The organism is Deltaproteobacteria bacterium (assembly GCA_020848905.1).
Lineage (GTDB): Bacteria > Myxococcota_A > Polyangia.
On sequence record JADLHG010000064.1, the window covers coordinates 1 to 40,966 of the forward strand.

General features: G+C 69.5%; 39 protein-coding genes. 22 read left to right on the forward strand and 17 right to left on the reverse strand.

Features of this window, described 5'->3' with window-relative positions:
• Positions 1 to 135 precede the first annotated feature (135 nt).
• Positions 136 to 429 carry a hypothetical protein gene (locus tag IT371_27885; GenBank protein ID MCC6751505.1) on the forward strand — a complete coding sequence of 98 codons (294 nt, stop codon included), beginning with the start codon at positions 136 to 138 and terminating at the stop codon, positions 427 to 429.
• A gap of 77 nt (positions 430 to 506) precedes the next feature.
• Here the strand turns inward: IT371_27885 and IT371_27890 are convergent, their stop codons facing one another.
• Positions 507 to 722, reverse strand: coding sequence for a zinc ribbon domain-containing protein (locus tag IT371_27890; protein ID MCC6751506.1), 216 nt, complete (start codon positions 720 to 722; stop codon positions 507 to 509).
• A 233-nt stretch (positions 723 to 955) separates the two neighbouring features.
• Here IT371_27890 and IT371_27895 point away from each other — a divergent pair, with 233 nt between their 5' ends.
• Entirely contained in the window at positions 956 to 3,088 is a 2,133-nt protein-coding gene (locus IT371_27895) for a right-handed parallel beta-helix repeat-containing protein (GenBank protein MCC6751507.1), read from the forward strand.
• A 17-nt stretch (positions 3,089 to 3,105) separates the two neighbouring features.
• Here IT371_27895 and IT371_27900 read toward each other — a convergent pair whose 3' ends face one another.
• Together IT371_27900 and IT371_27905 are read right to left on the reverse strand one after the other, a co-directional pair.
• Positions 3,106 to 3,828 carry a hypothetical protein gene (locus IT371_27900; protein MCC6751508.1) on the reverse strand — a complete coding sequence of 241 codons (723 nt, stop codon included), beginning with the start codon at positions 3,826 to 3,828 and terminating at the stop codon, positions 3,106 to 3,108.
• On the reverse strand, positions 3,825 to 4,907 hold the full coding sequence (locus IT371_27905) for a hypothetical protein (GenBank protein MCC6751509.1): 1,083 nt from the start codon (positions 4,905 to 4,907) through the stop codon (positions 3,825 to 3,827). Before IT371_27905 ends, IT371_27900 begins: the two co-directional genes overlap by 4 nt.
• Before the next feature lie 321 nt (positions 4,908 to 5,228).
• Between IT371_27905 and IT371_27910 the strand changes: the two genes are divergently transcribed.
• Positions 5,229 to 5,771 carry a CoA pyrophosphatase gene (locus tag IT371_27910; GenBank protein MCC6751510.1) on the forward strand — a complete coding sequence of 181 codons (543 nt, stop codon included), beginning with the start codon at positions 5,229 to 5,231 and terminating at the stop codon, positions 5,769 to 5,771.
• Between the two features lie 242 nt (positions 5,772 to 6,013).
• Positions 6,014 to 6,460, forward strand: a complete 447-nt coding sequence (locus IT371_27915; protein MCC6751511.1) for a hypothetical protein — start codon at positions 6,014 to 6,016, stop codon at positions 6,458 to 6,460.
• Positions 6,461 to 6,522: 62 nt separating this feature from the next.
• Here the strand turns inward: IT371_27915 and IT371_27920 are convergent, their stop codons facing one another.
• Positions 6,523 to 7,107: a CBS domain-containing protein gene (locus IT371_27920; protein ID MCC6751512.1), complete on the reverse strand. Its 585-nt coding sequence runs from the start codon at positions 7,105 to 7,107 to the stop codon at positions 6,523 to 6,525.
• A gap of 287 nt (positions 7,108 to 7,394) precedes the next feature.
• On the opposite strand from IT371_27920, the gene IT371_27925 reads away from it, so the two are divergent.
• Positions 7,395 to 8,720, forward strand: coding sequence for a GMC family oxidoreductase (locus IT371_27925; GenBank protein MCC6751513.1), 1,326 nt, complete (start codon positions 7,395 to 7,397; stop codon positions 8,718 to 8,720).
• The gene (locus IT371_27930) at positions 8,717 to 9,823 is read left to right on the forward strand and encodes a pyridoxal-phosphate dependent enzyme (protein ID MCC6751514.1); all 1,107 of its coding nucleotides are present in this window, start codon (positions 8,717 to 8,719) and stop codon (positions 9,821 to 9,823) included. Before IT371_27925 ends, IT371_27930 begins: the two co-directional genes overlap by 4 nt.
• On the opposite strand, the gene IT371_27935 is transcribed toward IT371_27930, so the two are convergent.
• A complete protein-coding gene (locus IT371_27935; GenBank protein ID MCC6751515.1) occupies positions 9,766 to 11,142 on the reverse strand; it encodes an RsmB/NOP family class I SAM-dependent RNA methyltransferase in 1,377 nt (458 codons plus the stop codon). The genes IT371_27930 and IT371_27935 overlap by 58 nt on opposite strands.
• Before the next feature lie 120 nt (positions 11,143 to 11,262).
• On the opposite strand from IT371_27935, the gene IT371_27940 reads away from it, so the two are divergent.
• Positions 11,263 to 11,502, forward strand: a complete 240-nt coding sequence (locus IT371_27940; GenBank protein MCC6751516.1) for a hypothetical protein — start codon at positions 11,263 to 11,265, stop codon at positions 11,500 to 11,502.
• 51 nt (positions 11,503 to 11,553) lie between these two features.
• On the opposite strand, the gene IT371_27945 is transcribed toward IT371_27940, so the two are convergent.
• A complete protein-coding gene (locus IT371_27945; GenBank protein ID MCC6751517.1) occupies positions 11,554 to 12,360 on the reverse strand; it encodes a hypothetical protein in 807 nt (268 codons plus the stop codon).
• Positions 12,361 to 12,750: 390 nt separating this feature from the next.
• Between IT371_27945 and IT371_27950 the strand changes: the two genes are divergently transcribed.
• The 3 genes from IT371_27950 to IT371_27960 all read left to right on the forward strand — a co-directional run bounded on the left by IT371_27950 (position 12,751) and on the right by IT371_27960 (position 14,992).
• The gene (locus IT371_27950; GenBank protein MCC6751518.1) at positions 12,751 to 13,509 is read left to right on the forward strand and encodes a hypothetical protein; all 759 of its coding nucleotides are present in this window, start codon (positions 12,751 to 12,753) and stop codon (positions 13,507 to 13,509) included.
• Positions 13,510 to 13,584: 75 nt separating this feature from the next.
• Positions 13,585 to 13,941, forward strand: coding sequence for a helix-turn-helix domain-containing protein (locus IT371_27955; GenBank protein ID MCC6751519.1), 357 nt, complete (start codon positions 13,585 to 13,587; stop codon positions 13,939 to 13,941).
• 13 nt (positions 13,942 to 13,954) lie between these two features.
• Complete coding sequence (locus tag IT371_27960) at positions 13,955 to 14,992, forward strand: hypothetical protein (GenBank protein ID MCC6751520.1); 1,038 nt, start codon at positions 13,955 to 13,957, stop codon at positions 14,990 to 14,992.
• 66 nt (positions 14,993 to 15,058) lie between these two features.
• On the opposite strand, the gene IT371_27965 is transcribed toward IT371_27960, so the two are convergent.
• Positions 15,059 to 16,705, reverse strand: coding sequence for a sigma-54-dependent Fis family transcriptional regulator (locus tag IT371_27965; protein MCC6751521.1), 1,647 nt, complete (start codon positions 16,703 to 16,705; stop codon positions 15,059 to 15,061).
• A 291-nt stretch (positions 16,706 to 16,996) separates the two neighbouring features.
• Between IT371_27965 and IT371_27970 the strand changes: the two genes are divergently transcribed.
• A complete protein-coding gene (locus tag IT371_27970; GenBank protein ID MCC6751522.1) occupies positions 16,997 to 17,224 on the forward strand; it encodes a 4a-hydroxytetrahydrobiopterin dehydratase in 228 nt (75 codons plus the stop codon).
• Between the two features lie 39 nt (positions 17,225 to 17,263).
• Here IT371_27970 and IT371_27975 read toward each other — a convergent pair whose 3' ends face one another.
• Positions 17,264 to 17,824: an NAD(P)H-dependent oxidoreductase gene (locus IT371_27975; protein MCC6751523.1), complete on the reverse strand. Its 561-nt coding sequence runs from the start codon at positions 17,822 to 17,824 to the stop codon at positions 17,264 to 17,266.
• Between the two features lie 440 nt (positions 17,825 to 18,264).
• Here IT371_27975 and IT371_27980 point away from each other — a divergent pair, with 440 nt between their 5' ends.
• From IT371_27980 to IT371_28015, 8 genes are all read left to right on the forward strand, one after another.
• Positions 18,265 to 18,453 (forward strand): hypothetical protein, encoded by a 189-nt coding sequence (locus IT371_27980; protein MCC6751524.1) that lies wholly within the window; start codon positions 18,265 to 18,267, stop codon positions 18,451 to 18,453.
• A gap of 199 nt (positions 18,454 to 18,652) precedes the next feature.
• A complete protein-coding gene (gene groL / locus IT371_27985; GenBank protein MCC6751525.1) occupies positions 18,653 to 20,287 on the forward strand; it encodes a chaperonin GroEL in 1,635 nt (544 codons plus the stop codon).
• Positions 20,288 to 20,360: 73 nt separating this feature from the next.
• The gene (locus IT371_27990; GenBank protein MCC6751526.1) at positions 20,361 to 20,786 is read left to right on the forward strand and encodes a hypothetical protein; all 426 of its coding nucleotides are present in this window, start codon (positions 20,361 to 20,363) and stop codon (positions 20,784 to 20,786) included.
• Positions 20,768 to 22,699 (forward strand): ATP-dependent zinc metalloprotease FtsH, encoded by a 1,932-nt coding sequence (gene ftsH, locus IT371_27995; protein MCC6751527.1) that lies wholly within the window; start codon positions 20,768 to 20,770, stop codon positions 22,697 to 22,699. The genes IT371_27990 and ftsH overlap by 19 nt, the downstream gene beginning before the upstream one ends.
• A gap of 97 nt (positions 22,700 to 22,796) precedes the next feature.
• The gene (locus IT371_28000; protein ID MCC6751528.1) at positions 22,797 to 23,522 is read left to right on the forward strand and encodes a pirin family protein; all 726 of its coding nucleotides are present in this window, start codon (positions 22,797 to 22,799) and stop codon (positions 23,520 to 23,522) included.
• A gap of 19 nt (positions 23,523 to 23,541) precedes the next feature.
• Positions 23,542 to 24,375: a hypothetical protein gene (locus tag IT371_28005; protein MCC6751529.1), complete on the forward strand. Its 834-nt coding sequence runs from the start codon at positions 23,542 to 23,544 to the stop codon at positions 24,373 to 24,375.
• Positions 24,376 to 24,663: 288 nt separating this feature from the next.
• The gene (locus tag IT371_28010; GenBank protein MCC6751530.1) at positions 24,664 to 26,385 is read left to right on the forward strand and encodes a hypothetical protein; all 1,722 of its coding nucleotides are present in this window, start codon (positions 24,664 to 24,666) and stop codon (positions 26,383 to 26,385) included.
• 86 nt (positions 26,386 to 26,471) lie between these two features.
• On the forward strand, positions 26,472 to 28,190 hold the full coding sequence (locus IT371_28015; protein ID MCC6751531.1) for a serine/threonine protein kinase: 1,719 nt from the start codon (positions 26,472 to 26,474) through the stop codon (positions 28,188 to 28,190).
• Here the strand turns inward: IT371_28015 and IT371_28020 are convergent.
• The 4 genes from IT371_28020 to IT371_28035 all read right to left on the reverse strand — a co-directional run bounded on the left by IT371_28020 (position 28,184) and on the right by IT371_28035 (position 32,096).
• The gene (locus IT371_28020; GenBank protein ID MCC6751532.1) at positions 28,184 to 29,155 is read right to left on the reverse strand and encodes a hypothetical protein; all 972 of its coding nucleotides are present in this window, start codon (positions 29,153 to 29,155) and stop codon (positions 28,184 to 28,186) included. The two genes, IT371_28015 and IT371_28020, sit on opposite strands and share 7 nt — an antisense overlap.
• Positions 29,156 to 29,232: 77 nt before the next feature.
• Positions 29,233 to 30,159 carry a sigma-70 family RNA polymerase sigma factor gene (locus IT371_28025; GenBank protein ID MCC6751533.1) on the reverse strand — a complete coding sequence of 309 codons (927 nt, stop codon included), beginning with the start codon at positions 30,157 to 30,159 and terminating at the stop codon, positions 29,233 to 29,235.
• Positions 30,156 to 30,803 carry a DNRLRE domain-containing protein gene (locus IT371_28030; protein MCC6751534.1) on the reverse strand — a complete coding sequence of 216 codons (648 nt, stop codon included), beginning with the start codon at positions 30,801 to 30,803 and terminating at the stop codon, positions 30,156 to 30,158. Before IT371_28030 ends, IT371_28025 begins: the two co-directional genes overlap by 4 nt.
• A 75-nt stretch (positions 30,804 to 30,878) precedes the next feature.
• Complete coding sequence (locus IT371_28035) at positions 30,879 to 32,096, reverse strand: hypothetical protein (GenBank protein MCC6751535.1); 1,218 nt, start codon at positions 32,094 to 32,096, stop codon at positions 30,879 to 30,881.
• Between the two features lie 408 nt (positions 32,097 to 32,504).
• Here IT371_28035 and IT371_28040 point away from each other — a divergent pair, with 408 nt between their 5' ends.
• Positions 32,505 to 33,473, forward strand: coding sequence for a homocysteine S-methyltransferase family protein (locus IT371_28040; protein ID MCC6751536.1), 969 nt, complete (start codon positions 32,505 to 32,507; stop codon positions 33,471 to 33,473).
• 105 nt (positions 33,474 to 33,578) lie between these two features.
• Here the strand turns inward: IT371_28040 and IT371_28045 are convergent, their stop codons facing one another.
• Positions 33,579 to 35,132, reverse strand: coding sequence for an ammonia-forming cytochrome c nitrite reductase subunit c552 (locus tag IT371_28045; GenBank protein MCC6751537.1), 1,554 nt, complete (start codon positions 35,130 to 35,132; stop codon positions 33,579 to 33,581).
• 155 nt (positions 35,133 to 35,287) lie between these two features.
• Positions 35,288 to 35,668, reverse strand: a complete 381-nt coding sequence (locus IT371_28050) for a YkgJ family cysteine cluster protein (protein MCC6751538.1) — start codon at positions 35,666 to 35,668, stop codon at positions 35,288 to 35,290.
• A 149-nt stretch (positions 35,669 to 35,817) separates the two neighbouring features.
• Here IT371_28050 and IT371_28055 point away from each other — a divergent pair, with 149 nt between their 5' ends.
• Positions 35,818 to 36,336: a DoxX family protein gene (locus tag IT371_28055; protein MCC6751539.1), complete on the forward strand. Its 519-nt coding sequence runs from the start codon at positions 35,818 to 35,820 to the stop codon at positions 36,334 to 36,336.
• A gap of 99 nt (positions 36,337 to 36,435) precedes the next feature.
• Here the strand turns inward: IT371_28055 and IT371_28060 are convergent, their stop codons facing one another.
• Together IT371_28060 and IT371_28065 are read right to left on the reverse strand one after the other, a co-directional pair.
• Positions 36,436 to 36,978, reverse strand: coding sequence for a hypothetical protein (locus tag IT371_28060; GenBank protein ID MCC6751540.1), 543 nt, complete (start codon positions 36,976 to 36,978; stop codon positions 36,436 to 36,438).
• 97 nt (positions 36,979 to 37,075) lie between these two features.
• On the reverse strand, positions 37,076 to 37,672 hold the full coding sequence (locus tag IT371_28065; protein MCC6751541.1) for a TetR/AcrR family transcriptional regulator: 597 nt from the start codon (positions 37,670 to 37,672) through the stop codon (positions 37,076 to 37,078).
• A 178-nt stretch (positions 37,673 to 37,850) separates the two neighbouring features.
• Here IT371_28065 and IT371_28070 point away from each other — a divergent pair, with 178 nt between their 5' ends.
• Positions 37,851 to 39,293 (forward strand): glutamine synthetase, encoded by a 1,443-nt coding sequence (locus tag IT371_28070; GenBank protein ID MCC6751542.1) that lies wholly within the window; start codon positions 37,851 to 37,853, stop codon positions 39,291 to 39,293.
• A 250-nt stretch (positions 39,294 to 39,543) separates the two neighbouring features.
• On the opposite strand, the gene IT371_28075 is transcribed toward IT371_28070, so the two are convergent.
• Positions 39,544 to 40,966 (reverse strand): hypothetical protein (locus IT371_28075; protein MCC6751543.1); only part of this gene is annotated, 1,423 nt, incomplete at its 5' end.

Sequence of the window (40,966 nt, forward strand, 5' to 3'; positions counted from 1 at the left end):
CTCCTCGAGCCGATCGGATGGACATCCCCAGCGGAGTATGAGAAGGCCTACTATCTGAGTCACAGCACCTCCGAGAAGGCCGCGTGACTCACCCAACCGGGTCTCCGGAGAACCCGGGGCGGTTCAGAGGGCATCGTGGCCTTCGTGGTGGCTACCGCCGACCAGGAAGTGGCCGGCTCGAGCACGAAGCTTACAGCCAAGCTGAAGCTGGCCGCGGCGGGCGCTTCGGCAGCGCAGATCCTCGGAGACCTCGACGTGCTTTCCGGGGCGCGCTCGGCGGTGCTGGATGCCGGCGACTACGACAATCGAAAGTACGGATTTTCGGGCAGCAATGACTTCTTCGAAGTCACCGTCGAGGGCTCCTCTGCGCTCATCGGCGTCTACGACGTGCTCGTGGACGTGTTTGCACAGCACACGCGGGTCGGTTGAAGGTCCCGGCTCTCCCCTACGCGTCGTGCCATTGTGGAGCGTTTGGCCGTCGCCCGGACGGCCTGCTGCTAGATGCGTCAGCCGCCGCCGGAGGAGTCGCAACCGCCGCCTCCACGGCGAACGGCGGTGCTCATCGAGGAACGTGTCGTGCCTGCGACGGCGAAGGCCGAGAAGACACGCTCGGCCGGCTTGCCGCAGCGCTCGCACGACAGCTCCTCGCTACATTCGCTGATGCGGCGCACGGCTTCGAAGCGGTGGCCGCAGTGGGTACACTCGAACTCGTAGGTGGGCATGGTGTGGCGCGTCCTCGGGAAACCCTAGCACAGGTCAACCGGGGCGGCAGTCCGGGCCCGGGCGCTGCACAGCCCCCCTCGCGCCGCGGGGGCCCTGCCCGACGGGGCCCCCGGTCCGACGGCGCCCCTTGCGCCGCCAGCCTCGCCGCGTACAATCGCCGCCCACGTCGAGGTGGTGCATGCGCAGAGGGGCAATTGCCGTTTTCCTTGTTGGGGGTTGGCTGGCGAGCCTCTTGGGCTGCGGTTCCAGCTCCGCCGGCGCCGACGCCCAGGCCGCGGACGGCTCGGTGGCGGACCAGGGGAGCCGCGACCGCGGAGCCGACGCGCGGGAAGGGGACAGCGGCGGTCCGTGCGTGAAGCCCACCTCGGGGCTGGCGATCACCAAGGACACGGTGCTCTGCGGGGGCGAGTACAAGCTGGGAGAGCCGGGGGGCAAGGGCGTGATCCAGCTCGCTGCGTCGGGGGTGACGCTGCGTTGCCGCGGCACGGTGCTCGTCGGCCAGAAGAAGTGGGCCAAGGGGGAGCCGGCGGAGCTCGGCATCGTGATCAACGGCTTCAAGAAGGTCACGGTCGTGGGCTGCACCGCCCGCGGCTATCGCTACGGCCTGCTGGCCATCGACGCCGAGGAGCTGGAGCTGCGCGAGAACGACTTCTCGGACAACTTCCACGACCCGAACGCGGAGTGGGTCTTCGACGCGGTGCAGGGGGGAGGGGTGCGGTTCGAGCGCGTGGTCGGCGGCCGCGTGGAGAAGAACAAGCTGGCGCGCAACTGGAACGGCTTCGAGCTGCGCGAGAGCGAGAAGGTCACCGTGAAGGACAACACGGTGGACCACTGCAGCAACACCGCCGGGCTCGTGCTGAAGAGCCACCACAACGTGATCGAGGGGAACGACCTGAGCTGGGCCTACCGGGGCAAGCTCACCTGGCCCACCGCGTGGTGGGGGGTGGACACCAAGGACTCGGCGGGGCTCCTCCTCGACGCGGGGAGCTCGTACAACCGCATCCTGAAGAACAACCTGACCTACGGCGGCGACGGGCTCTTTCTGCGCGCGGTGATCGGGGCCTGTCCGCACCACAACTATGCCGAAGGGAACGACACCTCGTTCAGCCCGCACAACGCGATCGAGAGCTGGTGCGACGACAACACCTACGTCGGGAACAAGGCCAACAAGAGCGACTACGGCATCTGGCTCGGCGGGAGCGACCGGACGCTCGTGCAGGGCAACGAGGTCAACGAGAACCGCTACGACGGGTTCTCGATCCAGATCGGCGAGAGCCGGGACACGGTGATCGACGGGAACGTCGTCAAGAAGAACGGCCGGGCGGGGATGCTCTTCACGGGGCGCGAGTACCAGGCCTGGCACGACCTGAACCACTGGAGCGCGAGCCTCGCCAACGCGAGCGGCTACGTGATCCAGCGGAACGACTTCGCCGGCAACGGGAAGCACGACATCTTCCTCACCGCCATCCGGGGCGTGCTCATCGTGTCGAACACCTTCGACGGCGCGCCGCGCATCGTGGAAGGGCGGGACGCGCTCGACGTGCGGACGCTCGAGCAGGGGGCGACGACGCAGAAGGACCCGCCGATCGTGCAGCTCGCGGTGGGCGAAGGGCGCGTCGGGGGCGAGCTGGTGCTCGACGCGGCGGGGTCGGCGAGTCTGGCGGGGGGCAAGCTCTCGTACTTCTGGCTGGTGCAGGACAACCGCGTGAAGTTCGCGCCGGCGGAGATGCCTGTGCCGCTCTTCGCCGGGCTCGGCCAGGAGACGCAGGTCGTGGTCCCCGAGCGCCCGGGGGCCTTCGGCGTGCAGCTCCTCGTGGACGACGGCAGTCTCGGGGCAGTGATCTCATCGCGGGTCTATGTCGCGCCCCCCGAGGATCTCACCGAGGGGACGGCCAAGGAGTGGGCCTTCACCTGCGAGAACAAGCCCGACTGCGTGACCAGCATCGTGGACGACCGCACCTTCCATGTGAGCGGCTCGGCCTCGGTGCACGTCACGACCGACGCGCCGTATCCCTTCACCCTGCGGCGCGAGGAGCCGGCGGGGCACCCGCGGCGGGTGGGGCGAGGCGGCCTGCTCGGGTTCTTTCTGAGGGCGAACAACCCGAACGCGACCTGGCAGGGGATGGGGCCCGTCGTCACGCTGCACACGCTGCAGGGGAAGGTCGTTCTCACCCCCGGGGCGGATCTGCTCGCGGCGGCGCAAGGGGAGTGGATCTTCGTCGAGGTGCCGCCGAGCGGAGGACCGGGCTGGAAGCGGGCCGGGACGGGCGCGCGGGAGCTGGACGTGACGGCGGTCGAGCTGACGGTGGATACGTACGGGTATCTGGCGTACGACCTCTGGCTCGACGGCTTCGGCTATTACTAGTCGGGACCTCGGCAGCGCTACCGAGCGAGGCCGCGAAGGGCCTGCGCTAACTTCTCGAGCGGCGCGACCCGCCGAGGCTCTGGGTGCGCCTCCTCGCGACCCAGGTAGAGCGCACCGCCTGGCAGCAGCGTCTCGGGGCGGGCGTCGGGGCGGGCGCGGGGGCCGGTAGCGGGCGCGGTCCAGTAGGCCTCGGCTCCCCGGCGCACCAGGGTCGCGAGCTCGCGCAGGCGCTGACTTCGCCGCGCGGCCTCGGCCGTCGTCGCGGCGGGACCGTTGCGGGCTCTCCCGGCGAGCTCCGCGAGCTCCTCGAACGCGTAGTAGGCGTCCTCGTAGTAGCGCGCGTCGTAGGTCCCCACCCCCGGTCCGAGGGCTCCCAGGCGGACGAGGACCCGCGCCCCGGCGAGCTCTTCCCACTGGGCGCCGAGCTTGGGGTCGTTGAGCGCGAAGATGCTGTTCCACCGGCTCGCGGCCTCGGCCGGCAGGCGCCCCGACGCGACGGCCCGGCGGCGATAGCTCTCCATGAGGCGCTCGATCTGGGTGCGGAGCTCGCGGGGGCCGCCGCTGCGGGCGAAGCGGGGCTCCACGAGGCCGCGTTCGCCCGCGACGATGGCGCGCTCGAGCGCGAGGGCGTCTTCGGCCTTCATCAACTTGTAGTAGACCGCCGGGCGGTGCTCGGCACGCGCCGCCGCGACGGCGAGCAGCGCCTGCAAGGCCACGACGGCGAGCACGCGTCGCCTCATCGGTGGGCCTCGTTCGCGGCGGGAGCGGCGCCTCGGGTACGGGCCCGCAGCCAGGTCAGGAGGGGATTCCTCTCCGAGGGACGCGGGGGCAGAAAGAGGCCCTGGTGCGCGCGCGAGAGGGCGTACGCGGTCAGCGCCCGGAGGCTCACGCGTGTGCCGGAGCGTTCGACGCCGGCCGCAAACGTGGCTAGATGCTCTCGCGCCTGCTCGGGGGCGGTGGTCGGGCGCACGCGGAGCAGCGGGATGGCGAGCCGGTCGTCGGCAGACAGACGCCGGGCGGCCTCCGCTCCCGCGAACGGCGCGAGGAGGCGGGCCATCTCGTGCGCCGTGGCACGTCTCGCCTGCAGGATCGCCTGCGCGAAGGGAGGCAGGGCGAAGGCCTGCGCCACGGCGGCCGGGACCCACGCGTCCACCGGGTCGCCCGCCATCAGGTTCACGACGATGGCGCGCGAGCGCACGGGGGGGACGTCCACGGGGAGGTAGCGAATGCGTCGCCCGCCTCCGGCGTAGTCGTGGTCTCCCGCCGCACGAAAGGCGCGCCCCGAGGTGCCGAGGACCCCCTCCGGCGAGGGCAGCTTGTCGAGGGCCGCCGGCTGCACCGAGACGAGCAGGTCGAAGCGGGAGAGCACCATGTGGTAGCGGACCCAGTGCCGGAGCCCCTGATAGGCGTCCGCGCCGAGCAGGAGATACAGGTCGTGCGAATCACCGTAGGCCGCCGCCACGCGATGGAGCTGGTCCGCGGTCTCCATCCCGTCCGGGAAGGCGCGACGGACGGAGACCTCGGCGCGGTCGGCGAACGCCTGGCGCGCGAGGAAGTGGCGCTGGAGCGCGGTGAACACGTAGCGGTTGCCGGGAACGTGGTTCGGGCGGTCGTGCTGGGGGAGCACGAGCGCGCGCACCCCGTCCGGGTGCTCGGCCTTCAGGCGGTCCAGGACCGCGCCGAGCTCGGCCCGGTGCGTGTTGTGGATCGGGTCGAAGCTGCCGGGGTACACGACGAGCGCCGGCCTGCCCCACGCGAGGGCCGGTCCGAGGAGCAGGAGCACGAGGAGGGCGGCGCTATGGCGGAGTCCGGGCCGCATGGGCATCGGGCTCCCTAGAGCAACGGGGGTGCCAGCCAGGCGCCGGGGTAGAACGTGGCGCCACGGTTGGGGCTTTGTGGCAGGGGCCGGCTCGGAGACTGGGTACGGTCTCCGAACTTTGGCTGCTCGGACGGGGATCTGTCCGCATTTCCGTGGGGTGACCCGCTGGGCCAGCGTCGGCTGGTACGCGCGTCGCTCCTGGGGCACTCTCAAGCAGTGCAACGCATCCCGACCCCAGCCGCGATTCGCGAGGCGTTCGCCCGCTGGTCTCGGCGCGAGATCCCGGCGCTGCCCGGCCGAAGGAACGATCAGCGGGCGGGCGTGCTCGTGCCGCTCGTCTGGACCCCGGAGCCGGTGGCGCTGCTGACCCTGCGGCCGCTGCATCTCTCGCGGCACGGAGGCGAGGTCTGCTTTCCGGGTGGAAGGCCCGAGGCGGGGGACGAAGACCTGTGGGCCACGGCCGTGCGCGAGGCCCACGAGGAGCTCGGGCTCGTCGTGGCCGAGCGTCTCGGCGAGCTCTCCGCCATGCCGCTCTACACGTCCGAGTTTCGCCTCGTCCCGTTCGTGGCCGCCGTGGCCGACACGCCGCTGCGCCCCGATCCGTCGGAGGTGGCCGCCGTGCTGCGGCTGTCGATTCGGGAGGTGCTCGAGCAGCCGGAGATCGAGGGGATCTCGTTCGCCGTCGGAGACGTGAGCGGCATCGCGCCGCTCTTCCGCACCGACGGACACGTGGTCTACGGCGCGACCGCGTACACGTTCCTCGAGCTGCTCGAGGTGCTCGCGCCGCTCTACGAGCGGACCCTGCCACCGGTGCGACCGGGCGCCGTGGTCTGGCAGGACCTGCTGCGAGCGCCCGCGGAGTAAGTCAGGGCTCGCCGGCTGATCGCCGCGCCGCGCCCGCCGCACGAGCCGCGAGCCGCGAGCCGCGCGACCGTGCGAGCCGGTCCCTTCGATTCTCGAGGAGCCTGCGTTCGGCCTGCGCGCGTGCCGTGGTGTCGCAGGCGCGCGAGATCGGGCACGTCTTCGAGCGTGCGAGCGCCATACGCGGGCTGGCATGTCTCGTGCTCAGGGGCGAGTCGAACCTGAGGGTAGATGGAGGGATGAGCATGTTCACTGCACTTCGATGGGCGTTCGTGGCTGCCGTGGTGATGACGCTCCCGCAGGTGGCGCGCGCGGAGAGGCCGAGCCTCGGGCGCGCGGTGCGCGAGCAGGTGGTGCAGCTCGCGTGGCAGCAGCACGCGCAGAAGCAGATCGCGACGGACAACGAGCGGGTCGGGGACCAGATCCTGGCCAAGCGCTTTCAGCGGTCGTGGGTGCAGAACGTGCGCGTCGAGCCGGAGCGGAAGCGCGACGTGTACTTCGACGGGCACTTCAGCTGGACCCTGGGCCAGGGCGGCGCCGGGCAGAGCGTCGGGCCCGTGGCGGCCAAGATCGAGAACCTCGGCTTCCTCGGCAACGTGGCGGCCGTCCTGCGCCTCCGGGCCCTGCCGGCGGTCGAGATGCAGCCCGTGATCGCCCAGCCCTACTTCGTGGAGCGCGACGCCCACCGGTAGACCTGGGCACCTTGGCCGCGACCCATCCCGGCATACTGCGTCGCGAGCGCCGTGAGCCGTCCCTAGCGCCCCGGGCCACCGGGGCCGCGGCGGGTCGCTGCGCTGCGGGAATGTAGGACGATTGCCGTCTGACCCCGCATGGTCGCGTGCGGCTCGGCCCAGTCCATCTCGCTCGGCCAGGCGGGAACGGTGCCCTCTTCGGCGCGCGCGAGCGGCCGTTGCGGACGCCGGGGCCCTCGCACGTTCGCGTCCCGCACGAGCTCCTCCAGGTGCTGCAGGTGTTCGAGGTAGCCGAGGTCGGCGTGGGAGATGACGCCCACGCAGCGTTCGCCCTCGTCGAGGACCGGCAGGTGCGTCAGTCCCGAGGCGACCATGCGGTCGCGCGCCACGTCCACGGGGTCCACCGGACGGCAACTGACCGAGAGCGGTCGCATGAAGCGGGCGATGGGGAGATTCGCCGAGCGCGCGTCGGCCAGCACCTTCTCCACCAGTTCGTGATCCGTGATGGTCCCCACGACCTGCATGCGGGTGTTCACGACGGGAACGAAGGCCAGGTCGTGGTCCCGCATGATGCGCGCGCAGACCGAGACGGACGCTTCACGATCGCACACGTAGGTTCGACGGTTCATCACCTCGCGGCACAGCATGTCGCCACCCCTCCTCCGCTCGCTCGTACCGAAGAGCGATCGACATGCGACGGCCGTACCATCCGCCGCGGGCACCTCTCCCGGTCTGATTTCCACGTTCTCGCGGGTCCGGTGCGCACCGCGAACCCGTCGCCGCGGGTCGTTGCGACCCATTCTGCTCTGCACCGTGACGCACTATGGGCCAGCTCGCGCCGCTCCAGCTCGTGCGTGCCCTTCCGAGGCTCGCGGTTGCAGCCACGGTCGAAGCGATGGAGGATGCGGGCCAGGATTCCACTCGGAGGAGCGCCGTGGGCGTCGGAGCCGACCAGAAGACCTTTGATGCCATCGTCGTGGGTTCGGGCCCGGGGGGAGCCACGGTAGCTCGCGAGCTCGCGAAGGGAGGCCGGCGCGTGCTCGTGCTCGAGCGCGGGGCCGACTACCGGCGACGACGCTACTACGGCACGTACCTGGGGGCGCTGGTCTATTCGGACCGCCGGAGCCTGCTCTTCACCGAGGAGGGGCTGAACATCGTGCGCCCGCTGATGGTGGGGGGGGCCACGAGCATGTTCGCCGGCTGCGCGGCACCGCCGCCGCCGTGGTTCGCGGGGCGCTACGGCGTGGACCTCGCGCCGGAGGTGGAGGAGACCCTCGCCGAGCTCGAGATCGAGGTGCTGCCCGCCGAGCTGCGCGGCGAAGGGTCCACGCGCGTGGCGGAGGCGGCCCAGGCGCTGGGCTATCCGTTCGCACCGCAGCTCAAGTTCATGCGCCCCGCGCGAGCCTCGCGCTTCGCCTGCGGGGCTCACTGCATGCTCGGCTGCCGCTGCGGCGCCAAGTGGAACGCCGCCGAGTACGTGGACGAGGCGGAGGCCCACGGCGCCGAGCTCCGCACCGGGGCCCACGTCGAGCGGCTGCTCTTCGATGGGGGGCGCGTCGTCGGGGTGGCCGGCCGGCAGGGGGGCTCGGCCTTCGAAGCGCGGGCCGCGCGCGTGGTCCTGTCGGCAGGCGGCATCGGCACGCCGCGTCTCTTGCAGGCGAGCGGGTTCGCCGAGGCCGGGGAAGGGATGGCCATGGACGCCACGCTCATGGTGTACGGCACCGGCAAGGGCGCCGGCGTGGGGCTAGACCCGCCGATGAGCTGGTCGTGGGAGAACGAGGCCGAGGGCTACATGCTGGCCACCCTGATCGACCCCTGGCTGCTCTTCCCGATCATGGCGGCGATGAAGGGCCCGCGGCACCTGCTGCGCTGGCCGCACTGGTCCCGCACGCTGGGGGTCATGATCAAGCTCCGGGACGAGGTGAGCGGCGGCGTCTTTCCCGACGGGCGCATCCGCAAGCCGCTCGGCGCACGCGACCAGGCGCGGCTAGCGACGGCCGAGGAGGTCGCGCGGAACATCCTGCTGCGGGCCGGGGCGGAGGCGAGCTCCCTCTTCAGCACGCCGCTCCGAGGCACGCACCCGTCGGCTACGGTGCGGCTCGGGCAGCTCGTGAGCCGCGACCTCGAAGGGCCGGCGCGCGGCCTTTACGTCTGCGACGCGAGCGTCTTCCCCGAGGCGCTCGGGCGGCCCACGGTGCTCACGATCATCGCGCTCGGCAAGCGGCTCGCGCGGCGGCTCCTCGAGGTGGACGCCGCGTGAGGCGATGGCGCCTTCCAGGTTTCGACGCGGGCGGCGGTTCCGACGCGCCCGTGCTTTCGACGAAGGAGCTGCGCGCCCGACTCGACGCTGTCCCCCGCCTTCCGCTGGCCGAGCTGCCGAGTCCCCTCGAACCGCTGCCCCGCCTGTCGGCCCGACTGGGTAGGCCGATCTATCTGAAGCGCGACGACGCGCTCGGTCCCGCTCTGGGCGGGAACAAGACCCGCAAGCTGGAGTACCTGCTCGCCGACGCGAAGGCGCGGGGCGCGCGCAAGGTGGTCACCTTCGGCGGGCTCCAGAGCAACCACGCGCGACTCACCGCCGCGGCCGCTCTCGGCGTCGGGCTCGAGCCGCACCTCTTCTACTTCGAGCGCCGTCCGCGGCTGCTCGAAGGGAACCTCCTGCTCGGCGCGCTCCTCGGCGCGCGGCTGCACTTCGTGCCGTTCGGCGGCGGGGGCGACGGAGGCATGACCATCGAGCGCGCGAGCCGCCTCGTGCACCTCGTGGCCTGGCTCCGCCTGGGCCCGCACTACTTCATCCCGGTCGGGGGGCACAACGTCCTCGGCGCGCTCGGCTACGTGCGCGCGGCGCTCGAGCTGCACGTACAGGCCAAGGCGCTCGGTCTCGGAAGGGCGCGCGTCGTCGTGGCGTCGGGGACGGGCGGTACGCTCGCCGGGCTCTGGGCCGGGCTGTCGCTCCTCGACTCGCCGCTCGAGGTGCTCGGCCTCGACATCGGCAAGCTCTGGCGCGCCTTCCCGCGCTCGGTCGCGCACCTGGCCGAGGGCCTCTGCGCGCGCCTCGGGGTGCACAGGCCCTTCGCCGCGCGCGACGCGCCGCTGCTCGAGAGGGAGTTCGTCGGCCCGGGCTACGCGCGCCTCCACGCGCCGGCGCTCACGGCCATGGCCGAGCTGCTCCGTACGGAGGGCGTGGTGCTCGACCCCGTCTACACGGGCAAGGCCTTCGCCGGGCTGCTCGCGCTATTGGCCTCCGGTCGCCTCGGCGGCGCGGAGCCCGTCATCTTCGTGCACACCGGCGGGCTGCCGGCGCTCTACGCGCTCTCGGGCTCGGAGCTCCCCGCGGGCTGGGGCGGCTCGTCCGCGGCCTGACCCCCGCGTCGCTCCAGCGCCGCCGCGAAGAAGGCGTCCGTCTGGTGCGCGAGAGGCGTGAGCCGCAGCACCGGCTCGGCGAGCGAGAGCGGTATCTGCCGGCGGGCGAGGATCTCGGCCGCCGGCACCAGCGCGAAGTCCGGCGCAGCGGCGAGGAAGGCCTCCACCACGCCGTCGTTCTCCTCGCGGAGCACGCTGCACGTGGCGTAGACCAGCCGGCCTCCGGGCCGCACGAGCGTGGCGGCAGCCGCGAGAATGCGCGTCTGGCGCGCCACGAGCTCCTCGACGGCGCAGGGCCGCCACTTCAGGTCCGGGCTGCGCCGCAGGGTCCCCGTCCCCGAGCAGGGGGCGTCCACCAGCACCCGGTCGAGCTTCCCCTCGAGCCGTCGCACGGTCTTGTCGCGTTCGTTCTCGAGGTGCATGACCCGCACCGTATCCACGCCCGCGCGGGCCAGGCGTGGCCGCATGCGGTCGAGCCGCGCGGCCGAGGTGTCGAAGGCGTAGATCGTGCCGGTGTTGGCCATCAGGGCGGCGAGCTCGAGCGTCTTGCCTCCGCCGCCGGCGCAGAAGTCTGCGACCCGCTCCTTGCGCCGTGGCTCGACGAGAAACGTGACGAGCTGACTCCCTTCGTCCTGGATCTCGAAGAGCCCGTCTTGAAACGCGCGCGTGCGAAAGAGCGGCGCGTGGTCTTGCCGGCGCAGCCCGTGAGGGGACCACGGCGTCGGCGTGCTTGGGAAACCCTCCTCGGCGAGGCGCGCCGACACCTCGTCGCGCTTGGCCTTGAGCGTGTTCACCCGGAGGTCCACCGGGGCGGCGCGACTGAACGCCTGCCCGAGCGCCAGGGCGCCCGCTTCCCCGAGGCCCGCCGCCAGCCGGTCGAAGAGCCAGGAGGGGAGCTCTGCGCGCACGGGGGGCGGAAAGCTCTCGGGGCGCGCGGCTCGCGCGGTGTGCGCCGCCGTCTCGAGCTCCTCCCGAAGTCCGCGGCGCAGGAGCTCGCGCGTGCTCAGGCCGCCGCCCGTGACGAGCTGGGCCACGACGAGGCGCGTGCAGAGCGCCTTGCGCTCGGACCCCTCGGCGGGGAAGGACACCTCGGCCGGCCAGGCGCGCCCGGGCTCGAGCGCGTAGAGCAGCGACCGCAGGCGGCGCAAGACGCCGTACACCGCCTCGGCCACGACCCCGCGGTCGCGCAGGCCGAGCTCCTTGTGCCGCCGGAAGAAGAGCTCCATCTCCTTGTCGGCGGGCCGGCTGCTGCCGAGGATCGTGCTGAGGAGCTCACTGGCGGAGTGGAGATGGTGCTGCGCGAGGTGGGCGGGCTGCATGGGGGCCCGTCCTACCGCGCCTGGGCCCGGACCACAATGGAAGGCTGCTCGCACGACGGCGTCGACGCCGGTGGACGGCGGCGATAGACTGCGCCTTCACGTTGAGGAAGGAGGCGACAGATGGGATGGCGATGGACGTTCGTTCTGGGTGCGGTGGTCGCGTTGCTCGGCTTTGCGGCCCCGCCGCGCGCGACGGCGCATCCGACGGGCAAAGAACTGAGAAACGTGAAGCAGTGTCAGGTGCTGCCGCCGCCGATGCGCGGGCATTGCGTGGTCTGCGTGACCCGGCCGGTGCGGCACCACTTCCACCCCGAGTACCCGCCGGGGGCGCGCTGCCGGCCCGATAACGGCAAGCCGTAGAACACCGAACGGGTTGGAAGTCGCAGTAGGCTTCCCAACCCGTTCCGCGTTCTAGGGTCTTTCGGCCCGAGCAGCCTTGCGTCGCTGCCGCTCCGAGTTCGCGCGGGAGCGTGCCTCGCGGTCGCCGAACGCCAGCCGCTGCGCCTCTTCGAAGGGCAGCCGGATCACGCCGGACAGCGGTCCCGCGGTGACGATGACCGCGCCGACCTGGATCGTCCGTGAGTAGTCCTTGTAGCCGCGCTCGTTTTTGGGCTCGATGATCGTTGTGACGACGATGCTGCCCTTCGGTAGCACGCGGCCGTCGGCCAGTGTCGAGTTGTAGGCGAGCTGATGGTAGTCGCGCTCGCGCTCGTAGCCTTCCGTCGAGCGGGAGTGGCCGAAGTCTCCCCCACCGTAGGCGCGAACGAACTCGAAGGTGTCGTTCGCGCGACCCTTCCAGTAGGGCCGCGTCGAGGCGCCCCGCAGAACGACCTGCTTCACGTTCTGCACGGTGGCCGAGAACCAGGAGGACCCTCCGGCCTGCCGGTTGTTGACGTCCACGTGGATCTGCTTCGGCTCGAGCTCGATCTTGATCGCGGGTCCGAAGTGGGGCGAGGCGCTCAGGGCTCCGGCCTCGAGCACCCCCGGTGCCAGAGCGAGCAGCTCGAGGGGGCGACGCACGAGCTGCTCGGGGAGGCCGCGAACCTTCTTCAGGGTCCTCGCTAGCTCGCGGACGTATTTCCCGGCGGTGCGGAGGCCCCAGCCGACCTCCCGAGGCAGCGCGTAGCTCGCGGGCGCGGAGGCGTTCTTCGCGCCGGCTGGACTGGCCAGCAGGAGCGATCCAAGGAGGGGCAGGACGAACAGCGAGGTGCGTTTCATGGTCGTGGCGTCTCCGTCAGTCGAGCTCACGCACAGCAAGGCTCGTACCAGAGGGGAGCCAGATATTGTTAAATGATCTTAGCCGTGTGCGTGCACGGGGCGGCCGGGAGCGGCTGGCTCCGTGACCGTTCGATGTGGCTACTCGGTCCGCGCGTGCCCACGTGCGTCTGCAGGGCTCCGCGCCCCCAAGCGGCTGGCTACTCGGACCGGGCGCCATCGAGAATCGACGGGCAGAGGGACGGGGCGCGGAAGCCGGCAAACGCGGCGCGTTGCCCCTCGAGGCTGCGATTCACGCCACTTCGGCAGGCGAGGGGAGTCCTGGCGCGCGCGTTGCTTGGAGCCTGCGGGGCTGGCACGCGGTAACCGGCTCGAGGAGAGATCGTTCGTCGCATGCCGATTCGTGCTCGAGCTTCAGCGGGCGTGTTCGCCGCGGCCCTCTGGCTAGGGGTCACGCTGGGCTCCGCGTCTGCCCTCGCCGCTCCGCCCGAGCCGCGGGCCGTGACGCTCGCGCGCGAGTACCTGCAAGACGCCCGGCTTTCTCCCGAGCTCCGCCGGGCGTTCGTGGTCCGCGCCGGGTCGGCGGACCGGCCCGTGACGCGCCTCGTGGTGCCCGTCACGCCGGCCAGCTATCCGGCCTTCCGCGCGCGCTTTCGCAGCGACACGGGCTTCGCCGTGCTGCGCTACCGACCGGACAACGTGGGGCACACGGGCCTCGTCCTCGACTGGACCACGATCTATTTCCACGGTGGCCGGCCGAACAACCACGGCTTCCACAACCATCTCCCCGTCGAGGCCGGGGGCTACCTCTGGCCCCTCGAGCTCGGGCCCGAGCGGATGGCGCACCTTCAGGGCTGGCTCGCCGCCGACCGCGGGGCCGCCTTCAACCCCGTGCACTGCATGGAATGGCTCCCGAACGCCGAGCTCGCCCCCGGGGTCCCGCTCTTCCACTGGCTCGGGCTCACCCGGTCGCGCGACGGCCACAACATGAAGGCCAAGCTGAACCACGCCGCGAACGAGCAGGTCTCGGTGGTGGGACTCTGCCTGGCCGACGGTGCGACGTTCGGCGGGCTCCCCTACGACGACCGGCTCACCCCCGAGCAGCTCCTGGGCAGGCCCCCGGCCGGGGGCCTCGCCGACGCGATGCGTTAGCAGCGGGTCCCGAGCCGCGGACCTTTGATTGCGGGCCCTTGACAGGGCGTGTTCTGTATACTATCTAGTACACACATGCGCTCGGCTTTCGGTCCCTACGTCCGGCAGCGTCGCGAGGCTCTCCGGGCCGAGGACGAACGCTATTCGGTCCGCCAGGTGGCCGCGCGCATCGGCGTGCAGCCCGCCTTTCTCAGCAAGGTGGAGCGGGGCGAGCAGCCTCCGCCCTCCGAGGGCAAGATTCTCGCGCTCGCCCGCGAGCTCCACGAGGACCCCGACGTCCTGCTCGCGCTGGCCGGCAAGGTCTCGACCGACCTGCAGCAGGTGATCTTGAGGCGCCCCCAGCTCCTCGCGGAGCTTATCCGTCAGCTCAAGGATTTGCCGGATCACGCGGTCCTGCGCCTGGTGCGCGAGGTCCGCGACGGCACCTGGTGAAGGGAGACCCGAGATGATCGAGCTCAAGGACGACGGACTGCTGTTCACCTTCCCCGAGGTTCACCCGGGGGCAGAGCTTCGCATCGAGCTGCAGCGGACCTTGCGTATTCCCGACGACGACAAGGCCTACCCCCTCCCTCCGGGGTTCGGACCGTTCCCCATGCGGCACGTGGACGACTTCGCCGAGCGTGTCCCGCGCGAATGGGTGGAGCACGGCGGCGTGATGCTCCCCATGTATCAGTCGGAGGCGCTGTGGCTGCACTTCCAGGGCACCTACCTCGAGGACCACGAGACGACCTATCCCTTCGCCATCAAGGTGGCCGCGGGGAAGATCAACGCCGCGACCGGCGACGCGTGGTCGAGCGGCCTGCACCGAGACCCGCAGGACTACCTCTACGTCCCCGGCCAGCCCTGGCTGGACGGGTACTGCGTGGAGAAGGGCTTTATCCGCCAGTTCGTGGCCATGCCTCTCGGTGCCGGCTACACCGCCGAGGAGCAGCTCACGGGGAAGGCCGAGCACGGCGGACTGCAGCTCATCGTCTACCCGATGAAGCGCGAGGTCTTCGAGCGCCGCTTTCCGAAGGTGGAGCGCAAGGTGCGGGAGAGGTACCACGAGTTCGCGGACATGGATGCGATGGCCGTGCCCTGCGCCGCCGCGCCTTCCCCGGCCATGGGTCTCGCCCCCGGCGGTCGCATGCGCCAGGAGATTTACGCTGACGTCTTCGAGCTCGCCGACTGGGACGCCGCCTCGAGCCGCTGCTTCGTGCACCTCGCGAACTCGCTCGTCTGGCGCGGCATCACCGGCGAGAATCCACCCACCACGCCGCCCACGGCCAAGGAGTACGCGCGCGCGGGGCTCCCCTGGTTCGACTACTACGGCGAGGGGGCCAAGGCCGTCGAAGGGAGCTCGCTCCTCGGCAAGCTGAAGAGCGTGTTTGCGCTCGGGCAAGAGAAAGGAGCTGCGCCGTTGCCGGAGAACGAGAGCGTCTCACCGGAGAAGGTCATTCACCTGAAGGGGAAGCCAGGGCAGGTGCGCGAAGGCGACTTCTAAACATGTTTCATCGTGCAACAACAAGTCTCTGTGTAGACGTGGTCACCCTGGCTGCGCCCCGGCGAGTCACCGGGCCGCGCGCCGGCCGGTGACGCCGTAGCTCTTGAGCCGGCGATAGAGCGTGGCCGAGCCGATCCGGAGCTGTTCGGCCGTGCGCGTTTGATTCCCGCCGTTCAGCTCCAGCGCGGCGAGGATGTATTCCTTCTCTACCTGATCGAGCGGTCGAACTGTTCCCGCGGTGGCGAGCGGCCTCGGGGCCGCCTGCCGGACCTCCTCGGGCAGGTCCTCCAGCTCGACGCGACTTCCACGAGCCAGCGCCACGGCGCGCTCCATCGCGTTCTCCAGCTCGCGCACGTTGCCCGGCCATTCGTGCCGCAGGAGCTGATCCGCGGCCCCCGGTGCGAGGCCCACGATCTTGCGCTTCATCCGCAGCGCCGCCTCCGCGAGTAGCACCCTCGCGAGCGGAAGGATGTCATCCCGTCGCTCGCGCAGCGCCGGCACGTGCAGCTCGACGACCTTGAGCCGGTAGTAGAGATCCTGCCGGAAGCCGCCGCCGGCGACCCCGTGGGCCAGGTCGCGGTTGGTGGCCGCCACGACGCGCACGTCCACCGGTCGGCTCCTGTTCTCGCCGACGCGCCGGACCTCCCGCTCCTGGAGGGTCCGCAGGAGCTTGACCTGCATCCCGGGCGAGACCTCGCCCACCTCGTCGAGGAGCAGCGTGCCGCCGTTGGCCGCCTCGAAGAGGCCGGGCCGATCCTGCGTCGCGCCGGTGAACGCGCCTCGGGTGTGTCCGAAGAGCTCGCTCTCGAGGAGCGTCTCGGTGATCGCTCCGCAGTTGACCGCGATGAACGGCCCCGCCGCGCGCGTCGACTCCTCGTGGACCAGTCGCGCGATCCGCTCCTTGCCCGACCCGCTCTCGCCGGTGATGAGCACCGTGGAGTCCACCTTCGCCACGCGGCGGGCCAGATCCACCACCGTCCGCATCGCCCGGCTCCTGGCGACGAGGCCCAGCGGCTCCTCGACCTCGCGCGCCACCCGGACCAGCGCGCGGTGGCGCGCGCGCAACTTCCGCTCGGCCAGCTTCAGGCTCTCCGTTACCCGCTGCAGCGAGACCTCGAGGCACTCCGTGAGGCGGACCGGCTCGAAGAAGCGGAGCTCCTCGGCGCGCTCGTCGCCCCACTCCTGGCGCGTGCGGCCGAAGTGGTGGCACGCCGCGTCGCCGCGACCCATGCAGCGATCTTCGAGGACGTAGGTCTCCTCGCCGGTGGTCCGGCTGAGGTAGCCGCTCGTGAGCCCGCAGATGGTCCAGCAGACGGGCACCTCGGAGCGCCCGAAGTGCAAGAGGTGCTGCTCCGCCTCGTAGGACGCGACCAGCATCACGCCCTCCCTGGAGAGCGGTCCGTCGCCTCCCGGCTCGACCCGGAAGAGGCCCTCGAGAGCGTGAATGCGGGCACCGGCGCGTCGCCAGTCCTCGTCACTGTCCCAGGTGAAGTGCGCCTGAAGGGCTTCGGCCATGCGCCACCCGTGGGCGAAGCCGAACTGAGTGAGCACGGTGCGGGCGGCGGTGAGGCCGAAGTTCTCCACGAGGTACTTGCGCAGAAGCCCCATTGCCACCGCGTCGAGGAGCAACGCGCGCTCTCCGGCGAAGCGGATCACTCCAGCCTCCGGGTCCAGCTCCAAGAGCTCCCTGTGGTCCAGCTCCTCGGCGCGCATGGGCCGTCGCTCCCCATCAAATTGAATGAGACGTTACTTCATCTTGATGCGACGGTGCAGTCCCGCGAAACCCTGGCGGGCGCAATCCCTCGGAGGTGTTCGCCTATCTTGGTGGCCCGGAAGCTGCTCCAGGCTGCTCTGCAACCTTGGTTCGCCACGGCACCGGGGGCCCACCACCTGGAGGCTGGGCGAACCCGAGGGGGCCGAGCACCCACGGCCCGATACCCTTCATGCATCGCCCGACCGGCATGCCGAACCCGGACGCCCCGCTGAGACACCACATCGGCTGCGCTGTCGAAGCTGCCGGGTTGGAAACTCGAGGTCGGCAAGCTGCACCGCGAGTACGAGCTCGCCGACCTCGTGGCTGCCTTTGGCTTCATGCCCGGTGCGGCGCTGGTCGCCCAGGGCACGGACCATCACCCCGAGACGAGGCTGGACCTGAAGCTGGCCCACGCGATGGAAGAGCCGGCGGATCGGCAGCTCGAGAAGGGATCCGGCTCGAACGGCTCTTCGCCGTGACCGTTCGCGCCCCTGCTCGCCGTCGCTGGTCATCGCTGGTCATCGCTCCCGAAGGGGCCGGAGGGCCCCGCTCCATGCAATGAGCTGATCCAGCATCGCGTTCACCGCCGCTTCGTGGTGTGGTCCCGGCTTCAAGGTGGTGAAGTCCTCGAAGTCGGTGAAGAGCGAGAGCGCGACCTGGGCGCGCACGTCGGCGACCTGGAGCTCGCCCATGACCAGCCGCAGTTGCTCCACGGCCCGCGTGCCGCCGACGCTGCCGTAGCCCACGAACCCGGCCGCCTTGTTGTTCCACTCGCGATAGAGGTAGTCGATCGCGTTCTTGAGCGCACCGGAGGTCCCGTGGTTGTACTCCGGCGTCACGAACACGTAGCCGTCGAAGGATCCGATCTTCGCAGCCCAGGCTTTGGTGTGCGGCCGGCTGTACTGGCCCATGGACGGGGGTACCGGCTCGTCGAGAAGCGGCAGGTCGAAGTCCTTGATGTCGACGAGCTCGAACTCGGCCTCGCGGCGCTTCTTCGCGATCTCGTGCACCCAGCGGGCGACCGCTTCGGCCTTGCGGCCGGGGCGCGTGCTTCCGATGATGATGGCTAGCTTGACCATGGTCCGTTCTCCTGCGTGGGGAAGGCTGCTTCGTTCACACCCGCGAAGCAGGCCTGACGAAGGATGACCTGGTTCCGGTCGAGCGCCATCACCGTCGCTCCCCATCAAGTTGAATGAGACGTCACTTCATCTTGATACGAGGGGGCAGTGCCGCGAAACCCTGGCGGGCGCAATCCCTCGGAGGTGCTCGCCTACGTTGGCGGCCCGGAAGCTGCTCCAGGGCGCTCTGCAACCGTTGGTCTGCCACGGCACCGGGGGCCCACCACCTGGAGGCTGGGCGAACCCGCGGCGGCGCGGAGCCTACCGCTCGAGGAGCTTCACATGCTGTCCCTGGCCCTGCTGACGAGCTTCGTGCTGGTGCTCGCCGCTGGCCTCGCAGCGGAAGCTCACGATCCTCGTTCGCGGGCATCGTCACGCTCGAGGACCTGCTCGAGGAGTTCGTGGGCGAGATTCAGGACGAGCAGGACGCGGACGAGGTTCGTCCGGTCGTTCGAGCTGCGGACGGGAGCTTCGAAGCAGACGGGCGGCTCACGCGCGACGTCGCCGCCCGCGAGCTGGAGCTCGAGCTACCCGAGGTGCCGCCGGGCGTGGAGACCCTGGGCGCGACGCTCCATCTAATTGACGGGTAGGCCCGTCACTTTGATGGAGTCCGCCACCCGCGCAGCCGTGCTCGGCACCTCAACTGTCGGACTTCACGGCGTTCGTATTCTACGGCCCGAACGATGCACTCCAAGGCCGGGTAAGCGCCGCCACGTCGCGCCGCCGCGCCATCCGCTCCGCCTCGACAGGGGCGACCGGCCTCTTCACCGAGCAAAAGGGAGCACGCCAATGACCGCCAAGGAGATCCTCTTCAGCAGCCAGGCCCGCCAGCAGATCGCGAAGGGCGTCAACGCCCTCGCCAACGCGGTGAAGGTGACGCTCGGGCCGCGCGGCCGCAACGTGGTCCTCGATAAATCCTGGGGTGCGCCGACCATCACCAAGGACGGCGTCACCGTGGCCAAGGAGATCGAGTTGGAGGACCACTTCGCCAACCTGGGGGCGCAGCTGGTGAAGGAGGTGGCCTCCAAGACCTCCGACGTGGCCGGCGACGGGACGACCACCGCCACGGTCCTCGCGCAGGCGATCTACGTCGAGGGGGTCAAGCTGGTCACCGCCGGCGCGAACCCGATGGACCTCAAGCGTGGCATCGACGCCGCTGTCGAAACGGTGGTCGCCGAGCTGAAGCGGCAATCCAAGCCGACCCGGGGAAGGGACGAGATCGCCCAGGTCGGCAGCATCAGCGCCAACGGAGACGAGACGATCGGCAAGCTGATCGCCGAGGCCATGGACAAGGTCGGCAAGGAGGGAGTGATCACCCTCGAGGAGGCGCAGTCGATGGAGACCACCCTCGAGGTCGTCGAAGGAATGCAGTTCGATCGCGGCTATCTCTCGCCGTACTTCGTCACCGACGCCGAACGGATGGAGGTGATTCTCGTCGACCCCTACCTCCTGATCCACGAGAAGAAGCTCTCGCAGATGCAGGAGCTCCTGCCGCTGCTCGAGCTGGTGGCCAAGACCGGTAAGCCGCTCCTGGTGATCGCCGAGGACGTGGATGGCGAAGCGCTGGCCACGCTGGTGGTCAACAAGCTGCGCGGCACGCTCAACGTCTGCGCGGTGAAGGCGCCCGGCTTCGGAGATCGCCGCAAGGAGCTGCTGCAAGACCTCGCGGTGCTGTCCGGAGGAAGGGCCGTCACCGAGGATCTCGGTCTCAAGCTGGAGACCCTGACCCTGAAGGATCTCGGCCGGGCCAAGAGGGTCACCGTCGACAAGGACCACACCACGCTCATCGAAGGCCGAGGCGACAAGGGTGAGCTCCAGGCGCGCGCGAAGATGCTTCGGTTGCAGCTCGAGGAGTGCACCTCGGACTATGACCGGGACAAGCTGAAGGAGCGGCTGGCAAAGCTCGCGGGCGGCGTCGCGGTGATCAACGTGGGGGCGGCCACCGAGACGGAGCTGAAGGAGAAGAAGGCCCGCGTGGAGGATGCCCTCCATGCGACACGCGCCGCCGTCGAGGAAGGCATTGTCCCGGGGGGGGGCGTGGCGCTGCTTCGCGCGCTCCCGGCCCTGGAGAAGCTCACGCTCACCGGAGATCAGCAAAGCGGCGTGAACATCGTTCGTCGGGCGCTCGAGGAGCCGCTACGCCAGCTCGCCGAGAACGGCGGAACGGAGGGGGCCGTGGTGGTGAGCGCGGTGCGCGAAGGCAAGGGCGCGTACGGCTACAACGTCGCGTCCGGCGTGTACGAGGATCTGGTCCTCGCCGGAGTGATCGATCCGACCAAGGTCGTGCGCGTGGCCCTGCAGAATGCGGCGTCGGTGGCGTCGCTCATGTTGACCACCGAGGCGCTGATCGCCGAGGGGTCTCGGGAAGCGAGCGAAGCCGAGCGGAACGGGATGCCGGGTGGCAGCGGCGGGATGAGCAGCTGAGAGGAGCGGACCGATGTCGGAGGAGCGGGATGGACGCAGGGCCCTCGGTGACTGGGAGGGCGAAGGAGGTGGCGTGGGCGCGGCCCCTCGCGAGTCGCGTGGGCGCGGAGATGCGCGTTGCCGGCCGACGCTCCCTCAGGGCTACGACGCGCAGCCGGCCTTTGGCTTCTCCGATGCGACGGGACGCTACTCGTACGAGTTCAACCGCGTCTACGGTCCCATGGACAGCTCCGGCGGACGCGGACCGATCGCTCGTCTGGATGAGGACCGGAGCTACTGGGCGGTGGGCTGGTCGACGTTCGAGGGGACCGAGGAGGAGCGGCCGATGGGCCGCTGGCTGACCTATGCCCAGGCGCGCAAGCTGCCGGGCCCCCGCCTCACGTTCGAACGGTTCTCGTCCGTGTGGACGATGTGCGACCGGCTCCCGGCGCTCATGAAGGTGGAGGATCAGGCCGGCTCCGATGCCGGAGGAGCGAGGTCATGGACCGTAAGAAGCTAGCGTCGTCGGCCTGGGTGGTGTTCGCCGTCGTCGGGGCGGCTCTGCTGATCCAGAGCCTGGTCGCGGGCCAGTGGGGCACCCCGAGCATCCCCTACAGCGAGTTCAAGGCGGCGGTCCTGGCGGGCAAGGTGGAAGAGGTCTCGATCTCTCGCGGTCAGATTCAGGGGCGCCGAAGGTCTGGTGGCGGTCAGAGCCCGAAGAGCGGCGCGTTCGAGACGCTTCGGGTCGACGACGAAGATCTGCTCCGGGACCTCAAGAAGGGGAACGTGAAGGTGACCGGTCTTCCGGAGAGCACCTTCCTGACGAACGCGCTCTTCTGGCTCCTCCCGATCCTGATCCTCTTCGGGGTGTGGCGCCTGCTCGCCCGACGCATGGGGCAAGGTCAGGGCGGCTTCATGACCGTGGGTCAGAGCAAAGCCAAGATCTACCTGGAAAAGGACGTCAAGGTGACCTTCGCAGACGTGGCGGGGGTGGATGAGGCCAAGGACGAGCTCGTCGAGGTCATCGAGTTTCTGAAGACGCCCGACAAGTTCCGGCGTCTCGGGGGCAAGATCCCCAAAGGCATTCTCCTCGTCGGTCCCCCCGGGACGGGCAAGACGCTCTTGGCCAAGGCCGTGGCCGGCGAGGCGAGCGTCCCCTTCTTCTCCATCAGCGGCTCGGAGTTCGTCGAGCTCTTCGTCGGGGTCGGAGCGTCCCGCGTGCGGGACCTCTTCCTGCAGGCCAAGGGAAAGGCGCCCTGCATCATCTTCATCGACGAGCTCGACGCGCTGGGCAAGGCCCGGGGCGTCGGGCCGATGGTCCACGAGGAGAGAGAGCAGACGCTCAACCAGCTCCTGGTCGAGATGGACGGCTTCGATTCCCGCGGCGGCGTGATTCTGATCGGCGCGACCAACCGCCCCGAGATCCTGGATCCCGCCCTGCTACGCGCGGGACGGTTCGATCGGCACGTCCTCGTGGATCGGCCGTACAAGACGGGCCGGCTCGAGATCCTCAAGGTCCACGCGCGCGGGGTGACGCTGGGCCCAGATGCCGACCTGGAGGTCATCGCCTCCATGACGGCGGGGTTCGTGGGGGCCGATCTGGCCAACATCATCAACGAGGCGGCCCTGCTCGCCGTCCGGCGCGACAAGGAGAGCGTGGGTCTGGCGGACCTGCAGGAGGCGGTGGAGCGCATCGTCGCCGGGCTGGAGAAGAGGAACCGGGTCCTGAACCCCAGCGAGAAGGAACGGGTGGCCCACCACGAGGTCGGGCACGCGCTGGTCGCCATCTCCATCCCCGGGGTCGACGTGGTGCAGAAGATCTCGATCATCCCGCGGGGGATCGCGGCCCTGGGCTACACGCTCCAGCTCCCGACCGAGGACCGGTACCTGATGACCCAGAGCGAGCTGGAGAACAAGATCGCGGTTCTCCTCGGCGGTCGGGTCGCGGAGGAGCTCATCTATCGAGAGGCCTCGACGGGCGCGCGGGACGATCTGCTCAAGGCCACCGCCATCGCCAGGAGCATGGTCAAGGCCTACGGCATGAGCGAGAAGCTGGGCCAGCTCAGCCTGGAAACCGAGCGGCGAGCCCTATCGCTGGCGGGCAGCGGGTTCGAGGCTGTCAGCGACTACGGGCCGGAAACCGCGCGCGAGATCGATTCCGAGGTGCGTCGGATGCTCGAGGAGCAGCACACCCGCGTGACGGCCCTGCTCGGCGCTCGGACGGAGCTCCTGCGTCGCGCGGCGAAGGTGCTGCTCGAGAAGGAAACCCTCACGGGGGGCGAGCTACAGGCCATTGTCGCGGAGGAGCTCATGCGGCTCCCCAACGCCTCCAGCGAGCCCGCCGTCGTGGGTGAGCCCCGACCGCTACAGGAGGTGCACCTGAGGCTCGGCCCCGAGGTGGACGAGCGGTCGGCGCACCGTCCCTCGTTCTGATGGCGTCGATCGCGCGGAGGTCGTTCAACAGTACGTAAGGAGGTGAAGCGATCGACGGCCCGCAACGTGCATCTCGAGGACCCGGAGGCATGGGCCGATGATCACGCTCCGCAGGGCCGAGGACCGCCGGCACGATCGCCGCCGCACGCAAGAGGCCTGGCAGACCTTCTTCCCCGGGGACCGAGCCGACCCGCTCGCCGAGGGCTTTGGACGTCTCGCACTCTTCGACGAGCACCATCTCCCACCGGGAGCGGGCGTCCCGCGCTATCCCCGCCACGACGCGGAGATCGTCACCTTCGTGCGTGAGGGCGCCCTGGCGTATGAGGATTCGACGGGCTGCTCGGGCGTGGTCCACGCGGGCGAGTTCCAGCGCATCACCGCGGGACGCGGCCTTCGCCACAGCGAGCGGAACGCGTCGCGGACCGATTGGGCGCACGTCTTTCAGAGCTGGTTAAGGCCGTCGGAGGCGGGGCTCGAGCCTGGTCACGAGCAGAAACGCTTCAGCACGGCGGAGCGCCGGGGGGGACTGTGCGTCGTCGCCTCCCCCGACGCACGAAGGGGGGCGCTGCGCCTCCATGCCGACGCCCTGGTGTACGCGGCCGTGCTCGACCCCGGACAGCACGTGGCGCACGAGCTCTCGCCGGGGCGACGCGCCTGGCTCCACCTCGTGCAGGGGGAGGTGATGTTCAACGACCTCGTGCTGACCACGGGGGATGGTGTCGGCGTGGCGGCCGAGCGGGTCGTCTCGTTCAGGGCGCGGGAGGAGACCGAGATCCTGCTGCTCGACCTCGGAGAAGATCATGCCGCGCCTTCCCTCAGTTGAACCGGAGGCGGGCCCTGGCGTGCGCGTCCCGCGAGCCGCTCTGCGCGAGGGTGGCTGCGAGGTGCGCATCTACAACCGCCTCCGGGCACTGCTCATCGGACGCTTTGGCCGCAACCACCGGAAGGGCCTGCTGGCCGACGACGAAGTGGCCTTCCTCGGCGGAATCAACATCGGCGACGAGCCCAGTCGCTCGGTAGACAGCGCGGTGCGCATCTTTCTCTGTGGCATCGGCGGGGGCTGGCGCCTGCGTCGGCGATACCTGAAGGCCTTCGACAAGGCCCGCGAGCGCATTCACATCGCGCACGGCTACTTCCTGCCCGACCCCGGCGTGCTCCGCGCCATCACCGCCGCCGCGGCCCGAGGCGTACAGGTGCGGCTGCTGCTCGCCGGCCGGAGCGACGTTCCGTTCGCACGCGCGGCCTCGAGAAGCCTCTATCGCCGGTTGCTCGCCGCGGGCGTGGCCATTCACGAGTGGAACGAATCGGTCTTGCACGCCAAGGTGGCCACGGTCGATGGGCGCCATCTGCTCGTGGGTAGCTTCAACCTGGATCCGTACTCGCTGGCCAATCTGGAGACGCTGGCCGAGGTCTCCGACGCGCAGCTCGTGGAGCAGGGAGAGGCGTGGATCCAGGACCGCTTCGCGCGTTCGCGCGTCATGACCGCCGTGGAGGCGAGTACGCGACTCCAGCGCTGGCTCTTCGATCCGCTCGGCCGCCTCGTGGCACGGCTGGTGGACGCGATCAGTCGCGTGATCGCCAGTCGACGACGGCGCCGCGCGTCGCTGGACGAATCGTTTGTGTCAGATCCGCGACGCGGAGGGGAACGCGACGCGGAAGAAAGGAATCGACGATAAGACTCAAGGAAGCCATCGAGGGCCGGTTTGCGCTGCTCGCCGCGAAGACGAGCGTCGTCACCGGGAGTCTCTGGGCCTTCGCGGGGGCGTTGCTGGTCATCCTCGTCATCCAGCACGCACAGGACAAGGAGATGCGGGCCGTGCAGTTGAAGCTGGACGAGATCATCGCCCCCGCGCCCGCGAGATTTCTCTGCACAAAGCCCGCGGCGGATGCACTTCCTCCGATGGCGGCTCCCCCGGGCGTGCGCGCCGGAGGGGGGGCGAAACGTGCAAAAGAGAAAGGAACCCATGAACCTGGATGGCAAAGCGACACGGTGCATCACGCTGCTTCTCGCTCTTGGGTTCGGCGCCGTGGCCGGGTGCGGCGACGAGTCGCCCTCGGTGCATCGCGCGGACGGGGGGCAAGGCCACGACGGCGAGGGGGGGGGCCCCGACTCCTCCGAGTGCCGGGGGGAGGGCTGCACGGCCGCGGCCCGTGACGCCGGAGGTGCCTCAGAGGGGGGTGGCGTGGTGCTCCACGACGCGCGTCGGAGCTCCGACGGTCCGCGCGTGCCGCGGGATGGCGGCCGCACGCCGGACGGCCCCGGTGCGGTCCGGGACGGAGGCCGCACGCCGGATGGCCCGCGGCGCGACAGCGGCGCGAAGAGCGACGGCAACGTGCAGCCCCCCGGACCCGTCGCCGCGTTTCCGGGAGCCGAAGGTTTTGGTGCGAAGACCATTGGCGGCCGCGGGGGCAAGGTCTTTCAGGTGACAAACCTGAACGACTCCGGGGCCGGCAGCCTGAGGGAATGCGTGGCAGCCACGGGGGCGCGCGTCTGCGTCTTCAAGGTGGGGGGCACCATCGTCCTCAACTCGGCGCTCACCGTCGCCAACCCGAACCTCACGATCGCCGGCCAGACGGCGCCGGGCGGAGGAATCACGCTGACGCACCCGGCGGGCAACACCAGCACGCTGATCAACGTGGCCACCTCGGAGGTGATCATCCGTTACCTCTCCTCGAGGCCCGGTGCGGGAGGCGAGAACCATGCGCTGACGATCGGCAAGAACGGGGGAGATGTCCGCAACGTGGTCATCGACCATTGTTCCTTGAGCTGGGGCGTGGACGAGGTGCTGGAGACCTGGTATCGCGTCCACGAGACGACCATCCAGTGGACGCTCGTCTCCGAGGCCCTGGACTGCAGCACGCACTCCAAGGGCTGCCACAGCAAGGGCGTGATGCTGGGCTCCTACGCTTCGAGCGAGCAGAAGAACGCGCCCGGCGCTTACAATATAAGCTTCCACCATAACCTCATAGCCCACAGCGGAGAACGCGGCCCGCTGGTGAAGACCTGCGGCGTGACGGACGTGGTCAATAACGTGATATACAATCCGTTCTGGACCTTCAGCCACGTAGATCTGGAGAAGCAGCTCCCCGGCGTCCTGATGCAGGTGAACTACCTCGGTAATTACTTCAAATACGGCACCAGCTCGAGCTCCGGAAAATACGAAATCAAGGTAATCAATGATGCAAAGACCGGCAAAGGGGCCCAGGTCTTCGTGCAGGGCAACCTCGGGCCTCACCGCAGCACCGAGACCGCTCCCGAGCTGAACGTGATGGAACCTGGCTCGCAGAGCTACCTCGTGCCGAATCGGTTCCCTTCGCCGGCGATTACGACCTCCGCGGCGGCGCAGGCCTACCAGGTGGTGCTCGCCGGGGTGGGTAACACCCAGGGGGTAGACGCGCAGGGCGGCTACTTCTGGCGGCGCGATGCCATCGATCAGCGCATCGTGGCTGATGTGAAGAACGGAACGGGAAAGATCATCGACGATCCTTCCCAGGTCGGCGGCTGGCTGGCCATCGCCTCGGGGACGCCCTACGGCGACAGCGACGGGGACGGCATGTCCGACGCGTGGGAACGCAACCTGGGGCTGAACCCCAACCAGGCGGCCGACGGCGCCCTAGACCGGGATGGGGACGGATATACGAACCTCGAGGAGTTCCTCAACGGCACCAACCCGACCGGGCCTTAAGGAGGCTGGCCAGCCTCCTAAGCGACCGCGCATTCCAGCGGGCGCCCGAGGTATTCTCGGTCGTACCCACAACGGCCCACGGCTCGATGCCCTGCCTCGACGAAAACCAGGTCCTGCAATACGTGGGGGGCTTCCTCTCCGCCGCCGAGGAACAGGTCATCGACGGGCATCTGGCCACGTGCGACGAGTGCCGCGCGCTCGTCTCGGCCGGGGGCGTGGCGGCGCTCGACGAGCTGGACTCGTGGGATGATCTGACCCGGACGGCCTCCGCCTCCTTCGCGGCGGGCTCGAGCCCGGTCTTGCTCGAAGGGCGCGTGAAGAAGGAGGTGCACAAAGACACCTACGTGCTGGAGCGCCTGATCGGCAGAGGCGGGTTCGGCGTGGTCTACGAGGCCTCCCACCTCCGTCTCGAGCGCCGCTTCGCGATCAAGTTCCTGTACCGGCGCTGGGCCGCGAATGCCGAGGCCGTGGCACGGATGAAACGCGAGGCGGAGATCACGAGCCGCCTCTCGCATCCGAACATCGTCGAGATCGTCGACTTCAACTACTCCGACGACGGCACGCCGTTCATCGTGATGGAGCTTCTGCAAGGAGAGTCCCTGGCGGAGCGGCTGAAACGGGTAGGGACGATCTCCGACCTAGCCGAGGTGGCTGGAACCATTCTCCCGGTCATTGCCGCACTGACGGCCGCCCACGAGAAGGGGATCGTCCACCGCGACCTGAAGCCCAGCAACATCTTCCTCTGTCGGGGACCGGAGGCGCAGGAGATTGTGAAGGTGGTGGACTTCGGCATCGCCAAGATCTCGGCCCCGGTGCGCGCGACCGGCCGGAAGCGCCCCGCCGAGGAGATCACCCGGATTCGCTCGGTGATCGGCACGCCGAAGTACATGTCTCCCGAGCAGGCTCTCGGGCGCTCTTCGGAGGTGGATCGTCGCGCCGACATCTTCGCCCTGGGTGCCATCCTCTTTCGGATGCTGAGCGGCGTCGCCCCGTTCGAAGGGGCCACCGCCGAGGAGACGATGGACCGCGTGGCCCGCGGCCAGCCTCTGGAAAACGACCGGTGGCGGGCCGTCCCGCGGACGCAGCGAGAGGCGATTCTCCGGGCGCTGAGCAAGGACCCGGACAAGAGGCAGCAGTCCGCGCGCCAGCTCGGCGAGGAGCTCGCGCTGAGCAGCTTCGTCGAGGGCCCGCGAGCCACCATCAGCGCCACCGAGAACGTGCACCGTCGGCCCGGGAAGGGGCTCCCTCACCACCGGCGGCTGCTTCTCGCGACGCTGTCGGCGACCGTCGCTGTCGGCGCGGTCGCAAGCTACGTCGCGGTTTCCCGCCGCGACCGCGTGCCGCAGAAGGCGCCAGTAGTCGCGCGCGCAGCCCCGGATGCCCTCGCGGCCGATGGGTCGCTCGGCGCCATCAGGGTGCCGGAGGTCCGCCGCGACGCTGCGGCGACCCACGCTGCGAACGACGGGCTGGTGCGCGGGCCATCTGTGGAAGCCCGTCGGCCGCCGTCCCGGAGCGCCCGGTCGAGCCCCCGGCATTCGCGCCACCTCGCAGGGCCCAGAGCCTGGGGATCGATGATCATCCAGAGCAAGCTCAAGGAGACGGGCCAGTATCTCTGGGCCGAGGTCTTCCTCGACGGAAAGCACGTGGGTCAGACGGCCATGACCCTGGAGAAGGTGAGCGAGGGCCTGCACAAGGTGGAGGTGCGCCGAGCTGGCTACCTCTCCTCGCTCCGCCGGGCCAGGGTTCGCCCGGGAAAGAAGACCGTGGTCCGCTTCGAGCTAGAACGCGCGGGCCCGGCTCAGTAGGCGATCCCCACCGCCAGGCCCAGAGCGCGCGACGCGATAGACACCCTGCCTGGCCTCGCGGAGGGGCCGCGCGCCTCGAGCCAGTAGAGGATCGCCGTACCGACCGCCGTGGCCGCGGCCAGGCCCCAGGTGACGTTGGCGATCAGCGCCTTGCGGTGCGCAGCGTCATACAGCTCTCGGTATCGCGCCAGGTCTCCGGCTCGCGCCACGCGCGTGCGGTCTTCGCAGGCCCGGGCGGAGTCGCCGAGGAGGTCGCAGGCCGAGCCGCGGTCCGCGTTGGCCGACAGGCCGAGGCCGAGCGCCACTCCCGCGGAAGCCACGGCCGCGGCTCCCACCACCCAGGTCCACAACCGGCGCGGACGACGGGCAGCCGGGGCGGTGCCGGGTCCATCGTGCAGCGGGACGTGCGGCCCGGAGCGATCGGAGGTGAGGTTGCGCGACGGAGTCAGGCCGGCCACGGCCAGTCGAGAGGTCTGTCCGGGGACGATCCGTACCGACGAACGGTGCAGGCTCTCGCCGCGCGGTCCTCGGATCTCCACCACGTGATCCCCCGGTGGCAGGCGCTGCCGAAGGGGCGCCTTGCCGGCGGCGCGGCCTCCCACCCAGACGAGAATGTCCCCGCGGTCCGCAGAGACCTCGAGCTGCCCGTCGAGAGAACGGCGCACGGAGCGAAAGAGCTCTACGAAGGAGGGCTTGTAGTGCTGTTCGTCCAGGTCTACCTGGGGGTCATGGGAGAGCGCATCCCGGAAGGACGCGCGCGCTTCTTCCTCCCGGTTCTCAGCCGCGTAGTTGAGGCCCAGCTGGAGGGAGATCCGGCTCAGCAGCGCCGGTTTGCGGGCGAGCTGGCGAGCCCGCGCGAGCTGCTTTCTCGCCGCGGCGAAGGCGCCGTCGGTGAACGCGGTGATCGCCTGCGACAGGAGCCTGGCCGCCGCGGCGTCCTGGTCCTGTGCGAAAGCAGACCGCACGGGCGTCGCCGTCAGCGCGCCCGCGAGCAGGAGGACCCCCAGCCGAGCGAACCGCGGAAGGGACAATGGGCGGCGCGTCATTCGTCTCTCGGGCCTGCGTCGGGTGGGCTCTCCCTGCGAAAGAACGTGCGGAGAGAGACGTCCAGGTCGTCCTGGATCAGGCGAAAGATGGTGCTCCATTCCTCGTCGGGGATCCTCAGGCGCTCGCCCATGCCCTGCCGCGTCCTCTGCAGCAGCGTGCGCTTGATCTCCACGAGCCAGCGCAGGGCAGTCGAATGGTGCACGCGATAGATGGCGCCCACCTGCTGCAACGATAGTTCGTCCACATAGCGCTGCTTGAGGAGGTTCATCGCTCGGGCGTCGAGGGCGCCGATGGCCTGACGGAAGGCCTCCCGGAAGGCGATCAGGTAGACCTGTTTCGAGCGGGAGAGCTCGACGCCCGTGCGGTGATCGACGAGCTTGTCCGCGAGCAGCTCGCTCGAGGGGACGGTCCGCTTCTCCTGGCCGAGGGCCCGGCGCGCGACGCGGGAGGTGACCACGCGGAGCCACTGCGAGAGCTTGCCGAGGCCGTGGTACGTGGTGATCGAGGGTGGGCGATCGCCAGCTCCGACGAGGAGCTCGATCACCAGCTGGTCCTGCACCTCCTCCTTCAACGGGTCCTTCAGCCGCAGCCGGTGGAGCGTGGAGGCGATCACCGGGAGGTAGTGCGCGTGGAAGGCGGTCACCGCCTCGATATCGCCTTCGGCGCAGGCCTGGCAGAAGCGCAGGTCCTCGGTGCGCCAGCCTCGCAGGGCCTGTTCCAGCTCGGCGGTCTGCGGCAGTCGCGCGGCGAGGTAGCGATACCAGCGCGGGCGATCCGGGATCGACCAGGAGTCTCCCGATTCCGCGCGGGCGATCGCCTCGCCGAGGAGCGAGGTGAGCTGCGCCGAGCTTCGGATCTGCGAGCGGACGGGCTCGTCCAGCAGCTCCCAGAACGACGCGTCCATCGGCGGTCTCGCGCTCATCGAGCGTCAGGTGGCCTGCAGGCAGTGACGAGGAGAACCGGTCCGTTCGAGGTCTCTCGGGATTGAAAGTCCACCGCGTCGTCGGAGTTGGGCGCGAGCAGGAGGGTAAAGGGCCCATTTCCTTTCACCGCGCCGCCGAGGTCGACCGTGACGTCGCCCAGGTTCGTTTGCCCGAGGTTGGCGAGTAGCGGACCGGTCGGCGGTGGTCGGGTGTTCCAGGTCACGGCGCTCTCCAGCCAGGAGCTGGACGTGGCGTAGAACTCCGGACCATCTACCGTGGCATTGGTAACGTTGAGCCGCACCTGGACCCTCGCGGCGGGACCCGAGATGCCGGCCACTTCGAAGCGGATGAGGGATTGCACGGGATACGCCGAGTCGACCTGGAGCTTGGGGTCGCTGCCGTAGTTGGTCGACGGAAACTGTGAATCGAGGGTGGTGTCGGCGGTCGCGCCGAAGGTGAGCAGCACGGGGGCGCACTGGCTGTCGTGCGGCCGTGGCGCGTCCGGCGGCCGGCCGTCTCTGCGCCCCGGGTCCCCGGCCGCAGGCTCCACGAGCCCCTCGGGATCGGGCAACAGAACCCGGCATGCGGAGAGCGCCAGCGCGGCACAGCCGAGGCCGATCACCAGCCTCGGCCGCCAGTGCACCGATCCGTCCTCAGGAAGCATGGTCCATGGCTACAGCCGACAATACCTCAACGGCTGGAGCGGCTCGAGGCAGTTCTAGAGCTTGAGCCCCTGCACCATGATGCGCGCCGAGCTCTTGGTGTGGCTCGTGACCACCAGCGCCACCTTCCCGTCCGTCCACGCGTCGGTGATCTGCACGCCGGGCAGGGGGAGCGACGTGGTGGCGGGCGTGGCGGTGTCGAGCCCGGTGACGAGGATGAGGCCCGTCGGCGCGCCGCCTGCTGACGCCCCCGCGTAGGCCACGACGGCGGTCTTGCTGTCCGCGGTGACGTAGGCCGCGAGGAACCCTTGCGCCGCGCTGTTCGAGTGCACCGTGACCGGGGCTGTCTTGCCGGGCAGCAAGATCTCCACCTTGCCGGTGTTGACTCTCACGGCGCCCGCCGGGCGGATCCAGTTCCAGCCCCAGCCGTCGATGGCCGAGGCGCAGCTCGGAAGCGTCTTGCCGCCTGTCTTGTCGATCAACTGGTCGAGGCACGCGCGGTCGTAGAACTTGAGGTCGCTCCCGCCGATGTTGAGGTGCATGAGGTCCCCCATGCGGTGCATGCGCGCGAGCACCGTCGAGTGGTAGAGCATCGTGCGGTTGTCCATCACCGGCGCGCCTGAAAGGACCTCGGACTTCGTCACGCGCGTGGCCACGAGGTCCGACGCGGTCCCGTCCTCGTAGACCGCGGAGAGGTAGGCCGTGGCGCCGAAGAGAGCGTAGCCGCGGATCTGCTGGTCCTTGCCCGCCGGAAGCTTCGAGCCCTTCACCTGCTCCATCGCCCCGCCCGCGACGGGCATGCGGTAGAGCATCACGCGCGCGCCCGTGGTGTAGAGCGTGGCGAGGAGCGTCCCATCCACGAGCTCCCAGGCCCAGGCCTCGTTGATGCTCGCCACCGGCGCGGTCGCGAGGGTCTTGAAGACCTTCGGCGGCGCGGCGCCGTACCAGGCGTAGTTCTTGTCGTTGTTCGCGAGCACGTAGAGCCGGCACCCGTCCACCGCGAGGAAGCCCTTCTCGGCGCGCGCTCCCGAGGGGAGCGAGCTGTTCTCGTCGGGCTGACCCGTGACCTGCAGCCGATCGCCGAGGGCCTTCCACGCCGTGGTGGAGGTGAGCCCAAAGCTGGCTGGCGCCCCCACGCAGGGATCGCCGCCGCCGTCGGCCTTCGTCGCGCCGTCGGCCTTCGTCGCGCCGTCGGCCTTCGCCGTGCCGTCGGTCTTCGCGGGACCGTCCCCCGCGGCGCCGTCGCCGGTCGTGGCACCGGTGTCCGTCGTCACGCTCCCGTCGGTCCCGCTCGTGCTGTTGCTGCTGCAGCCTGCGGTCCCGAGGCAGAGCCCCAGGGCCAGTGCCAGGGCCGCGCTCCCCCGCCGGGTCGTACGGGCCGCCGGGGAAGCGCGCCACGGGTCTCCGTCTGGGCTAGTTACCTCGATCTCTCTCATCGCTCTCTCGCTCCGTCCTGGCCAACGTGTGGCTTGCCACGCCCCCGGAGTGGCCACCGCCCGGGCGCGATCCTGATTCGCCATCTGTCCGTCAAAGGGTGTGCAGCGTAGCAGGAGCTCTCGGCGGGGTCCAAGTACGCCGACCACGGCCGCCCGACACGGCTCGTCGACCCGGCCGCGCATCAGCACCTCGGGTCGGGCGACCCCTTGATCATGGTAGAAGGTTGCAGGAACGGAGGATGGCGAATGCCGCAGCACCGGAACCGCTTGCCGCAGCTGTCGGGCGATCTTTTTCTCACCGACGCTGGCGTCGAGACGGACCTCATTTTCAACCACGGGATCGAGATCCGAGAGTTCGCGGCCCATACACTGCTGCCAACGCCGCACGGCCGAGCAGCCCTGACCCGTTACTTCGAAGGCTTTCTCGACCTCGCAAAGGAGCGGCACGCGGGGTTCGTCCTCGATAGCGTCACGTGGAAGGCGCATGGTCACTGGGCCAAGAGCCTTGGAGCCCACGCCGAGCAGCTGCGTGCGGCGAACGAGGACGCTATTCGTTTCATCGCCGACCTGCGAGCGCGCTACTCGACCAACGCGAAACCGATCGTGCTCAACGGCGTGATCGGTCCGCGCGGTGACGCCTATCGTCCCGAGGCCACGATTGCAATGGAGGCTGCCGAAGAATATTTCTCAGAGCAGCTCAGCTGGCTTGCGGCAACCGAGGCGGACATGGTCACAGCGCTGACGTTCAACCAGGCGGGCGAGGCAGCCGGGCTGGCACGCGCGGCGCGTGCGGTCGGCATGCCTGCCGTGATCTCATTCACCGTGGAGACCCACGGAGCCCTGCCGACGGGGCAGACCCTCGCCGATGCGATCGCCCAGGTCGATGAAGCGACGGATAGCTTCCCCGCCTACTACATGATCAACTGCGCCCATCCGGATCATTTCACTGGCGTGTTGCACGATGCGCCCTGGGCCAGGCGCATTCGCGGTGTGCGTGCGAACGCGTCCCGCAAGAGCCACGCAGAGCTCGACGCTTCGACGGCCCTCGATTCGGGCGACCCCAAAGAGCTCGCAGGCCAGTATCGCCACCTGGCTCAGCAAATGCCGTGGCTGAATGTGTTTGGGGGCTGCTGTGGCTCCGATCTGCACCACGTGACCGAGATCGCGCGCGCCCTGGCGGGGACGCTCCGGCGCGGTGGTCCGCCTCTGGTATGAGCAACGGCCGGAACAAGGGGCTGAGCCCGCCGCGCGCCGGCGCGGCGGTGAGGCAGGGCGTGGAGAGGGTGGAGCGCCGTGTTTCCCGAGTGGCGCCCCGACCCCTTACATCCCGATGGCCGCCTTGGCCTTCGCCAGCTCGCCGGCGGAGAACTTCAGGTTGGTGTCCGCCTCGCTGGCGTTGTGAAAGCCCGCCGAGTTCTCGGAGACCACCGTGAACTCCCACCAGAAGAGGGCGCGCATGTAGTAGCCCTTGGCCTCGGCCAGCTTCTTCGCGTCGAAGGTGGGGTCGCTACCGAGAGCCTCGAGCTTGGTCAGCACGGCGTCCAGGTCCGTCTCCACCTGCTTGGCCTGGTTCATCACGCCGTCCTGCAGGGTGGTCACGATCGTCAGGTTGTCCTGGCCGTCCCCGTGGCACTTTCCGCAGGTCTCCTTCGGGTACTTCAGCGGCGAGGTGTACCAGTGGCTGCTCTGCGTGCCGGTCTTGGGCATGTGGCAGTCGGCGCAGGTGGCGCCCGCCTTGTAGTGCTTGCTGTCCCAGTAGAACTCGGTCTCCGGGTGCTGGGCCTTGATGCCCGTGACCCCGAGCGTGGAGTGCTTCCAGTCCTGCACGTTGTTGTATTTGGCCTGGTAGTAGCTCTCGAGGTCCTTCAGCTTCCGCCAGGGGAAGTCGTCGCGGATGATCGTCTTGTCCACGCCCGGGCCGCAGGTGTACTCCACGTGGCACTGCGCGCAGGTCAGGATCCCCGCCATGCGTCGCGCCGCCTGCGTGCGTTTCCCGTCGGCGCCCTTCTCGTTCATCTTGGCCATCAGCTCGGCCGGCGTCTTCGGCACGAAGTTGAAGCTCTCGCTGTAAGGATCGGTGCCGCGCTCCAGGATGGCCGCGATCTGCGCCTTGCGCACCAGCCGGAAGCCCGCCGAGTGCGGGTCGTGGCAGTGATTGCAGCCCGCGCCGTAGTCGGTGGTCTTGGGCCAGTTGGCATTGATCTTCTTCACCACGTCCTCCCAGGCCATGTCCTTGCCGATGACGGGCTTGCCCCGCCGGCTCTCGTTCCAGAAGTAGGTCACCGCGGTGCTCTTGCACTGCAGGCAGGCCGTGTTCTGCTTGCGCTTGATCTCCTTGTGGTCCTTCAGCATGAAGGCGTGGCCGCGCTCCTCGTTGTACTCGAGGGTGAAGCCATGCCCGCCCATCAGGTGCTTGTACTTCGGGAACTCGTCGTACTTGGAGGTCTTCACCGACCCGCCGTACTTGCCGGCCTTCTTGCCGTCCTCGGTCAGGTAGGTGTCCTTGTAGGCCGCGTGGCAGGTCGCGCAGGTGTCGACCGAGAAATCGACCGTCGCCGTCACGTTGCCGGGGTCCGCCTGGTGCTTGAGCGCGTTGTCGTGGCACGAGACGCAGCCCTGCTGGAGCTTGCCGTGCGGGCCTTCCGTGGCCGAGGCGGCCTGGCCCGCGTGGCAGGTGCCGCACTTCTGTTCGCCGGCCGGGGAACCGGCCTCGCCCGTCGCGTCGCGAGCGACTCCGGTGTCCGCCGTGCGGCTGTCGGTGGTCGTGCCCGCGTCTTTCTTGAGCTCCGGGTTGCCGTCGCAGGCGGGCAGACCGGAGACGGCGAGGAAGGCGAGCCCGAGGGCGAGCGGGGTGGTGCGTGAGCGGTGGCGCATGAACGTGGCTCCTTTCTGGCCGGGCATCCTGATCGGGGCGGAAATGCCCGTCAAGGAGCTTTCATGCGCAAAATCAAGACCTTGTCAGGCTGACACGCTTTCGAGAAAACGCCTCTCGCGCGGTTGTGACTCGTCAGTTCGCGAATTGATCTGGGTCAGCGCCGAGGGCCAGCTTGGCCCGGCTCGCGGTCGCGCGAGAGGCTGTGCTCGCGTCGCCTCGCGAGGCACTCGGCATCGCCGGGCTGCACGCGGCGACAGCAGCCGGGGCGGAGGGCGTAGATCGCGCAGCGCACGCTGCGGCCGAGCGCCCCGAGGAGTGCGCTGCAGCGCTGGTCGTCGCCCACGAGCTTGAGGTGGAGCTCTCCCGCGGGGTTCGTGACGGTGTGCCGCCGGAGCGCGTCGGGCCGCTTCAAGAGCTCGCGATCCTTCGGCGTGACCTCCAGCAGGTCGCGGTACGAGGTCGCTCGATTCTCCGCGCTGTTCACGCAGCAGGCGCCGCAGCGCAGGCAATCGTCGGCGTGAAGGGGGGCGGCCACGCGCGCATTATCGTCGGGTTCTGCGCGTGCGCAACCGTGGCGGCGGGCCTCGGGGCGCACCTCGTGGCGCTGGGCATTCGCGCGGGGAGGCTTGCGGTTTCTCTTCCAGCGACCATGATCCTCGAAGGTGCCGGTGAAAGGAGGGTGGGATGCAGCGCTACGAGCGTGCGCGCGACTGGCTCGACGAACGGAAGCTCTGGGGGCTCGACGCCGTCCGGATGTTCCTTGGAGCGGCGCTCTTCGTGCGGGGGGTGCTCTTCATCAAGCACACCGAGACGGTGGTGGACCTGACCGTGGGTCGCGGCGGGGACTGGTTCTTCCCCATGGCGCTCCTGCACTACGTGGCGCCGCTTCACCTGGCGGGCGGTCTTTTCCTCGCCCTCGGGCTCTTCACCCGGTTCGCGGCGGCCTTCCAGGCTCCGATCCTCCTTGGGGCGGTCTTCTTCGTCCATCTGCGCGACGGGCTCCTTTCGCGCGGACAGTCCCTCGAGCTCGCGGCCCTGACGCTGGTGCTGCTCCTGGCCTTCAGCGCAGTCGGCTCCGGCCCGCTCTCGGTGGACGCCTGGCTCACCGCACGGCAGAGGCAGCGCGAGGTCGAAGGCGCATCCGAGGAGGACGACGCGAAGTTTCTCGGTGGCAAGCCACCGACGCAGCTCGGCCAGGAGTAGCAGGTAGTCGGCAGCTCGCGCTCGGGCGCGAACGCGCCTTCACCTGTCCCGCCGTCGGCGTCCCTCTTCGACGGCGCCGTGGATCCATCCTGCCGGGGGTCAGAGGGCTCGCAGCGTCGCGCCGGCCCCGCTGGCCGTCACGAGTCGAAGCAGCTTGTGGCTCGGGTCGAGCTCGTCGGCCACCAGTGTCCAGGTGAAGCTTTCTCCAGCCAGTTGGTCGAGGGGCTTGTCAGAGTCGAGGCGTGGAGCGCAGCTATTCTTCACCTGAAGGTGTCCCGCGTCAGGGGTGAGGGTGAGCGTGGTCTCGCTGGCCTCGGCCCAGCCGCTCTCGGCCGCCGTGAAGCCCGACGCGCAGCCGCCGCTGGCCTGGTAGCTCTGATAGGTCTTTCGGTACGACCCGTCGGCCTTGAATTCGTAGAGCAGGCGTTCTCCGTTGGGCGTTCCGGTGGCCCCGCTCGCCGGATCGAAGGACGTGGTAGTGCCACCGGCCCCCGCGAACCAGCTACCCACCAGGACGGCGGGCACGTGTCCGGTGCCGCCGTGGCCGGCACACCCAGGTAGCGACAGCACCACGAACGTGCCGCACGCCAAGCCGAGCGCTCGAAGCGAGAAGCCCTTCACTCCGTGATCTTGCCGTTCCATGTTGCACCTCCTTCCGGGGCCATGCGGCGGCCCCGAGCAATACCGACCGGTCGGTTTGTACCGGCTCAGCCGCCACCCGCGGCTGGTCCTACACTCCTCATTCCGCTGCAACTCCGCGATAGAGACTGCTCGACGCCTGCTGCCAGCAGCGTCGGGCGTCCACCTTCGAGTCGAAGGCGTGCCGAACGGCCAGACCGTTGAACAGAGCGATGTAGGACAGCGCCACCGTTGCCGGGTCCAGGTCCGCGCGCAGCTCGCCCGCATCAATGGCCACCTGCACGCGCTCCGCCACCACGGCCTCCATAAGCCGCTGATTCTGATAGAGCGTTCGCGCCAGGGCCTTGCTCATGTCTCCCATGGCCCAGAACTCGAAGAACAGGCGGTAAAGGTCGTCCTTGCCCATTGTGATCTCGATGAAGCGCTCGCCGAGCTCGCGAGCGAAGCTCTCGAAGGGACCCGGACGTGCCAGGAGCGACCGCATCGTCGCGATATTCGCGGCCCAGACGGCGGACGAGAGAGCGACGAGAACCTCCTCTTTGTCCGAGAAGTACCAGTAGACGGCCCCCTTGCTCAGCCCGGCCTCTCGGGCGATGGCGTCGATCGTGGCCCCGTGATAGCCGAGTCGAATCACGCACCGCGCGGTGGCGGCGAGTATCTGTTCCCGGCGTTGCTCTTCGTCTCTGTGGGTCGTCATCTCGATCTCTATACCAACTGACTAGTCAGTTTAGCCGAAGAGCGACGACTGTCAAGGGTGCCGCCCCTCGCGTCGTTCGCTTCCTCGTGCGTCCCCGGTGGGCGACCTTCTCCCTTGCGCGTCCCCTCGGCACTCACTACGATCTGCGCCCATTCAGAAAAAAGGAAGGTCGGGAGCGATGGAACCAACGACTCTACGCGACTTCCTCGAGATCCCTTACGACCGGCTCGAGGAGATGAACCTGGAAGCCAAGCAGGCCCGCATCGACCGGGTGCCGGCCGGGCAGATCCAGGAGCAGCGCATGCGCTACCTCTCCGAGGAGAAGCGCATCAAGGCGGTCACCGTGTGTTTCACCGACCTCGAAGGTCGGCTGCACATGCTGGACTACGACAAGAAGTTCCTGCTCAAGTCGGCCGACAACCTGACCTTCGACGGCTCCTCGATCCGCGGCTTCTCGCGGCAGCACGAGTCGGACCTGCGCCTCGAGGTGGACTGGCCCGCCTTCTACTGGCTCCCCGCCGACGTGTTCGGCTCGGGGAAGGTGCTCGTCTTCGGTGAGGTGCGGGAGCGGGACGGCTCGCCCTACGCCGCCGACCTGCGCTCCATGCTGAAGCGCTACACCGAGGACCTGCACAAGAAGGACGGCAGCGTCTGCCACGTGGCGAACGAGATCGAGGGCTTCCTCTTCATGGGGCGGGACGCCGAGCGCCGCTACTTCGAGCAGGGGAAGTTCGACTTCATCTCCACGGGCGGCTACTACCATTCGCTTCCGGGGGACGCGCTGCGTCGCTTCATCGACACCGCGGCGGAGTTGCAGCGCGCGATGGGCTTCTCGAACGAGAAGGACCACCCCGAGGTGGCGCCGTCGCAGTTCGAGATGAACTACCAGTACACCGAGGCGGTGGTGGCTGCCGATCAGGTGCAGCTCTACAAGCTGCTCTGCCGCCAGGTGGCCCAGCGCATGGAGATGACCGCCAGCTTCCTGCCGAAGCCCGTGACGGGGGTGAACGGCAGCGGCATGCACACCAACATGTCCGTCACGCGCGGGGGGCGGAACCTCTTCTACGACAAGGACGGCAAGCACGGGCTGTCGGCCGTGGGCTGGGACTTCATCGGGCGCATCCTCGAGAGCGGGAACGACCTGTGCCTCGGGCTGAACGCGTCGGTGAACGCCTATCGTCGGCTCGACCCGCACTTCGAGGCGCCCAACCAGATCAAGGCCTCGGCGATCGATCGCGGTTCGATGGTGCGCATCCCGCTCGGCAACGAGCGTTCGGCCCGCATCGAGGTGCGGTCCATCGGCCCGGACGCGAACCCGTACCTGGCGATCTACTCGCTCTTCAAGACCGGGTTCGAAGGACCGAAGCCGGCGGTGAGCGCGCAGGACGCGGCGGAGCTGCCCGGGCGGTTCCTGCCCGACAACATCTACGACGCGATGACCAACTTCAAGAACAGCGCCTTCATGCGGCAGCTCCTCGGCGAAGGCGTGCACGAGCGTTACGCGGCGCTGAAGCTGTCGTCGGCGGAGCGCTGCCCCAAGGCGCTCGGCAGCAAGGTCAAGCGCTCCGAGGTGATGTATCACCATGAGGTGACCAACCAGTTCCTCTGGGCCCAATTCTAGCTGCGGCCGCGCCGGCCGGGCCGTCGCCGGCTTACCTCCTCGCTCCTTCCCGCGGCGCACCAGGAAGTGCGCCTTGGTCAGTCACTGCGGGGGCGCTCGGCGTCGACCTCGGCGGGCGCAGCCTCGCGGGCGTCTCCCGGCCCGAGCACCCCTGTTTGCGGCTGCGGCGCAGCCTCGCGGGGGCGTCGCAGGGTCGTCGGCGTCTCGCGGCCCGAGCACCCATGTTTGGAGCTGCGGCCGCGCCGGGGGGCTAGTAGAGGGAGAGGCGGGTCACGCGCAGGCCGCTGGCCTCGTACGACCTGCTGACCAAAACGGCGGTGCGTGCGTCGAGGCGGAAGAGACGGCCAAGCTCAGCCCGTGCGGAGAGGGCGGCAACGCTGCTCCACGTTCCGGTCACCGGATCTCGGATCTCCGCGGCGGTGACGCCGACCGCCGGACCCGTGCCGATGGCCGCTACGACGTGCCCCGACGGGAATTCGGCGGCGGCCACGTAGCCTCTGGGCGTGAGCAGGCTACCCGTCACGGTCCAGGTGTTGGTCGCGGGGTCGTAGATCTCGACGGCCCCCGATGCGGGACCCCAGATGCCCGCGTGTCCGATCAGTAGGACCTTGCCCGAAGAGAGCTGAATCAGTCTTCCCCCGATATGGCTCGCCGTCGTGGTGCCGGTCGCGGTCCAGGCGTTGGTCGTCGGGTCGTAGATCTGAGCAACGGTGGCGAAGCCGTTCCCCGCCCAGCCTCCCGCGACCAGGACGCGGCCGTCGGCGAGCCTCACCGCGTCTTGATCGTGGTGTCGGGCCACGGCCAGGGTCCCGGTGCTAGTCCAGGTGTCGAGGGCAGGGTCGTAGACCTCGCCTGTTGTGGCGGTGCCATTCTGGTCGCCCACGACGAGCACCTTCCCGGAGGTCAGCACCACGCCGGCGGCCTCCCAGTCGCTGCGCGCCTGACTCATCGACGCGGCCACGCTCCAGCGGTTGGCGGTCGGGTCGTAGAGCTCGCAGGTCACGTCGGGTCCGCAGGCGAGGATCCGCCCGTTGGCGAGCGTCACGGCGAGGAGAAACTGGCGGGGCTTGGACAGATCGGGCCCCGCTGACCAGCGGTCCTGCGCCGGGTCGTAGAAGTCGAGCCAGGGGACGGCGGTGCCGGCGGGGCCCACTCCCCCCAGGACGGCAATGCGGCCGTCGGCGAGCAGCACCGCCGGGCCGCTGTGCAGGCGCGTGGGGGCGGCGAGGGCGGTCCAGGTCGGCTTGGGCTTGAGCACGCAGTTGCCGTTCAGATCGAGCGCCTGCTTGAGCGGATCGCGGGGGGCGCAGTCGGTGGCGTCGGGCTCGCCGTCGTTGTCGTCATCGGTGTCGTTGGCCACGCAGGTCGTGCCGTCCACGAGCAGGACCTGCGTGAGCGGGTTGCGGGGGGCGCAGTCGGTGAGGTCCAGCTCGCCGTCGTTGTCGTCGTCGGTGTCGTCCACCACGCAGGTCGTGCCGTCGGCGAGCCAGAGCTGGAGGCTCGCGTCCAGCGGGGCGCAGTCGGTGGCGTCGGGCTGGCCGTCGTTGTCGTCGTCGGGGTCAGTGCCGTTCGGGAGGCCATCCCTGTCGCTGTCCACGACGAGGAGCGGGTCGGGGACCATGGAGCCGCTCAGGCCGAGGCGCACGAGCCAGGCGACGAGGTGGTCGTGGCAG

What these genes read in the sequence shown, in the direction of transcription:
- IT371_27890 (MCC6751506.1), bottom strand. Translation starts at nt 722, where the DNA reads ATGCCCACCTACGAGTTCGAGTGTACCCACTGCGGCCACCGCTTCGAA.
- IT371_27900 (MCC6751508.1), bottom strand. Translation starts at nt 3,828, where the DNA reads ATGAGGCGACGCGTGCTCGCCGTCGTGGCCTTGCAGGCGCTGCTCGCC.
- IT371_27905 (MCC6751509.1), bottom strand. Translation starts at nt 4,907, where the DNA reads ATGCGGCCCGGACTCCGCCATAGCGCCGCCCTCCTCGTGCTCCTGCTC.
- IT371_27915 (MCC6751511.1), top strand. Translation starts at nt 6,014, where the DNA reads ATGTTCACTGCACTTCGATGGGCGTTCGTGGCTGCCGTGGTGATGACG.
- IT371_27920 (MCC6751512.1), bottom strand. Translation starts at nt 7,107, where the DNA reads ATGCTGTGCCGCGAGGTGATGAACCGTCGAACCTACGTGTGCGATCGT.
- IT371_27935 (MCC6751515.1), bottom strand. Translation starts at nt 11,142, where the DNA reads ATGCAGCCCGCCCACCTCGCGCAGCACCATCTCCACTCCGCCAGTGAG.
- IT371_27940 (MCC6751516.1), top strand. Translation starts at nt 11,263, where the DNA reads ATGGGATGGCGATGGACGTTCGTTCTGGGTGCGGTGGTCGCGTTGCTC.
- IT371_27945 (MCC6751517.1), bottom strand. Translation starts at nt 12,360, where the DNA reads ATGAAACGCACCTCGCTGTTCGTCCTGCCCCTCCTTGGATCGCTCCTG.
- IT371_27950 (MCC6751518.1), top strand. Translation starts at nt 12,751, where the DNA reads ATGCCGATTCGTGCTCGAGCTTCAGCGGGCGTGTTCGCCGCGGCCCTC.
- IT371_27955 (MCC6751519.1), top strand. Translation starts at nt 13,585, where the DNA reads ATGCGCTCGGCTTTCGGTCCCTACGTCCGGCAGCGTCGCGAGGCTCTC.
- IT371_27960 (MCC6751520.1), top strand. Translation starts at nt 13,955, where the DNA reads ATGATCGAGCTCAAGGACGACGGACTGCTGTTCACCTTCCCCGAGGTT.
- IT371_27965 (MCC6751521.1), bottom strand. Translation starts at nt 16,705, where the DNA reads ATGCGCGCCGAGGAGCTGGACCACAGGGAGCTCTTGGAGCTGGACCCG.
- IT371_27975 (MCC6751523.1), bottom strand. Translation starts at nt 17,824, where the DNA reads ATGGTCAAGCTAGCCATCATCATCGGAAGCACGCGCCCCGGCCGCAAG.
- groL (MCC6751525.1), top strand. Translation starts at nt 18,653, where the DNA reads ATGACCGCCAAGGAGATCCTCTTCAGCAGCCAGGCCCGCCAGCAGATC.
- ftsH (MCC6751527.1), top strand. Translation starts at nt 20,768, where the DNA reads ATGGACCGTAAGAAGCTAGCGTCGTCGGCCTGGGTGGTGTTCGCCGTC.
- IT371_28000 (MCC6751528.1), top strand. Translation starts at nt 22,797, where the DNA reads ATGATCACGCTCCGCAGGGCCGAGGACCGCCGGCACGATCGCCGCCGC.
- IT371_28010 (MCC6751530.1), top strand. Translation starts at nt 24,664, where the DNA reads ATGAACCTGGATGGCAAAGCGACACGGTGCATCACGCTGCTTCTCGCT.
- IT371_28015 (MCC6751531.1), top strand. Translation starts at nt 26,472, where the DNA reads ATGCCCTGCCTCGACGAAAACCAGGTCCTGCAATACGTGGGGGGCTTC.
- IT371_28025 (MCC6751533.1), bottom strand. Translation starts at nt 30,159, where the DNA reads ATGAGCGCGAGACCGCCGATGGACGCGTCGTTCTGGGAGCTGCTGGAC.
- IT371_28040 (MCC6751536.1), top strand. Translation starts at nt 32,505, where the DNA reads ATGCCGCAGCACCGGAACCGCTTGCCGCAGCTGTCGGGCGATCTTTTT.
- IT371_28045 (MCC6751537.1), bottom strand. Translation starts at nt 35,132, where the DNA reads ATGCGCCACCGCTCACGCACCACCCCGCTCGCCCTCGGGCTCGCCTTC.
- IT371_28055 (MCC6751539.1), top strand. Translation starts at nt 35,818, where the DNA reads ATGCAGCGCTACGAGCGTGCGCGCGACTGGCTCGACGAACGGAAGCTC.
- IT371_28060 (MCC6751540.1), bottom strand. Translation starts at nt 36,978, where the DNA reads ATGGAACGGCAAGATCACGGAGTGAAGGGCTTCTCGCTTCGAGCGCTC.
- IT371_28065 (MCC6751541.1), bottom strand. Translation starts at nt 37,672, where the DNA reads ATGACGACCCACAGAGACGAAGAGCAACGCCGGGAACAGATACTCGCC.
- IT371_28070 (MCC6751542.1), top strand. Translation starts at nt 37,851, where the DNA reads ATGGAACCAACGACTCTACGCGACTTCCTCGAGATCCCTTACGACCGG.